The organism is Chitinophaga sp. sic0106, assembly GCF_019219075.1.
Lineage (GTDB): Bacteria > Bacteroidota > Bacteroidia > Chitinophagales > Chitinophagaceae > Chitinophaga.
Map to the genome: position 1 here is coordinate 1 of NZ_JAHUWJ010000013.1, position 57,671 is coordinate 57,671.

Below are 57,671 nucleotides of genomic sequence, written 5' to 3' on the forward strand. Positions count from 1 at the left end.
TTTGCCGCCAGCTTCCTTCAGATTCCATCTTACAATGGACACCCTTGCTATTGGCTAATGCTTCCTACTACAAAGCGCATTCGGGACTTGCACCCTAGAGCTATAACACATGCCTGGCACACATAAATGGCAAACCGGATGTAACACCGGTTTGCCTTCATCATTTACAAAAAAGAGAAGGACGTAAAAACGCCCTTCTGATATATCGCGAAGATTCACGAACTTATTGGCTTAGCGAGTTAAGTTCGGAAGTATTTAATAATTAGGATTTTGATAAGCTTTCTTTTCCGCATCGTTCATCTGCATCGCATCAATCTGCCCCTGCGGAATAGGCCGCAGGTAATGGAATGGCTGAATGGTGCGAGTAATGGTTTGCGGTGTATGATCACCGATATTCACCCCTCCTATCCTGTAAGTGGCAGCTATCTCCGCCCACTTCTGCGTACGCACCAGGTCATACCAGCGATACCCTTCGCCATAGTATTCACGGGAACGCTCAGCCAGGATATAATTGATATCAATAGTAGCAGGGGTAGCAGCCACCATGGCGGCGCTGTTGTCCACTACTTTCGCCACATTCTCCGCATTGCTGAAACGCCATTTCCCGGCACGGGCACGCAGTACATTAATCAGCTCCCTGGCTGATTTACCGGCCACCGGAGCTGCCCCTTTCACCGCAGCTTCCGCAGCGATGAAGTACAATTCAGATAGTTTCGCTATATTAAAAGGCCTTGTGGTAGCCGCATTCGGCTGTCCGAGCCCGCCGGCATTATCCGTGCGGTACGTACCCATCTTCCAAAGACCAGGATATCTTAAGCGACTAATCCCTTGCGGAGATACCACAAAATCCGCCCTGCCAGGCAATGCACCTGCACCCACATTATTTTTTGTTGCCCAGTCAGTGTAATTGATTGCAGTAGCCGGTTCACTGTTGAGGAAGGTGAGAATGGCATCACCAGGTTTCACCGGCAGTAAATTAGCATTGTAATAAGCGGGGGTATTATCTCCCCCCTTATCCCAATTTCCCCGGTAAACCGTTACAAATGTGCCATCATAACGGGAATCATTGGTTTTGTCTGCAAAGGTGTTTTCCACCACATCAATCGTAGGCGTCATACGGGTCCATGGGCGGCCCAGATCCTGCGTGGCTGCACGCTGCACGGTACTGGCAGCATTACTCCAGGTAGTGGCACTCTTACTGCTTCTGATCAGCGTATAGTTCCAGGTCATCATCCACACTGCAAAGTTATCCGGTGCACCACCTGAGCCATAGGTAAGACTTGAACCATTATAATACTCACTCGATTCTGTACGATCGGCGTACAATAAAATTTCACTGTTACGATCATTGGAACCTACGCCCAGGTCGTAATACGTAGGCTGTAAAGCAAAGCTGCCGTGGTTATCAATACCAGCGGCTGCCACATCGTAGGCTGCCTGATAATACCAATGTGCATCATGGCCGTCAGGGTCCGTGCGGTTTACTTCCGGATAAGTAGGAATACTACCCGGATTTTCCAGCCACCAGGCATAGGTAAGGTAGGCTTTAGAGAGATATAAACGCGCGGCTGTTTTAGTGACGCCACCTATCACACGACCTGCATCCGGTAAGTCGCTCACCGCTTTTAACAGGTCCGGGAAAATAGCTTTGGTATATACTTCCGGTACAGTATTACGCTTACTCGTTCTTACCGGATTGGTATTGAATTTCAGCTCACCCGCTCCCAGATCCAATGGTACACCACCGTAGGTTTGCACCAGTAAGAAATAATCAAAGGCCCGGAAGAACCTGGCTTCTGCAATCAACGCATCCGGCAATCCTACTGCAGATGCATTTTCGATAATACCACTGGCGGTATTGATATCAGAATAAGATTCTCCCCAGGGAACTGCTGTCGGAGCACTGGTAGATGTTACCAACCCTACGCCGGACATGTCCATATCCTTAAAGTTACCATCGGCACTTTGTGCATAGGTGGCTTCGTCCGTACCGGTTATGCAGCCGCTGTAATAATAGGCATGCCCATAAATGTTGCGCAAATGGGCATACAGGGAAGTAATCCCTCCTTTCACCCCATTTTCTGTTTTAAAATAATCAGGTGTAAAAGAACTACGTGGTTGTTCTGTTAATATTTTTGAGCAGCCGGCCAGCAACACAGTAATCAGTGCAGCAGTGGAAAAGGATCTGCTTAGTTTGATATTTTTCATTTGACAGCTGGTTTAGAATGATAAATTGACACCAATAATGTAGTTGCGGGTAGAAGGCGTATTCACCCCAATAGTCAGCAATCTCCGCAAGCTACCGGACAAAGGCACCGCCGCATTTTCATTGCCATAGGAGTTGGTTTCAGGGTCCATACCAGATTCCTTCGTATAGGGCGACCACAACACAAACGGATTCTGCACGGTGAAGTATGCACGCAGTTTTATGTTTTTACTTTTGATCAGGCTCCTGCTGAAATCATACCCCAATGAAATAGTGCGGATCTTCAGGAAAGAAGCATCGAAGTAACCCAGTGTAGACCCATACTTTGGATTATCGCCACTCAGCGGACCAGCGGGATTCGGATATTTCGCATCCGTATTTTCCGGCGTCCAGTAGTCTACCTTCACATTATTATTTCGTGTAGTCAGGGTATTCAGATAACCTCCGGAACCATACACGGAACTAATAAGTGTACCACCATGCTGGAACACGCCTACTGCGGCCAGGTCGAAGCCTTTGTATGCCACGCGGGTATTAAAACCACCCATAAATTTAGGGTCCAGGTCCAATACCTGCCGGTCATCAGCGCCAATGGCTCTTTTCGGAGTACCGTCATCGTTAAAGCCGCCTGTGTACAATACTTTGATCATACCTACCGCACCACCCGGTTCCAGTATATTCAGGTAAGGTTCTTTCTCCTGCCACAATCCTATTTTCTTATAATCATAAACGGAGTTGATGTTGTGTCCTACAAACCAACCGTTGCCTTCATCCTTGGTGGAACCGGAAGCCAGCGCTACGAGCTTGTTACGGTTAGCATACAGGTTAAAGCCTGCATCCCAGGAAACGCCATCACGGCCACCGTCAAGGATGGTTCCATTCAGCGTAATTTCTATACCCTTGTTCTCCGTTTTTCCGACATTGGCTGTATAGCTGTTAACACCGGAAGTTTGCGGCAGTCCTACGCTTTGCAGCAGGTCATTGGTTTGAGTAATATAATATTCGATGGTACCTGTTAACCGATTTTGAAATAAACCGAAGTCGATACCGTAGTTCCAGGTTTTTGAATACTCCCAGCCTAAGCTGGCGTTAGGTAACTGCGTCACATAGTAGCCGATGGAATAGTTATCAGACCCAAAATTATAAGGTCTGGTACTTAAAGCACCCAGCGTAGCATAGGGATTGATCGCCTGGTTGGAAGTCTGACCAAAACCTGCACGTAGCTTGAGGGAGCTTAGCCATTTCACCTGTTGCATAAACGATTCATTGGCCACATTCCATCCTGCTGATACCGCCGGGTAAGTATGCCACTGATGGCCCGGTGCCAACCTGGAAGAACCATCAGAGCGTACCGTAGCCGATATCATATAGCGATTATCGTAAGCATACATCACACGGCCCATCCACGACATCAGTCCCCACAAATAATACCCCTGGTTAGCCGGGTTCACGGTAATTTCTCCTGTGGCATTGCCGAGGTTATAAAACTGGAAGGCATCGCTGGGAATACCTTTTGCAGCCATAGAAGAGGTGTTGAATTTCTGCTGCTCTGCGGAATATAAAGCGGTAACGTTTACACTATGTTTTTCCGCAAAGGTGCGGTCATAGGACAGGATGTTTTCTACCGTCCAGTGGTAGGTTTGTGAGTTGCTCACTCCTGCGGAGGACTCTGTGGTGGCATTCACACTATTCACCCCCTGTGCGGTATAGTTACCATTGTTGCTTTGGATAAAGTCCAGGCCGAGGTTTACCCGGTATTTCAGGCCGGTTACACCAGGTATCTGCACTTCTCCGTAAGCAGAGTTATAGGTAGCAAAATTCCTGGTTTCGTTTAACCACAATCCGTTATCCGATAAACTATCCACTACGCCTTTGGTGAGTACATAGCTGTCGCCCAGCGTGGTGTTTACGGTTCTTTTAGTAGAGCCGTTTGCGTTATAGGGATTCGCCAGCGGGGACAACATCAGGTTCACTCCTACCTGGCTACCTTCACTGATATTATAGTTATTGTTGGTGGTAAAACCGATTCGGAAATGTTTGCCGATCAGCTGATCCACTCCAGCGCGGAAGGAATAGCGTGTATACCGCTGCGTGGGAATCACACCCTGGTTACGGTAATAGCCCATGCCAGCGTTATAGCTGCCACCTTCACCAGCGCCGGTTACATTCACATCCTGACTGTTTACCGTACCTGTTTGGTACAGGAGGTCCTGCCAGTCGGTATTTACTTTACCGGAGGAGTCTTCATCCACCCCCAATGCAGGGAAACGGTTGGCGATCTGTTTGAGGGTAGTGAATTCGCGAGCATCCATCATCGGGTACCTGCCGAAAACTGTTTGGTTACCCGCATAGCCGTTATAGGCAAATCTTGGTCTGGCGCCTTTCTGACCTTTGTTGGTGGTGATGAGTATAACACCGTTGGCACCACGGGAGCCATATATAGCAGTAGCGGAAGCATCTTTTAATACATCCACACTTTTGATATCATCGGGGTTCAGGTCAGCGATGGAGCCAGGAAAAGGAATACCATCCAGCACAATCAGCGGATCATTGGTGGCGGTAAGAGAGCGTGCGCCGCGGATGCGGATCTGCATGGCGGCACCGGGCCTGCTGGATGTTTGTGCCATTTGCACACCTGCCATGCGGCCTTGCAGTGCCTGCGATACGTTGGCAGAAGGAACTTCCCGCATTGCCGTGCCGCTAATGGAGGCTACGGAGCCTGTTACCGCTTCTTTTCGTTGGGTGCCGTAACCGATAACGACCACGTCCTGCAGACTACTGGCGGTGGATACGAGTGTAATTTTAATGGAAGTACGGCCGTCGATAGCCAGCTCCTGCCGTTCGTATCCGACGGAAGTAACAATCAGCGTAGCATTGGGTGCGGCATTGATGGAGAACAGACCTTTTTCATCGGCCACTACGGCGGCGGAGCCACCTTTTACTGCTACCGATGCAAAGCCAACGGGCTCACCGCTGCTGGTAACAATACTGCCGGTTACGCGTACGGCCTGCGCCAATACGGTATATTGGAAAAAAATTAACAGGAAGGATAAAGCAATCGTCCCCCCCGGCAGGTTCAATCGCCTTATTTGTTGAAAGGTTGACATGAACATAAACAGTGTTTTTAATAGTTTTTAAAACGTGGTAGTGGAATAGGTTACTTAGCTGAAAAACTGAGCGAGCGGATATTCGCTGCGCCATTTGAACCGGGTGCAAAGCGGATGAAAACATCATGTTGGCCACATGACTTACCTATATCAAAGCTGATTTTTTTAAGTTTTTTTTGTGTAGACGAAATGGCTACTGTGGCAAGGGGCTGCGTGCCCGGCATGCTATCCAGGAATACTTCCAGGCGGGCATTGGCCGTGGCGGATAGTTCAAGCGTCATCTTACCGGATGGCTGGGCTTCGGTACCCAGGTCTATTCCGGCAAACATCATCCAGCCACCATTATTGCTGTCGTTGGTTACCATTTTACCATAGGGAGATGTAACCGTTTTGATGCCATAATAATTATTATAGCTAACAGCCGGCAGTGGAGCACCGCCGTCTTTATAGAGGAAGCAATCGAAATCGGCCGGTTTCCCTTTTGCAAAAAGGCCAATGCTGGTGCCTACCCAGGAATTAAAGTTGGGTTGCGTACGGTCGAGCGCCCGGCTGTTGACGGTGCTTACCTTTATCCAGTCATGACCGTTACGGCTATACGAGGCCGTGAGCAGGTGTTCATTTCGTTCTACCATGAGCCACACTTCCTTGCCAACCGGGTTGGCTACGATGAACGTGGCGGTATCATGGTGAAAGATTAACTTCTTCCCATTATCATACCCGGTATAGAAGGCCACGTATACTTTCTGATTACCGTTGCTCAGGTAAATGCCTGCCTGATGGGAAGTATCACTCGCATCCAGGTCAACTTTGGTAATGGCGGTATAGAAATGATCGGTTTCTTTTTGCACCAGGTGGGTTTGGGCTGTATCTGGTTGCAGCCTGATCCAGCCTTTCCTGTCGGTGAGGGAGTAGTGGGCACCTGCATACCTGTTCAGAAAGTGCCAGCATGGGTGCAGACTGGCATCTTCAAAATGGTCGCTGCAGGCAGTGCGCCATGTAATGCCACCCTGCGGCAGGTTAGGTTTTGTAACAGGAGTGCTTACCGGTGGAAGTCCCCAGGGGCGGTCACCTTCCCAGATAACCTGATAGAGAGATGTTTGTCGCCCCATACCGGACCAGTCATCCGTGTCCGTTTTTTGATAGCTCTGCCCCAGCGTCCACCAGGTACCGTCCGGAAGTTGCACGGGTGCCGTAATATGATTAGGGCTTCTGAACGCATTTTCCGGATCTGGCGATGGTTTGAAGAAGTTGCCCAGTCGCTCCCATTTGGTGGAGTCGGCCGTTAAAGCGGTGGCACGCAATACGTATTGACCGCCGGATACATCGCCGGCAGGGAAATAATAGTAATATCCGTTTCGCTTACACATCACGGGTCCTTCGGCCCAGCTGTACTGGAGATTAGCATTGATCCAGTCGAGGTTGATGACGGTATCGGTCAATTGTCCTTCCTGGTTGAGTGCACGTAGGCGGTTTACTTTCTGGCCGTTTTTGATGACCATATAGGGCTTTCCATCATCGTCTACAAAGATGGAGTTGTCGTAGCCCAGGTTGCCGGTGGCGGAATCGGTTTTCACCGGTACCGGTGCCGACCATGGCCCGTAAGGTGTGGCCGCTTTGGAAAACCATTGGCCTCCCGAGGAAAAATAGATCCAGTAGGAGCCGTAGAAATAGGTAATGGCTCCCTGCCACACGCCACCTGATGGTTTGTCGGCCACCATGGTGGAGTGCGAAGGAGGCAGCACCCGCGTGATTATTTTCCAGTGCACGAGATCCCTGGAATGATAAACCGGCAGGTAGGGATTAAAATGAAAGGAAGAACCACAATGATAGAAATCATCACCTACTTTTAAAAGGGTAGGGTCCGGATGATCACCGGGAAGTACAGGATTGACATAAGTCAATTCCTTCGTGTAGCGTTCCAGGGATTGCTGATCAGCAGTACTGGTTTGTGCATGTAATAATGTGACTGGCAGGCATAGCAATACCATACCTAAAAGGCTGCGCTTCAAGTTCATAACGTGTTGAATGGGATACGCTTCAAATGTAGTACTACCGGCCGTGGAGCGATGGCTCAAATGTTGAAAATATGGCAACAAATGTTCAGCGCGGCGGACAATCATTGCCTTGCCATCATTATAAGGAGGTGGACGGGAGATTTTTGCCTCGCAACACAAATGTCTACCTGAATAAAAAATAACAACTGTTCAGCGCGGTAAAGAATCGTTGCCTGCCCGCCCTCATAAAGCGGTGGAAGGTAGATTTTAAACAGGCTACATAAATGTCTGCCTGACACTTAAAAACAAAAAACAAGTAGGGAAATGCCAGATTTTTTTTAGCCACTGAGTTAACAAAGCTGTTTTTTATCCTATATTGTACATAGGAAAATGACCACGGATTTCCTTTGAAGCACCAATTCGCATCCAGTTCGCACGTTATTCGGATCAATTACAGCTAACGCCACCAGCATTCATATGACAAGCAACCAAAAACGGCCTTTCTGCTATAAAAGACACATTATTTTAATTGTCTTATTGACACTTTATAAATTATCTACTGCCCAACCCTTTCATTTCAGGGCTTTGAGCACGAGTGGCGGTATCCGATCCAGCACTATCAATGCCATTATCAAAGACCGGTTTGGCCTCATGTGGTTTGCCACCGATGATGGCCTGGCGCAATACGACGGCACCAACTTTACGGTATACCGGAATAAGAATAATGATCCTCATAGTCTGCCCGCCAATGAAATTCCGGCCATTTATGAAGACAGGAGCGGCACCATCTGGATAGGCACCAGCGGCGGCTCCCTGAGCATGTACGACCGGAAACATGATAATTTCCTCAACTTTCCGGCAGGTCAGGGGCCTAACAGCCTGGGGAGCAACGTAGTTAAAGCCATTACCAGTGATCACCATGGCAGGATATGGGTAGGACATTTCAGAGGCCTGGATATTATTGATCCTGTGACCAAAAAAATAACTCCTTTTGCAGATGCGAAGCAGCAGGCTGTGAATACGACTATCATTTGTTTATTTGAAGACAGTCGGCAAAGAATGTGGATCGGTACCAATGAAGGGTTGTTTATGCTGGAACAGCAGGGCCATTCTCTTAAAAAATTCTTGCATCATCCTGCAAATCCTCAGAGCATTTGCAGTAATGTGGTGCGTGATATAAAGGAAGATAAAAACGGAAATATATGGGTAGCCACCACCGATGGGCTATGTATGACGAATACTAACCTGCAGGGCTTTACCACCTACCGCCACGCGGCTACCGGCTCCAACAGCATCAGCAGTAATTCCGTGAATGCCCTGGAAGTAGATGAGCATAACCGGATCTGGGTGGGATCTACCTCCGGGCTGGACCTGCTCAACCCTGCTACCGGGCAGGTGGAAACACTCACCTATGATAAAGGGAACGGGCAAACGATGCGGCTAAAGGACGTTAACTCCATTCATATTGATAAAGACGGCCTTTACTGGGTGGGGACCTACCGCAATGGCATCATTAAGTACGACAGCCACCTGAACCTTTTCAACCTGGTGCAGCATGATCCCTTCAACAAGCAGGGATTGCCTGCTTCCATTGTTACGTCCTTTGCAGAAACAGCAAATGGAAAAATCTATGTAGGCACTGACATGGGTGGTGTTGCCCTCTTTGATCCCGGCCACAAAACATTTGAACAACTCGGACTACGATCCGCTATCAAAGGTTGTGAAAAAGGTATTCGGGTAGTGTCCCTATTGCTAACCCAAAACAATCAATTACTGGTAGGTACTTTCTTCGACGGTTTGTTTGTGTACGATATTGGTACCGGGCATTACAAACAGCTCACAAAGGAAAACAGTCCCCTGCTCAACTCCAACGATATTTTTTCCCTGACGGCCGACAGCAAAGGGCGTATCTGGATAGGTACCAATGGAGGCGGCTTTACGGTACTGACTCCGCAATTACAATTAATAGCACGTTATACCCGCGAACCAGGTCCTAATGATTCTACACTGCCATTGAATCCTTACATCCGGGATATCCGGGAAGACCACGCCGGCAACTTCTGGATTGCTACACATGGCGGTGGCATTGCCAGGCTGGATGCATCACTCCGCCATTTCACCGTATACACCACTTACAATAACCATTTACCAGGCGATAAGATTTTTTCTATCCTGGAAGATAAACAAGGCAACATCTGGGTAGGTAGTTATGGCGGAGGATTAGGGTTGCTGGATAAAAAGACCAACCAGTTTGTAACCTTCACAGAAGAAGATGGGTTATTAAATAATAATATCTACAAAATTCTGCAAGACAATAACGGATTGCTATGGTTATCCACCAATGAGGGCATCTGCAGCTTTGACCCGGGCTCCCGTAAGTTCAATAACTATACATTCCATAACAGTGTGCAGCATAACAACTTTGTACGTGGCTCCGGCATACTGGCGGCCAACGGTACCCTATACATGGGCGGCCTGGAAGGTTTCAACTATTTCCATCCGTCAGGTTTAAAAAAGAATACCAATGCACCGGCTGTTTTGTTTACGGACCTACGGATTGCAAACAGGTCAGTTAAACCCTCGCCGCAGGGGCCGATTAAAGAGAACATCAGTATTACAGACAGGATAGATTTAGACTACCGGCAAAATTTTGCCATCAGTTTTGTAGGGCTAAACTATACCGCACCAGAGCAAAATCAATATGCATACAGGCTGGAGGGATTTGAAAAAGATTGGAATTACACCGGAAATAGTAACACTGCCGCCTACACGAACCTGGATCCTGGCGAATACGTATTGCGGGTAAAAGTTAGTAATAACGACGGCGTATGGAATGAAACAGGCAAATCCATACGGATCATCGTGCACCCGCCATTGTGGCGTACCACCTATGCCTATGGTGCATATCTGCTGGTAGCCATTGGCCTGCTACTGTTGATGCGGTATAAAGGTATTCAGAAAGTAAAAAAGAAATTTGCAGAGCGGCAGCAGCAAATGGAGCGGGAGCAGGAACGCCGCGAAGCAGCGCGTATACACGAACTGGACCGGTTAAAGATCAAGTTCATCACCAACCTGAGTCATGAATTCAGAACACCAATTTCTTTAATCCTGGGCCCTATTGATACGCTGATACGCAAGGAAAAAAACGATCACTCCTTTAATCAGTTACGCATGATCCGGCAAAACGGCCGGCGGCTGCTCAATCTGGTAAACCAGCTGCTGGATTTCCGAAAGCTGGAGGAGCAGGAATTAAAACTGCAGGTATCTGACGGAGAGTTTATAGCCTTCGTACATGAAGCTACCGATTCCTTCAGAGATATGGCGGAGCGAAAGAAAATCAGCTTAAACTTTGAAAGCAGTGTACATACAATGTTTGCGCAATTTGACCATGATAAGATAGAGCGTATTCTGTTTAATTTGCTGTCCAATGCGTTCAAGTTCACGCTGGAAGGAGGCAAAATAGTGGTCGCTGTTCAAAAGGCGGAAGGAAAAGAAGGCTGGTTTGCTATTCATGTGAAAGATACTGGTATAGGGATTCCACAGGACCAGCACGAAAAAATATTTGAACACTTTTTCCAGCACTCCACTCCTGCTGCGATCATCAATAAAGGTACCGGTATTGGATTATCTATTACCAGGGAGTTTGCAAAAATGCATGGAGGCGACATCACGGTGGACAGTGAGCCAGGACTAGGCAGCACTTTTACCCTTACCATCCCATTGACCGCCGTTGGCGGGATTGGGACAGAAATACCCTTATTGCCTGCCGCTGAAGATATTGATATAGCGGCGGCCGACATCTCCCTGGAAACTACACCGGCATCAGCAGCTAACGCCGATATATCTACGGTGTTGATTGTGGAAGACAATGACGATCTGCGTTTTTATTTGAAAGATAACCTGCGGCTGCAATACCGCGTAATTGAGGCCTGTAACGGCAAGGAGGGATGGCAGAAAGCACTGTCACAACACCCCCAGCTGATTGTGAGTGATATCAGCATGCCTTATATGGATGGTATGGATTTGTGTAAAAAAATCAAGGGCGACAAACGTACGCATCACATTCCATTTATTTTACTGACGGCACTTACCGGTGAAGAAGAACAATTGAAGGGGCTGGAAACAGGTGCCAATGATTATATTCTGAAGCCATTCAATGTGGAAATACTCCATACCAAAATTAAAAACCTGCTTTCGCTGAACAATCACGCCAGGGATACCTACTCCAAACAGATAAAGGTAGAAGCGCCGGTTCCGGCAATACAGCTGGAAGACGAGCGGCTGATGAATGAAATAACAGCTTACCTGGATAAGTATTTGACCGACACACAGCTGTCGGTAGAGGCGCTGAGCAAGCATGTTGGCATGTCGAGAAGTTCCTTATACAGCAAGGTACTGGAGCTTACCGGGCAAACGCCGGTGGAGTATATCCGGTCGGTAAAGCTGGAAAAAGCCGCGGTGCTACTGGAGAAAAGCGATATGAACATTGCGCAGGTTGCCTACACGGTAGGTTTTGCAACACCTAATTATTTTGCCAGGTCATTTAAAGCCAAGTATAACATGTTGCCGTCTGCATATATTCATCTAAAGCGGAACCCCGATAAGGGTAGGGTCTCCGCGTAGCAACGCCGTGCAAACGATCACAGCAGCGACATTTCCTTAACCCGGCCCTGCAGCCACGCAGGGTTTACATCTCCCTAAAAACACACTAGATAAGTTTATACGGAAACGCACCTACGAAATTTAACCAATGTACCAAACGGAGGCATATATTGGTTACCTTAGCACCCCTATATTGTTAGAATGCAAATGGTGTTAACGAGTATCCCTGTACGTTAGAATCAGGAAACAATCCCGTAATGCTTATATAGGTAATAAAAACCAATACCCCCCATTAAGGCGGTGGTAACTTTTCTGTATCGTATTGAAAGCGCCTGAATTTTTTTAGTTAGAAACTATCGCATCAAAGTATGGAAGATTTTTACTTTAAATCTGGCATCAGCCGTTGGCTTGTTTCTTGTGGCAAGTGCTTTTTGTTGTTGCTACTGATAAATTGCTTTAGTATGCAACTGCATGCCACAAACCCTTACAAAGGCAGATCAGCCCGGGCAAATGCAGCCCCTGTTATTTCCGGGCTGAACGGTAATGCAGTCATGTATGCCGAAGGCAGGGCAGCCGTAATTCTGGACTATGACAACAATACTACCGTAACGGATGATTCACCTGTTTTGAGTGGAGGCAATATTACCGTTCAGCCAACCGGCATAACTGATGTAGGAGATGAATGGATACTGGCCAATACCATCAATATCCAGGTAAATGCCGTAGGGTTAGTTACCTATGGTGGTGGAGCGGTAGCAATGGCGTCTGGTGGTACGGGAGGTACGCCGCTGGTCATTCAATTTATGGCAGCCGGTGTAACCACTGCAGTAGCGCAGGATTTACTTCGTGCTATCGCCTTCAGATCCACCTCTGATCATCCTACCTTAAATGGTGCAACACGGTCCGCAAACATTACTATTGACGATGGAGATGGAGGCACCAGCTATCCTTCCCTGGTTGGGGTCAATATTATTCCGGAAAACGATCCACCTACCATCCAGGCTCCCACACAGCTCAATCTTACGGAGGATGGGACGACCAACCTCACCGGCATTACGATTGCAGATCCGGATGCAGATCCCTCCAATGTACAACTTACCTTATCACTTCCCTCCGGTGAAGGCAGGTTTTGGGCCGTAATAACCGAAACCCCCAGAGTGTCCGCGGGTCCCACAATGATTAGTATAACTGGTAAAGTGGCAGATATCAACACCTACCTGGCGAGTAATTATATCCGGTACACTCCTGCACCTAACCAATATGGGGATGTCAACCTTACCTTAACAGTGTCCGACAATGGCAATACCGGCACAGGCGGAATTCAAACAGCAGCGGCTACCATCCTGCTGCGGATAAGTGGTGTGAACGATCCAGGCGCAACTCCAACAGTGCCCACTTCTCCATTTACCGTACCGGAAGATGTACCAACCGCTATCACCCCACTGGCCTTTAGTGATGTGGATGCAGGAATCAATCCCGTTGCCGTCACCTTCTCTGTTCCGGCAGGCAGGGGCACCTTTACCGCCATTGCCGGCGCAGGTGTAACCGTGATCAATGCTGGCACCAATTCGATGCAATTAATTGGTGCAATTTCAGATATCAACGCGTTTTGTGCAGGAAACGGCGTAAGCTATACAACTGCACCCAATGACAACGGCAGTAGCCTTACTGCCACCGTTATATATAACGACAACGGTTACACTGGAAGTGGAGGCAACCAAATAAGTACATCTACTTTTAACATCACCATCAAACCGGTAAATGATGCACCTGTGATCACGTCACCAACTGCTTTGGATTTGCTTATGAATACGACTTTCGTATTTAACCTTGCCAATAGCATCAGCGTAAATGATGTGGATAACGTCAGCGCCCCTATGCGTGTGAAGCTGCAAGCGACCAATGGCATTATGACCCTCACACCGCTGGGAGGCATAACCTTCATTTCAGGTGGCCCCGGCACTAACGTGGCTGCCATGGAAATACAAGGCACACCAGCTAATGTAAATGCTGCTTTGTCGACGCTGATATACAAGCCTGCAGTTAACTACTATGGACCTGCAACGATTACCATCACCGCCGATGACCTGGGCAATACCGGTGTTACCGGTGTAACCGACCCACAGACCAGCCAACGGGTGGTGAATATCAACGTTATTCCCAACTTTCCTGCGATTACCAGTGTATCGGCCATTAACAGTGACGGTGCTTACAAACAAGGCCAGGCTATTGAGGTTACACTAACATTCGACGTACCGGTATTCGTAACAGGTAACCCGCAGCTCACACTGGAAACCGGCAGCACCGACCGTACAGCGAATTACCAAAGCGGCAGCGGCACCAACACCCTTAGCTTTACCTATACGGTGCAGCCGGGAGATGTGTCCGCCGACCTGGACTATACCCTCAGTACAGCATTGGGACTCAATGGAGGCAGCATAAAAAGTGTCACTACTGCTGATGCGCAGCTCACACTGCCCGCACCAGGCACTGCAGGGTCACTGGGAGCCAACAAGAATATTATCATAGATGGAGTGGCTCCAACCATAGCAGCTGTAGTGATGCCACCATTCGATACCTACCGTGCCGGTCAGGTACTTACTTTCCTGGTAAAAACATCCGAAAAAATGGCAATAACGGGAACGCCTATCCTCAGTTTAGTAATCGGTACCGATATTGTGAGTGCCGACTATAAAAGCGGTACCGGCACTGATAGCCTCTTCTTTGATTACCAGGTTAAACCCGGCGATATGGACGCAGATGGTATCGATGTGATTTCAATATTTCCTAACAAAGGTACCATCAAAGATATAGCAGGTAATTCACTGATTTTATCACTCCTGAACGTTGGCCCTACTTACGGGCTGAAGATAGACGCTTTAGCGCCGGTGGTGAGCAGTGTAACTGTACCAGCCAGCAAAACATACATGGCCGGAGAAATATTAAACTTCACGGTTAACACATCTGAGGAGGTCAGGGTAATAGGTAGGCCAACGCTTACACTCACCATTGGAAGCACCACCGTACAAGCCACCTATATTTCCGGGGCCGCCACCAGCGGATTGAAATTCGCCTACCAGGTACAAACCGGTGAAGTAGATACGGATGGAATAACAATAACGGCGCTATCACCCGATGGTGGCACCTTAGAGGACTTTATGGGCAACACCATGGACCTCACGCTACACGGCGTGGAAAATACCAGCGGGGTGAAAGTTGACGCTGCTCCGCCGGCAATCACTGCCGGACAAGTATTCAGCGTGAATGAAAACAGTGCTGCCGGTACTATCGTAGGCACCGTTGCCGGTAATGATCCTGGATCTGCGGGCACACTACAACAATGGACCATTACCAATAACGTAAATACAGATGGTGATACTAATCCGGCCTTTGTGATCAACCCGGCTACAGGCGTTGTTACGGTGAACGATGCCGGTGACCTGGATTACGAAAAAAATACCAGCTTCACCCTCACCCTTACCGTCAGCGATGGCTTGAACACCAGCGCTCCTGCAACGGTAAGAATAGATCTGAACAACCTACTGGAAGGCCCTACTGGCTTAAATTTCGTACCTGTAACATTAACAGAAAACAACACTATCAGCAGCATTGCCGGTAATTTATCCGCTACTGCTGATGAGGCCGGAAGCATATTTACCTACTCACTGGTACCCGGTAACGGCAGTGAAGACAACAGCGCATTCCGCATCAATGGCACACAGCTATTGGCCAGCCAGGTGTTTGATTATGAAGCAAAGTCCAGTTACAACATCCGCATACGTGTAAGTTCACAAAGCAATGAATTCCTGGAGAAAGCCTTCGTGATCAACATCGCCGATGTAAACGAAGCCCCTACCCTTGGCGCCATCGGGTCAGCCAACTATTGCGCCGCTCCCGATGAAATCAGCATCCCGCTCTCCAACATAACAGCAGGCCCTGAAGCAGGACAAACAACTACCGTATCAGCCACCAACAGCAATAATGCGCTGTTCTCCGCCTTTACCGTAATAAACAATGCCCTGCGCTTCACCTTTGTACCAGGCGCCTCCGGCACCGCCAGTGTAACCGTTACCGTTAAAGACAACGGCGGTACAGCAAATGGTGGTACTGACCAGGTACAGCAAACATTTGACGTCAGCGTAACCAGCATCAATAAGCCGGTAATTACCAGCAATAAAGGCTTACAGGTATCCAAAGGCGATATCGTTACGCTCACCGCTACCGGTGCCGCCACGTACAGCTGGACTGCTGATCATCCGCAGAGCATCCTCGGCGAACAAAACAGTAATGTAGCCACTGTAAGGCCGCAGGAAAAAACGGTGTACACCGTGACCGCTGCCAACAGCGCAGGATGTACAGCAGAAGCCACTATTACCATTGATGTGAAGGATGACTTCAAAGTAGAAGCCACCAACATCCTTACGCCCAACGGTGATGGCATCAACGATCGCTTCGTGATCAGAAATATCGACAGCTACCCGGATAATGAGCTGAAAGTATTTGATCGCGCCGGCCGCCTCGTATTCTCCAAACGCAGCTATCAGAATGAATGGACGGGTACCGTAAACGGACAAACGCTCGCGGAAGGCACCTACTATTACCTGCTGGACTTTGGCAAAGGCTTGCCTAAAGTAAAAGGCTATATTACGATAGTAAAACAATAGCAAACAAGTAACCACTATATGAAAATGGCTGTCCACCCCGGACAGCCATTTTAATTCACCCTATGATGTTTTTTTCACCAATAATAACACTGTGTTAACCTCCTTGATGCGGCTTCCCTAAAGGTTCTATATATTGCCCTGACATGTTATGATCAGGACCTGGCAGGAAAATATTGCAGTGAACAATGATAGTAATGCCTTTAAGGTGGACAATGACCGCTTTTAAAGCGAAAGACAAAACATTCATCCGGCGAAGCACTACACATGGCCCATTCCTCAAACGGCGCCGGACAAAAACTAAAATCTGGTACAAACAAGTGCCTGGAAATAAACCCTGATTTTATGAGCATTGAAAGAAGAAAATTCTTAAGAAATATTGGTCTAACGATGGCGGGCGTACTTACGGTACGCCTGCCAGTATTGGGTAGTATGCTGCCCGCACCGTTAGCGCAGCCGGATGCCTCCTGGATCAAATCTCTCTACGAAAGAGGTAACGTAACCACCTACCTCAAAAGTAAAAATGAACTGCAATACATTGGCATGCCGGTGGGCGGTATCATGTGTGGTACCGTATACCTGGGTGGCGATGGGCGCCTGTGGCTCTGGGATATCTTTAACAGGAACCAGGAAGGCATAGAGCCCAAGGTGGTGAGTTACAATGCAAATGTGCTGGATGGCGGCAAAAAGGTGCGCTCCCGCGATGGCGCCTGCTATATTGCACCGTCAAAGGATATACGCCCGCTGGACCAGGGCTTTGCCCTGCAGCTCAGCTGGGGCAATCAAACCATTGTACGCAGGTTTGACGAGGCCAGCTGGCCCGAAATCAGTTTTGAGGCCACCTATCCTATAGCCACTATCCGTTATATAGACCCGGCGCTGCCAGTGGCGATTACATTGGAAGCTTTTTCTCCGTTCATCCCGCTGAATGCCGATGATTCCGGATTACCGGTCACCATCCTCTCCTACCAGATACACAATACAGCCCAGGTGCCGGTAACTGCCACCATATTGGGATGGCTGGAAAACAAAACCGCTATCTACTCCGCAGGTGACGCGCACGAGCGGGTAAACATCATCGTGAAAAACAAGAACTGGCAGGGTATTCATGAAACAGTACGTACTAAAACCGGCAGCAATGAAGCGTTCAGTAAAAAATCTGATTACGGAAGCTTTTCCATTGCAGCAGCAGGCAGTAAAGTACTGCTGAATACAGCTATGCCCCAGGGGGATCATATCTTCCGCACAGTGACGACTAAACAGGCAGTGAAGCCTGTCAGCGAAAAGCTCACCGGCTCCGTGGCTACCCGGCACACTATACTACCGGGCAAGACTATACGTACCGACTTTGCCATCAGCTGGCACGCTGCCAACCTGCATTTCAAAGGTATACAGGGCGAAGGGCGCTACTATGCAAATAAATACAAAGACGCTGCCGCCGTGATGACGTATGTGCAAAACAACCATGACCGCCTCACCCGCGAAAGCCGCTTATGGAAAGATACCTGGTACGATGCCTCCCTTCCCTGGTGGTTTATGGAGCGCACCTTCCTCAACATCTCCACCCTGGCGACCACTACAGCACACCGCTTTAGCTCCGGCCGCTTTTACGCCTGGGAAGGTGTGGGCGCCTGTGAGGGCACCTGCACACACGTATGGCAGTATGCACAGGCGGTAGGCCGCATATTCCCGGCCTTGGAGCGTGATACCCGCGAGCGCGTGGACCTCGGCATAGGCATGATGCCGGATGGCGGCATACTGTTTCGCGGAGAAGCAGAAAAGCGCCCCGCCATCGACGGGCAGGCAGGCACCGTACTGCGCATTTACCGCGAGCACCAGATGAGCAGCAACAACGACTTCCTTCAAAGAAACTGGCCGCAGATTAAGAAAGCTACCTTATTCCTCATTCATCAGGACCGCAACGGAGATGGTATGACGGACACGCCCATGGAAAATACGCTCGATGCGGTGTGGGATGGTGAAATCGCCTGGATTGTTGGGCTCACCATTGCCGCTGTACAGGCAGCAGCGCTGATGGCCAAAGAGATGAATGACGCTGATTTCGCAGCTATCTGTAACGACTATACGGAGAAAGGAAAACGTAACATGGAAACGCAGCTCTTCAACGGCGAATACTTCATTCATCAACCAGATAAAACAAAAGGCAGGTCAGTGATAGGTTCTTACAACACCTGCCACATCGACCAGGTATATGGCCAGAGCTGGGCATTCCAGGTAGGCATGGACCGGGTGATAGACCGGGAAAAAACGTTATCGGCACTGAAAGCATTGTATAAATATAATTTTAAGGCAGATGTGGGCCCCTACATTGCAGCACACCCGGGAGGCCGGCCATATGCCCTCCCCGGCGAAGGTGGTATGATACTGAACACCAATCCGCATAACGAAGAATTTCCATTTGGCGTAAAAAATGCCTGGCAGCTGGGTTACTTCAATGAATGCATGAGCGGCTTTGAACACCAGGTGGCAGCGCATATGATGGCGGAAGGGATGACGGATGAAGCGCTCACGCTCACCCGCGCTATTCACGACAGATACCATGCGGTCAAACGTAATCCGTTTAACGAAATTGAATGCAGTGATCACTATGCCCGCGCCATGGCCAGCTACGGTACATTCGTTACGGCCTGCGGCTTCCAGTACCATGGCCCAAAAGGCTTCATTGCCTTTGCACCAGCCATGCATGCAGAAGATTTCAAAGCGCCTTTTGTAACCGCAGCAGGCTGGGGTACGTATACACAAAAAGGTAAGCAACATACCCTGCAACTGAAATATGGGAGTTTGCGATTACAAACACTTCGATTCCAGGCCAGCGGCGTAAAACAGATACTTGCAGGCACACAGCCGGTGGCATTTAAAGAAAAGAACGGTTATGTGACCATTCAGCTGGATAAGCCACTACAGCTGAAAGCCGGGCAACAGTTTCAACTTTCAATTGTATAATACATGCCTGTTATTCCGACTTAAGGCTGTTCACCGGATTGACCAGAGAGGCACGAATAGATTGAAAACTCACAGTGAGTAAGGTGGTGAGCAGAGCAATCATTCCGGCTATTACAAATATCATTGGACCGATGCTGATACGGTAGGCATATTGCTGCAACCAGCTATGCATCAGCCACCACGACAACGGGAACGCAATCAGTATGGCAATGCCCAACAGCCGCAGAAAATCGGTTGTAAGCAACTGTACAATACTGCTCACGCTTGCACCTAACACCTTACGCACGCCTATTTCGCGGGTGCGGCGTTCGGCAGTGTAGGCACTCAATCCAAACAATCCCAGGCAGCTGATTAAAATGGCTATACCTGCAAAAATCCTGGAGAGATGCTGCGTGAGCATTTCTGTGCGGAACATATCATTAAACTGGTCATCCAGGAATTGATAACGAAATGGATAGGCCGGGTCATGCCGGGTGATAACCGCCCCGATTTTAGCAATCGCTTTGGCGGGATCGGCCCCGGCTTCCAGTTTGATAAATATGGTATTGGCCGAAGATGGAATATTGAAAAATACCAATGGATCAGGACTTCCATACATATCCCCGTATACATAATTTTTCACCACTCCTGCGATACGGAATTTGAATATCACTGCAGTATCATCTATCATATACAATGGTTGCCCAAGCACACTTCCTTTACTGATTAATTTGGCGAGTGATTCATTGATGATCACATTTACACTATCATCTTTCACAGCGCGGAAGTTCTCTCCTTCCACCAGTTGCATGCCCATAGTGGGAAGGTAGTTTTTATCTACAAAACGCAGGGAAGTGATGATACTTTTGTCCGCTTCCTTGCCATCCCAGGAAATATCATTTGTATTATTACCACCGTACAAAGGATTGTAGTCGGCAACAGACGTATTGGCTACAACACCCGTTTGATATAGGTCCTGACGAATCGGATCAAAATTAGCCAGCTTTCCTTCCGCCATATTTACAGACAACATATGTTGGGTATTAAAACCCATATCCCTGGATTTCACATGTTTTATCTGTTGGTAGATGACTAATGTCGCAATGATTAAGCTGATAGAAATGGTAAACTGCGTTACGACCAATCCTTTACGTATGAAATCGGTGCGAAGTGATTTTATCCTGAGTCCCTTCAGGATACTCACCGGGTGAAAGCTGGCGAGGTATAGCGCGGGGTAGCAACCAGCCAGTAACCCACAGCATAAAATGAGCGCCATTAACACCGTGATATGCAACGGGCTAAGCAGATTTGTTGTCAGATCTTTCTCCGTAAGCGCGCAGAAAGCCGGTAAAAGCAAGAACAACAATATCATGGCGATAATTCCTGCCAACATCGCCTGTATCAATGTTTCTCCTAAAAACTGTACTGCCAGCCTCCCTTTTCTTGCACCAAGCGCCTTACGCACACCTACTTCCTTGGCACGCTGCTCACTTCTGGCTGTAGCCATATTCATAAAGTTAATACAGGCGATAGAGAGGATAATAACGGCAATGATCAACAGCAATTTCACATATGCTATCCGTCCTCCCTGCTGCTGACCGTTTACAAAGGAATTATGCAGCCGCCAGTCGTCCATATTTGACATCACCACCCCTTGAATGGTGTTAGGCATATGCGCTATCATCATCGCGGATAATGCCGCTGTGATCTTTTTTTGATCGGCATCAGGAGCAGTTAATAAATAAGTCTCCAGGCTGCAGGAGGCCCATGCACCCAACATTTTATCAGGATTGGGATAGCGGTTGGGCAACAGGGCCAGCCACTCATATTTGACGGTGGAATTATCCGGTACATCGTCCACCACAGCAGTAATCGTATAGGTATGCTTGTTATCCACCAACACCGTTTTACCTATGACATTAGTGGATTGGTGAAAGATTTTGCTGGCGCCTCGTTTGGTGATCACCATGCCATACTGCTGGCTAAAGGCATCGCTGATAGTACCTTCCAGGAACCGGCACTGGAACATTGACAGAAAAGAGCTGTCCACATACCGGCCGCTGACATACATCGGATTATTCTGGTAGTTGACCAGCGCCTGCACCTGGCCTTCCGTACTGCGACATGCATTGAGCACACCCGGTACATTAGCCAAAGCGGCAGGCCCTAATGGCCCCGGAGTAGACACATAGGTACGAATACCATCGCCCTGGTTCCAGTTGAGATACAGCCGCTCCAACTGCTGGCGGTTACGGATATGATGATCATAAGTCACTTCATCTTCTACCCATAATAATATCAGCGCCGCGCATACTATACCAATGCTCAGCCCAAAGATGTTGAGCCCATTATAGATTTTATGTTTCAGCAGATTCCGGATAGCCGTTTTCAGATAGCTCTGGATCATAAGTCATCACCTTTTTTCATAACGGTACTAAATGCATACCATTATGCTAAAGTACTGAAAACAGTGGCTTTCGGTGTATAATTACCAGCATGTTTGTTCGGATATAGGACAATGGGTGTCCATATACGGACAATGACTAATACTGGCTATACCCCTTTCCGTGAAACCATCGGCGCCACCCCATACTGCACTTTGAAAATCTTCGAAAAATGCGTCACATTCTCAAACCCCAGTGTATAACACACATCACTCACCGATAAATCGGTGCTGCTCATCAGTTCCCGCGCCTTCTCCAGTTTCTTTTGCCGTATCCATTTCGCGGGTGCCATGCTGGTGACGGCAAAAAAATCACGCTTAAAGCTGGAGAGACTACGGCCCGAGAGTCGCGCCAGCGCAGCCAGCGAGAGGCCGGTATCTATATGATTATTCACCACCGACATAATATCCGCATACACCGTAGGTTTCCAGTGCATCAGCTGCCGCAGTAAGCCGGTATGATGCCTCGATATACAATACAGCAACTCTTGTAGCTTGAGGTTGATCAACCAGGGGTCCATATTTGTCCGGTCAGGGAAATAGTACATCAGCGTGAGAAAGTAGACATTAATTTGTGTGGCGGCCTCGTGTATGCTTACCGGCTCAACGTCCGGCGTTCCGGCAGGCAGCGATATCTTTTTGGAGAACTCCTGTAGCAGGTCCTCTCCGATAGCACAGGTGATGAGTTGCAGCGGTTCATCTCCCATTACCTGCAAATCCAGTTGCACCTGACGTTTCACAAAAATCAACTGGCCGGTACTGAACTCCGTGGCAGCAGGACCATAGCAAATTGCGGCCTTCCCCTGTATTATAAATAGCAGCTGGTGGCTGATGTGCATCATCTGCAACTTTGTTCCCGGATCATAGGTTTTAACATCAATAGCCGTGCAGTCAGCAATAGTTTCTTTCATGGTTTCGTTTTTAGTGTATGCTTTGGCGTTACCAAAGGGATGCCAGAATATATACCATTGAAAAACAATCATTTACCCAAAACAAAAACCATTTCCATTAGCGAGATATGGCTAATTAACCAGGCATTACCAATATTTCGTTTTTTTAATTACTACATTTAGCCATGATCAAAGCTTCACCTGCCCAGCCAGACGTCTTATCAAATCAACTCCTGGAAAGGGATATCCAAATGGCGATTGCAGCCCTGGATGGTCGTCAGGAATTTATTGCTGCCTTGAGCCGGCAGCTACTCACTGTATTTCACCATCATTTTCAGGAAAGACTTCAGCAGCAGATAGCTGAAACTGACCGTTACCGCCGGCAGCTGGAGCAGGAAAATAATTATTTACAGGAAGAGATGAAAGCCCGCCAGCAGCAAACGGAATTAACTAACAGCAGTGCAGCCATGGCCAGTGTACACCGCCTGATAAACCAGGTGGCCGCTACGGGCACCAGCGTGCTGCTCACTGGCGAAACCGGTACGGGCAAAGAGCTGGTGGCTCATGCTATTCATAATAAATCACTTCGGAAAGATAAACTGCTGGTAAAAATAAATTGCGCTGCCCTACCTCCCAACCTCATCGAAAGTGAGTTGTTTGGCCATGAGCGCGGTAGCTTCACCGGCGCCATCGAAAGGCGTATCGGTAAATTTGAGCTGGCCCATGGCGGCACATTATTACTGGATGAAATAGGGGAGATTCCAATTACCCTACAAGCAAAGCTGCTGCGGGCTTTACAGGAAAAAGAGATTGAACGGATAGGCGGAAAAGGCCCCATTAAAATAGATGTACGGATTATAGCAGCCACCAACCGCAACCTGCTGCAGGAAGTGCAAACCGGTAAGTTCAGACCGGACCTCTACTTCCGTTTAAACGTATTTCCATTGCACTTGCCGCCACTACGGCAACGGCTAGACGAAGTTCCTGAACTAGCCAGGTTCTTTGTGCATCGTTATGCGGCCAAAAATAACAGGCACCCACTGCAAATCAGCGATCACGCTATAAAAGAATTGTTGTCATACGACTGGCCCGGCAACATCCGTGAACTGGAGCACGTGATAGAACGCAGCATAATCCTTTGCACCGGCCCTGTTCTGAAAGAAATCATCTTCGCAGATAAGATCGCTACAGCAACACCTGAAACTATTAAAACCCTGGATGAAAATGAACGGGAGCATATAATGGAAGTGCTCAAAAAAACGAGAGGGAAAATAGCAGGAGCAGGAGGCGCAGCCCGGTTGCTGGACATACCTCCTACTACCTTACATTCAAAAATGAAAAAGCTGGGTATCGCAAAAGCGCATCTGTAGCTACCCCCGGAACACCTTCGAGATTCCTAGTTTGCGCATACGTGAGTTTAATGTACTTGGAGGAATATTCATCAGCTCCGCTGCGCCTCCGGGGCCGGCCACACGGTTGTTACAGCGTTTGAGTATGGAAAGGATATATTCCCGTTCCATTTCCACAAATGTTTTCACCGGCGCCTCCGTTTGCACAGGCAGTTCTGCAGTCTCCTGCAAACTTGTACCCGGCACGGCATCCAGCACAGCAGATCGTGCCAGCAGCACCGTTCTTTCCACGAAGTGCTGCAATTCCCGCACATTCCCCGGCCAGGAGTAAGCCACCAGGTGATCCATTGCCCGGGCAGAAAAACCAGTGATGATCTTCCCCACCTTCAGCGCATACTGCTTACAAAAATGATCCGCCAGCAAAGGAATATCCTGCCTGCGCTCCTGCAGCGATGGCAGCGTAACCGGAAATACATTCAGCCTGTAATACAGATCCAGCCTGAATTTGCCGCGGGCAATTTCTTTTTCCAGGTTACGGTTGGTGGCGGCAATAATCCGTACATCTATTTTGATGGGCCCCTTGCCACCGATCCGTTCAATTTCCTTTTCCTGCAATACACGCAGCAATCTTACCTGTGTTTCCATGGGCATCTCCCCTATCTCATCCAGGAACAACGTGCCTCCATGGGCCTGCTCAAATTTACCGATGCGCCTTTCAAACGCACCTGTAAAGGCGCCTTTCTCATGGCCGAAGAGTTCCGACTCCACCAGGTTGGCAGGTAATGCCGCACTGTTGACCTTCACAAACGGGCCCTTGGCGCGTGGTGATAGCCGGTGCACAGCGGCGGCCACACCTTCTTTACCGGTACCGCTTTCCCCCATGATCAGTACGGAGGTATCCAGTGGCGCCACCACATTTATCTGTTCAAAAATTTCCTGCATGGCAGGTGTTTGTCCAATAATACCCTGGAAATCATTTTTTCCGGGAGATGTTGGCGCTACGGCAGGCAACGGCCTGCTGTTTTTTCCAGCGGCCTCAATGACTTCCTGAAATTGGTTACGGTACCAGGCGATGTCCAGTGTTACCAGGAGGTCCTTTTCCCGGAAAGGCTTAACCAGAAAGCCAAACGGCCGGGTTACCCGCGCTGCGGCCAGCACCTGCTCGTCCGCATTGGCGGAGAGGTAAATGAAAGGAATGCTTCGTTCATTCAGGATGGCGGCCAGGTCAATACCCGTTTGCTCCCCCTTCAGAAATATATCCAGTATTACCATGGTGGGTGTACATCGTTCCATGATCTCCAATGCACGGATCACCGACCGCGCCACGCCTATTACCTGGTAACCGGCATCTTCCAGCGACTGGCGGATATCCCCCGCTACTACCAGTTCATCTTCGACAATTAAAATAGAATGCATCATACTAGCTTTTCAGTTAACACCGTTGTCGAATACCGACGTATATCCCTGTCCGTTTCTTCCAACGGAAAACGTATTTGCAGACATAGACCACTCTCCTGGTGGATTTCCAGGTAGCCATCCAGTTGCTCCGTTAAAGTGCGGATCAGGTTCATTCCCATAGATTTAATTTTCGTGAGATCCACACCGGCAGAGAGTCCCACGCCATTATCCGCCACCTCCAGCAGCAGTTCACCCTCCTTTTCCTGCCTCAGCACCACCCTGATTTCACCATAGCGGCCTTCAGGAAAAGCATATTTAATAGCGTTGGTGATCGCCTCATTTAAAATCAGACCAATAGGCACCGCCTGGGCTACGTCCAGCTCCAGCTTAGCCACATCTTTCACAAACCGCAGGTTGCCGGCCGACTCAAAGCTCTGTCGTAAATATTCCACCAGTTCTCCAATATAATCCTGCATATCAATACTGGCGAGATTATCCTGCCGGTACAGGCGCTGATGAATAATAGACATGGCAAACATCCGGTTCTGACTTTGACTGATGGCGTCTTTCGCGCGGCCATTGTCGAGATAAGCGGATTGAGTTTTGAGCAGACTAATCACTATCTGCAGGTTATTTTTTACGCGATGGTGAATTTCTTTCAGCAGCCACTCCTTATCGTTTACCGTTCTTTGCAGGGTTTTATTCAGCACTTCCAGCCGCTCATTTTTGCTATCTATCAGGACCTTTTGCTCCATAAGCAGCCTGTTGCTGCGTTGCTTGATTTGGTAACGGTTATACAACAAAATTAACAATACCAGCAACATCAGCACACCGCCAATAAATACCTTCATGCGGAAGTTGGCAGCCTTTAGCTTGTCATCTTTTTCTTGCTGTGTTTTTCTCAGCTCAAGGATGTTCTCATCTTTTTCTGCGGATTCAAATTCTATCTTCAACCGGTTTACCTGCTTTAGTTTGGCCTCGTTGAGCAGGGAGTCACGTATGGCTATATGGCGCTGGTAGTATTGTACGCTTTTCGGGGAAAAGTGGAGGGCAGAATCAGCCCTGAAGAGCATCAAATTGGCAGTTGCCACCTCCTTGGGAAATTTGTTCAGCGAGGCTGACAGTTCCATGGAATCGGCAAATAGTTTCATATCACGGAAACGTTTTTCAGCCATTGCCTGTTGTACCGCTGCAACATAATAGTATCGCTTTATTCGGTGAGTGAAAGGAAGGGAGCTGGTAATCCTGCTCATTTGGTTCATGACCATAGCAGCACTGTCCAGTTTATGCAAACGAATATAGGACGTATGTAAAATGTGCAATGGTCCTACCATTTCAGGACTTACAGGGATATCGCCCAACTTGTTTAATTTCCCAAACACATCGAGAGCAGAACGATATTTCCCCAATGAGTTCATCGTATTGGCATAGTTGGCCAGCAGAAAGCGGTAGCCCGCGGTATCCTTATATTTTTCCGCCAGCACCATACCTTGCTGAAAATACCTGGCGGCCTCTTTAAAATCCTCCACCCGGAAATAAGCAATGCCTGCATGGTTATTAATCGGAATCCATGCGGCAGTGGTATCGCTGCCTGGTTTACCGGAACGCAGGGACAAGAGCATATACCGGAGCGCTTCCTGGTAGTCGCCTGCATCTGCATAAATGTTACCCAGCAGATTATAAACCTGCAGGAGATCTGTGACACCCGCAGCCTTATACAGCCTTACTGCCTTCAATAAATTGGAAATGGCCGCATCCAGATCATTGTGCAGGGAAAGGCAGTCACCCAGGTGCTCCAATGTTCTGGCCTGCATTTCCAAACGGCCGGTCTTACCAAATAAATCTGCCGCCTGTTGGTTATACCGGATTTTTTCATCCAATTCGGCAGAAATATCATAGTCGTAATAGCTGGCCAGTTCTACCAGGGCATAGGCCGATTGTACATCCAGGTGGTGCTTTGCGGCCCACTCCACCGATTTCCGGGCATATACCTTCCCTCTCGCCCTTTGCCCCTTTTCCCGGTAGTATTTGGATAATAACGTGAATCCAATGCCAGCAACGGCAGCATCTTCCAGGTCAACATTTAATTCCCTGCTCTGATTTATCAGTACCAGGGCGGTGTCCAGGTCATGGGGAGCTTCGCCGGGCTTGAGAATAAAGCTGTCGGCCACCGCTAACAAGTGCAATGCCTTAAGGGTGGGATCATGTATGGACCGGAGTTGGCGGAGTAACACAGGTATAGGCTCCCGGGCCTGATCTTGCCCGTAGACGAATGAACAGCACAGTAAACAGCAGAAAAATAGTAGGTTCTTATACATAGCGGATAAAAATAACGCAGCAACTATATGCATTTTATGTGCCGCATTACAACCAGCTAACAATCAGCAACATCCGTTTAGACTCCATATAGGCGTTGACGATATATCGTCAAACTCCGATGGTGATTGTCGATATATCCACAAATAAATAAACGGCGGCAGAGAAGCTGCCGCCGTGTTTGGTCGTTAACACAAAGACGAAAATAGAAACCAATCTATGTACCTATAATCATGAGCAAATCCTGTCTGTTTTCTGATGTTGATAATGCAAATATCAGGAGAGATAGTTGATGGGAGTTTGCTGATTAGTCCAAAGAAACTTGTTAATTAGTCCAAATTGAAAAAGCGCCGGTGGCGCTTTTTCAATTTGGAGGGGATGACGCAGGCGCATCACTCCATCCGGCATGTATGGGGACAATAAATGATATCCGGGGTTAAAACAACGATTACTGTTTCGTCGCTTTTTTCTCAAATGCGTCAGAAGCCTGGTTGATTTTATTTCCAATGGCGTCAAACGAGTGATTAATTTTATCAAGGTTAGCCTGAATTTGTGGCTGCACGGTAACATCACCAGTTTTTTCTTTGGTGCGCAGGTCGATCAATGTTTTATAGTCTTCGTCCGCCAGTTTTTTATAGTTTTTCAAACCTTCTGACACAGCGGCTTTCAGACCGGCGTCGTCAATAGCCTCCATTTTATCAACGGTTTTAATAGATGCGTCCAGGTGCTCAGACCAGGATTTACGAACGGTTTCAGCTTTGGTGTAATCCTGGCTGCTCATGGCACCGTTCATAGCATTCATATCTTTTTCATTCTCATTCATCACGGTCATCAGTTTGTTATTGTACTCCACCGGATCTGCTGTGGTTCCGCAACTTGCTATGTTCATACTAATAAAGGCTGCGCCGAAAAGTGGGAGGATGCTGTTTACTTTTTTCATTTTTTCGAGTTTTTCATGATTGATATGGCAAAAGTAGCTCCCAGAGCAGGCTCCCGATATCCCTGAAATCAGCCATTTTTAATTCCCATACAATAGTAATTTTGCAGGTAACTGAACAACACCGAATTATTTTGTACCGTATACTACTTACCATCCTCTTCCTGACAGCATCGGTTTGTGCCCAGGCCCAGCTGCTGGCCGATTCGCTCAGGAACATCATTGCCCGTAAGGACCTGCCGCTGGAAATGCGTATCGACGCTACCGACCGGTTGGGGCAGGTTGTATTCTTTAATACCGGCTGGAAGGAAGGCCTGGACATCCTGCGCCAGTCCATACAACTGGCGGCCCCCATGAAAGACGGCAGCTACAGGGCACATACCTATGGTATGATGGCCGCCTCCTATTATATCACCGGCGATACAGAAGCCGCTTATAAGCATTTCGACAGCGCCACCCTGTACATCAGGCATTCTAACAATAAGCTGATGAAAGGCTATGTGCTGTACATGAAAGGGTGGCTGCAGGTGCGCTCCCGCCAGGAAACAGACGCTATCAACACGCTCCAGGAGGCACTGGAAGTACTGGAAAAGGCCCCTGGTGGCCTCACCTACCTACAGGCCGTATATTCAGAAATTGCCGGAGTATACTTCAAATGGTATGACCTGGTGAACGTGGAAAAATACACCCGCCTGTCCCTCGATGCCGCCAACCAGCTGAAGATCCTGGAAAAACTCATCAGCGCCAACCAGGAAAGAGGCGGCTACTTTATAAACCTCTACCGGGAAAATACCGAACGCACCGCAGCGCTGGACTCTGCATTGTACTACATGCGCAGGTCGCTCCACCTTGCACGTGCCAACCGGGAGCGACTGGTAACACCGAGTAATATTCCGTTTTCGGCCATCGGCATCGCCAATATATTCAGGGAAAATATGCCGGCCACTCCTGCCAATAAAGACAGCGTAGACTATTACAACAACATTGCGCTGGAAGAAGGTAAGCTCACCAAACAGTTTGCGGTGGAAGCAGGCGTATACAATGAGCTGGCCTCCGAGGCAGCCAAACGTGGCGACTACCAGTCAGCCGTAAATTACCTCAACGGCGCTATACTCGTGAGTGCAAAAGATCCGCTGTTTGATAAGTACAACCTGTCACAGTCGCACCTGGGCCTTGCCGAATGCTATGAGCAGCTGAAAGACACCGCCCTGGCCCTCCACAACTACAAACAGTACATGACCCTGTACCAGGAACTGTTTGATGTGGAAAAAATGAATAAAGCCAAAGACCTGGAAGCCAAATATGAAATGGCCAGGAAGGAAAAAGACCTGCTGCAGATCCGCCTCATCGCCGAGCAACGCAACAAGGAACTGATACAGGCACGCTACCTTTCCGGGCAGAAAGACCAGGCACTGCTGGCGGCCAAATATGCTGCCAGTCTGCAAGACAAAGCCCTCCTCAACGCTAAATACGAAACAGAGCTGAAGCAACAGGCACTCAGTACCGCCAATTACAAAACCTCACAACGGGAGCAGGAATTAAAAGTGATGAGCGAGCGCTTTAGCTATAACCGTAAGCTGAATAAGATTTATTCCATACTTACGATCGCTTTGTTTCTGGCAGCAGCATTCCTCTACTTTGCGTTTAAGCAGCGCTCCAAAGCACTGAAGCAAAAGCAGCAGCTGCACAACATGGAGCTGGACAAGATCAAACAGGAACACCGCATTTCCATGTTATCCGCTATGCTGGAAGGACAGGAACAGGAGCGCACCCGCCTGGCGCGGGATCTGCATGACGGATTGGGCGGCCTGCTGTCGGGTGTTAAAATAGAATTATCGGCACTGAATGCACCTGAAAAAACATCTCCCCAACAAACTATTGTACATAAAACGCTCCGCCACCTGGACCATGCAGTGGACGAACTGCGCCGCATTGCCCGCAGCATGATGCCGGAAGTACTGCTGGCCTATGGCCTGGGAGAGGCCACCCGAGAGTATTGCAACGGTCTGAAAAAATCAGGCGTGCCCGTTACCTGCCAGGTATACCACTATCGTAATGAGATGAACCATGGCCGCCAGGTAACACTATACCGCATCATGCAGGAGCTGGTGAATAACGCCGTAAAGCATGCCGCCGCCACACAAATACTTGTGCAATTACAACAAAGCGACAACCGCATCTTCCTGACAGTAGAAGATGATGGCAAGGGATTTGACCAGTCGGAAATGACCGCCCTAAAAGGAGCCGGACTGGCCAACATCCAATCCCGCACCGAAATGCTGCAAGGCACGCTGGAAGTATCTTCCTCACCCGGCACCGGCGCTTCTTTTACTGTTGAATGTTCTGTAAATTAATCACGCACCATGATAAAAGTTATACTGATAGACGACCACCCGATTGTAATGGAAGGACTCAAAAACCTGCTCGCCACCCGCGAAGAGCTCACCGTGGCCGGATGCTTCAATAACGGCGCTGCCGGACTGGAAGCCATTAACACACTTGAGCCGGACGTTGTGTTGCTCGATATCAACCTCCCCGATATCAACGGCATCGACCTATGCAAGCAGGTACGCAAATACGATAAAGACGTCAGGATTATTGCGCTGAGCGTACACAACGAGCGACCTGTGATTAAGAATATTCTCAACAGCGGCGCCAATGGTTACGTGCTGAAAAATTCGGTGGGCGAAGAAATCATCATGGCGATCAATGCCGCCTTAAAAGGCGACACTTATTTATGCAACGCTGCCCGCGAAATCATAAGCCAGGTACAGGAAGGCGAACTAAGCGACATACCGAAGATCACCCGCAGGGAAAAAGAAATTATGGGCCTGGTGAGCAAAGGACTCACCACCGGACAAATTGCCGGGCAACTCTTTATCAGTACACACACAGTAGAAAGTCATCGTAAAAACCTCATCGAAAAGTTTGATGTTACCACGATGACGGCGGTGATCAAACTGGCCACACAATACGGTTTGCTGTAATATATCGTAATAAAATAGCTGTTTTCAGGGAGAAAAATCCCTGGCCACCGGCCGTAGCTTTGTTAAAGCAAATTTTAACAATCTAAAAAAAACAGCATGGACAGAAAAACCTTGGCCATCATTGCTTACCTCTCCATCATAGGATGGCTGATTGCATATTTTCAGTATAAAGACAAGCCCAAAGATCATTTCGTAAGCTACCATCTCAAACAGGCATTAGGGATTGCCATTATCAGTCTCCTGCTCGGTGTAGCCATCAACGTGGTGGTAAGCCTGGTGCCGGCATTATCAGTGGTAGTTTACGCCAACATAGCCATCCTGGCGCTCTGGATCATGGGGATCATCAATGCCTATAACGGGCAAATGAAACCTGTGCCGGTAGCGGGTCCTATATTCGAAGGCAAATTCAGCTTTCTCAATTCCTAACCTTCATCCCCTGATTAACCACGAAAACCTTACACGATGCAAAGAATCGGATCATTTTTAGTAATCATAGGCCTTTTATCCATTGTTGCTGGTTTCTTTAACCATGTACCCAAGATCCTGATGTGGATTTACAAATGGGGAGAGCCCACCGCCTGGGCCATTAAGATAGGCCTGATAGTAGTAGGCGCTGTTGTGTACCTGATGAGTGCGAAAGGTTCGGAAGAAGTAACAAAATAGTATAGTTGCCACCTTCGGCAGCGGATTAAACAGGAAATGTAACAGCGGCGCCGCCACTGTTACATTTCCTGTTTAGTGGGGAGTAGTTCTTTTCAGTTTGATATTACTGGTCGGGTTCAGGAACAGCGGATACAGTTCTACCTGTACGCTGCTGGCATCCAGGCCGAAGCCTTTTTCTTCTGAAAGGGTATACTCTTTCAGCCAGAAATAAAACTCCATGATCCACCGCTCAAAAAAGGATAGCTGATGGCCCTGGTTAAGGTAGGCTTCCATCACCACGAAAGTGAAATCGCCTATTACATGCCGTTTCTCCAGGCTTTCGTAGCGGCTGGTGATATTTACTTCGCGGCGGGTTACCAGGTCCTGCAGCGCCGTCCGGAAGAACAGGTCAATGCGGGGCTGCACACGGAAACCCAGTTTAAAATCGATGCGTATAATTTCGTTTGGCAGATAGTGGGTGACTTCATACTCTGTGGTATACGGATCATCTAACGTTTGCACATGTACGAACCAGTAGATATCTGCCCGTTTGGGCTGGCGCCGGAAGATGGAATAAATGATTTTGTTATCAATTTCTCCCGGTGAGTCAGCAGCGGTTAAAAATACCAGGTGTGTACTTGTTTTAGGAACGGCCGCATCATTGCTGAGTTCCCGCAACATAGGCACATAGGGTTCGAGCTTCACAAATTCTGCCAGCCTGTTTTTAATGCGTCTTGCTTTATAGCATACATACATGACCCAGAAAAGCCCTCCTGCCACCAGCAGTGCTACATAGCCTCCGTGCGCAAACTTCACCAGGTTGGCAAACAGGAAGCTGCCTTCAATAGCGAGGTATACAACCAGGAATAAATAGATCAACACGGGTTGCACTCTTTTTATGACGAGGTAGTTGGCAAACAACACGGTGGTGGCCAGCATACAAAGGGTAATGGCGAGTCCGTATGCCGCTTCCATATTGGTAGATTTCCGGAAATACACCACAATACCGCAGCAACCAAGGTAGAGTAATACGTTGATTCCCGGCAAAAACAATTGTCCTTTTTGGGTAGTGGGATAGTTTACTTTCATACGCGGCCATAGTCCGAGTCGCATGGCTTCACCAATCAGCGTAAAGGAGCCGCTCACCAGCGCCTGGCTGGCGATAATGGCTGCACTGGTAGCGATGATGATGCCTATGAGCAGGAACCAGTCCGGCATGATGGCATAAAACGGGTTGAAGCCTGTTCTGATCAGTTCATCCGTTACTGTTTGCTGATTCATATTCACCAGCAGCCAGGCTCCCTGACCGAGATAGTTAAGGATCAGGCAGGTTTTCACCATCACCCACGACACCCGGATGTTTCCCCTGCCACAGTGGCCGAGATCGGAATACAAGGCTTCTGCCCCTGTAGTACAAAGGAATACGCCTCCCAGTATCCAGAATCCCTGCGGATAAGTCAGCAGCAAGTGCACCCCATAATAGGGGTTAAATGCCTTAAAAATGACCGGATAATGCAGCAAATTCATTACCCCCAGCGTACCCAGCATCACGAACCAGATGGTCATAACAGGACCGAATAAACGACCAATGGAATGCGTACCGAATTGCTGCAATAAAAACAGTACCGATAATATGGTCAGTACGATCATTACGATGGTCCCGTCGGCGATTTCCCCGATATTGTTGATACCTCTCAACCCTTCGATGGCAGAGGTAACGGACATGGGCGGCGTGATCATCCCATCGGCCAGCAGGGCGGCCCCGCCGATCATGGCCGGAAACACCAGCCACTTGCGGCGGCGGCGTACAAGGGTGTAAAGGGAAAAAATACCACCTTCCCCCCGGTTGTCGGCCTTGAGGGTGAGCACCACATATTTGATGGTCGTTTGCAGCGTGAGCGTCCATATCACGAGTGATAAAGACCCTAGCACTACGGTTTCTGTGACCATCTTACCTTTAAGAATGGCGTTGAGCACATATAACGGGGACGTTCCGATATCGCCGTAAATAATGCCCAGCGCAATAAGCAATCCTGCTGCCGTTACTGATTTATGGTGTTGTGTACCCATGTAATTGTGGTATTCCGAATACAAAGATGCCACGATAATTACAATTGGGTGCGTTAATTGTTGGCGGCAGGATTGCCTGGTCATTCATTTCTTAAAGGTGACGCCACGCTAAAGCGCCATGCTGCACGCTACGTTAATACTTCAGCAACACCACTCTGTCCGCCACCGTTTTCCCGGTCACGATCCCGAATTCACTGTCGAATCCATAGTGGATACCGCCATATACCCTGGAGATACTGGCTTCGTCAATCATTTGGCTAAAGCTGGTGAAAGAGCGGGGGCTGAAGCCTTCCGGTACTTTCTGCTGGTCCGTGAAGGCATAGCTGCTGCCGAATTTAGCTGCCATTACATTACCGGCGGCACTGGTGAAGGTGGCATGGCCGGAAGTATAGCTGGGAAACGGCGGTGTACCGATCAGCGGCGACCACGTACTGTCGATCTGGCTACGTATATACGTTACAGGGCGCAGCACGTTGTAATGGAATTTGTACTTCCAGCATTTGATACCGCCATCGTTTAAACCGATGCCTACCTGCGCCAGCAGATTGGCCGCAGCAGTGAGACTCAGCTGATTGTCCCCTATCAGCTGGGCAGCAATCGCAATCAGGTGGCCCGGAGGTGTGAAGGTACCGCCACCATCTGCCCAATAGAGCGCGATGTTCTTTTCAGCCGGTGTGCCTGCCACTCCCTTGTCGTACACCAGCCTGGCTGCCTTGTAAAAATTGCTGGCAGTATCAGTAGAATATGCTACCGGCGGATAACCTACCGCATCTGTCCAATGCGGCTTCAGCATGGTACGATTATTACCCCAATACGGCAGCATGGCGCGCTGAAAGGCAGGCGGAGTAGGCACCCACAAGCCAGGGCCGGCAGGAGGGATATAATCCGCAGGGAAGTTGTTCAGGTACCCATCTTTACCACCATCCGTGAGGGACCACTGATAAATGAGCGTTGCCACCTGCTGACCATACGCTACCGAACGGGTGATGACCTCGGCACTGCAATTGTTGGCATAGGTTACTTTGTTGGTACTGTCCAATTGCTGGATCAGCTGCAGATTTGCCGCACTCGCATTCGGAAACAGCTGCCTGATAATATAGGCCAGCGCACTATTAGCCGCAATAGCCCAGTTGTATTGCTTAAACTTCGAAGGCGGCGGCAACGGCGGCAGCCCATTCAGCTGCCCACCCAGCGTTTGCGCATTTGCACTGCGGCCCACTACCGCTTCGTGCAGGGCAATACCAGTGTAAGCAATAGCCCTGGCGGATACCGGCGGACTAAAACCCGGCGTTTCCTTGATCAGCTTTAATTCCAGCGTGTACCACGACAACGGTACATTCACTTCTCCATAAACTGTTTCTACCTGAACAGCCGCTACAGCCGCATCGGGAACCTGCTGCAGTGAGGAATCCTGCTTCTTACAGGCATACAGTACAAAAACGAGGAATAGCCCCGTGAATCGGGCCAACAAACAATTAGATTTCATTCTTTTTCTTTTAACAGATTACAAAATATGGGGTCAGAAAGTAGATATGGTTATACCTGGAATACAAAGATAGCCAGGCACTACGCAGCCAATTGGCGTAGCGAAAAAAATATCTCCCCAAATCAAAAAATTTATTTGGAAACTGCCGGATCAGATAAGGTACGTATCACCACCTCGTCTATACGATGATGATCCATTTTAGTGACCTCAAAACTTACATTATTCAGAATGATCTGCTCTCCCACTGCAGGTATGTGTTTCAGCTTATCTATAATGAGGCCCGCCACCGTGTTATCATCCCTTTCATAGTCATGCAGCCAGTCATAGCCAAGGGTTTCACGGATATAGGTCAATTTCGTATAGCCGTACGTTTCCCAACTGTTGTCCGGCAGCTTTTTCAGGAAACGCCCAGATATATTGTATCCCGGCAAACTGCCGCCCATCAGGCCCGACACAATATCATGATAGGAAATCATTCCTTCCAGGGCACCATATTCATCAATCACAATACCCATATTGGTACTTTCATTTTTCATCTGCTGGAAAATATCATACACCTCCTGATTTGCGGATAAAAAAGACACCGGCTGTAACATCTCCTGTACCTGCTTGCCGGGATACAGAAAAAATTCTTTCACCCCCAGAGCGCCCACTATTTCCTTTTCGGTATTTATCACCGGGAAAGTACGATGGATACTGCTCTTGATCACCGCTGTAATTTCATCTCTCGACATACTTGTACGCACTGCGGTGATCATGGTAGCAGGCGTCATAATATTTTCGGCTTTGAGGTCGTAGGTAGTAAACAGGTTTTTATGGAGAATAAATTCTCCCTTGTCAATAACCCCTTGTTTGTAAGCAGCGGTGAGCATACCCCGTAAGTCATTTTCCGTAATTTTTTCTTCCCGGATAGTATTGATGTTAAACAGACCCAGTAAAAACTTGGTGCTGGCCGTGAGGAGTTTTATAAAAGGGTAGGTTATTTTAGAGAAGATAATCATAGAAGGGGTAATGAGATAAGATACTTTCAGCGGATCAAGCAGGGCCAGGGTTTTGGGTATCAGCTCCCCGATTACAATGGTTAAATAGGTGATGGAACCTACGCCAATAACCAGCGCGGTCAGGTGCGCCCAGGAGCTGTGCATGCCCCAGGCAATAAAGCGCGGCTCCAGCATGGCAGCCATCAGATCTCCCCCATATAACCCTTCCAGAATCCCAACCAGTGTAATACCTACCTGCACAGCACTCAGGAACTCGTCGGGGTCACTAATCAACTCCAGTACGCGTGCGGCTTTCTTATTGCCTTTGTCGACCTGTTGCTGTAAAATGGTTTTGTCGATAGAAATTAATCCTATCTCTGCCATAGAAAAGTAAAAATTAAAAGCAATCAGGACGAGGATGATCAGGATGGAAATCATATGCAATGCGGTTCTTGTTGCACTAACAATCAGTGCAACCTATTGTTTAGCTTGTAATCAGGGGTTTTGGTGGCGACCTGCCTGATATGTAGTACTGTTGGCCTTATGATCCCGATTTACGTAAAAACTGTAAGGTTTATTATCGATGTATACGGTAATATCAGTAATTTCCACTTCGATTTTTTAGGAAACCTGAACATCACCCGTACCGGGAAAATGAAAAAAGGATGCGCATGGCACAAACAACCATGCTCTCCCGTTCGTTTCCCTGATGAAAAGTCTGTCTTCACCAATTATTAATATTTATTATGGAAAAAGATTTTGACATGGTCGTTATCGGCTCCGGACCCGGAGGGTATGTAGCCGCTATACGCGCCGCACAGCTGGGTTATAAAACAGCTATCGTAGAAAAATACGATGTGCTGGGCGGTACCTGTACCAATGTAGGCTGTATTCCTTCCAAGGCTATGCTCGACAGTAGTGAAAGTTATTATGCCATTCTTCACAAGGGACCTAAGCAGGGCATCATTGCCGACAACATCAAAGTGGATTTTTCGAAGCTGGTAAACCGCAACCGCGAAGTAGTAAAATCCAACACCGAAGGGCTCACCTACCTGATGAAAAAAAATAAGATCACGGTTTTTACGGGGAAAGGCAGCTTTGTAAATAATACTACTATTAAAGTAAGCGGCAAGGAAGAAAAAACGGTTACTTCCAAATACTTCATCATCGCTACCGGTTCCAAACCCGCTACGCTGCCGGGGATTACGATCGACAAAAAACGCATCATCACTTCCACGGAAGCTTTATATCTCTCCGAACAACCCAAATCCATGGTGATAGTAGGCGGAGGGGTGATAGGTGTGGAAATGGCCTCTGCATATAGTCGTATTGGTACACAGGTAATAGTGGTGGAATATGCCGACAGCCTGATACCTACCATGGATAAGGAACTTGGGAAAGAGTTGCAAAAAGTACTGACCAAGCAAGGCATTGACATCCGTACCAGCTGTAAAGTGCAGACGGTTACTACCGATGGTAAAAGCGTATCGCTGAAATACCTGGATACTGCGGGTAAGGAACAAACCATTGCTGCGGATTACTGCCTGATGGCTGTTGGCCGCCGCCCATATACTGAAGGGCTGGGACTGGAAAACGTAAAAGTACAGCTGGATAATAAAGGCCGCGTAGAGGTGGATGATAAACTCCGCACCGGCGAAGAAAACATCTACGCCCTCGGCGACGTGATCCGCGGCGCCATGCTGGCGCATAAAGCGGAAGACGAAGCCATCGCCATCCTCGATAATATCCAGGGCCATACCCATAAAATCGACTACCTCCGTATTCCAAACGTGGTGTATACCTGGCCGGAAGTAGCGGCAGTAGGCTATACAGAGGAGCAACTGAAAGAAGCCGGCATTCCTTACAATAAAGGTAAATTCCCATTCCTGGCGAGCGGTCGGGCAAGAGCTTCCGATGATCTGGAAGGCTTCTCCAAAGTGCTTGTTGATCCTAAGTATGGTGAAGTGCTGGGCGTACATATCATTGGCGCCCGCGCTGCCGATATCATTGCGCAGGGTGTGATGGCACAGGAATTTGAGCTTACCGGCGCCGAGCTGGGTAAGATTTCCTATGCGCATCCTACCTTCTCAGAAACGATGAAAGACGCTTACCTGGCCGCAACCGGCAGAGGTGCCATTAATATTTAGATGTGAAAACATCCTTTCCTTTTTTATAACTCCTGCAGTAATTACTTTTACGGCAGGAGTTTTTATTTTATGACAGAGAAGGCCCTTATTGATAAGCAAAAACTATTGGAACGCTGGGAAGTAAAAGGCGGCTGGACTTATATTTCTTTACCGGAAATCCCAAAGGACCCCCGCCAGCATTTTGGGCTGCGAAAAGTGCGTGGCACCATTGATGGTCATGAGCTTCCTGCCTGCAACCTGATGCCCGTGAAGGGCAGCCACCTGATGTTGCCGGTGAATGCCACCATTCGGAAAAAAATTAAGAAGGAGGCCGGTGCAACGGTACACCTGATTTTATATGCTGCCGGGGAACAAGTGGCAGACGTGGCTTCCCAGGACTTCATTGACTGCCTGCATGATGAGCCGGCGGCACTGGCGGCTTTTAACGCCATGCCCGCGGCGGAACAGAAAAAATGTTTGCAATGGCTGATGGAAATTACGGTAACAGATACGCGGATACAGCGAATGGCGAACGCGATTAATCACCTCGCAGCAGGCAGAACTTACCTCGGGAATAAAAAGTAATTCATGGCGATAAAAATATCGGGGCGGCCAGTGGCCACCCCGATATTTTTTTATATATCAATATTGTATAGACGTACACATTAAAATAGTCATAGCTGGGGCCAGACGGTGTCTTAAAATTTTGAGGTTGCTTCCAATCCTTTTCCCTACAAGCAACTCGAAAAATAGCAAGGTCGCCGGTCCCAGTATGACCATTAACTTGATTGTGAATAAAAAATACGGGGATGGCTGCTACTTTGGATTGCCTGGAAATATAGATACTAAATCAACACCAGTTAATTACAAAAGGTTTAAACGAATGAAAAATAATGTTTTATCACTGGTGCTGGAAGGCGTAGGCAATGGTTTGGAGCAGCAGTTCCATGTTATCGGTGGGTAGACATCCCCAGCCGGCGGAGCTGTCAGGGGCCAGCCGCGACTGGCAGAATAATTCCGCAACAGGAGGTGCTGCAATATGGATCAGTTCCGTTGCCTGGATGGCGAGTGCGATGTCGGTTACTATTTGTCGGGCCTGTAAGTGTCCGGGGTTGCTGGTTAATAGTTTTTCAGTTTTGGTGAGATGTAAATCCAGCAGGGGGTGATTTCCTTTTTCGGCTTGAAAATACTGTAGCAGGGCGGTCAGCGAAGCGGGTTCTTTCTGCATGGCACGCAGTACGTCCAGCGCCTGGACGTTGCCGGAGCCTTCCCAGATGGCGTTTACAGGTACATCGCGGTAGAGTCGCGGCAGGATGGACTCTTCCACATAACCGTTACCACCGAGGCATTCGATAATTTCTCCGAGGGCGATCACGGCCCGTTTGGTATTCCAATATTTGGCTACGGGAGTGGCTATACGAATAAAGTGCGCGGATTGTTCGTCCTGCAGGGCATCGTCGAAGCCTTTGGCGATGCGCATGGCTAATGCCGTGGCGCCGATGGACTCCAGGGCGAGGTCCGCCAGCACATTGCGCATTAATGGTTGGTTAAGCAAGGTGGCGCCGAAAGCCTGGCGGTAACTGCAATGGTGTACTGCTTCGGCGAGGGCGCGTTGCATAGTGGCGGCGGAGCCTACTGCGCAGTCGAGCCGGGTATGCCTTACCATCTCCATAATATTCACTACCCCTCTTCCTTCCTCTCCTACCAGCTGGGCCCAGGCGCCATGGAACTCTACTTCGGCAGAGGCATTGGATCTGTTGCCCAGTTTGTCTTTTAGCCGTTGGAAGTACAACTTGTTCTTAATACCATCCGGTGTGAAGCGGGGCACCAGGAAGCAGCTGAGTCCTCCGCTGGTTTGTGCCAGCACCAGGAAAGCATCGCTCATAGGAGCGCTGCAAAACCATTTGCGGCCGGTTAAATAATAGATGCCACCGCCGGCAGGCGCCGCGATGGTGGTATTGGTGCGTACATCACTGCCGCCCTGTGGTTCTGTTATGGCCATCCCGAAGGTGAGCCCGTTTTTATCGTACCAGGGGATGTGTCGCGGATCGTATTTATCCGAGAGTGCCAGCGGCAGCCAGGCATCAGCGATCTCACCGTTGATACGCAGGGAAGGCACCACGGCAAATGTCATCGTCAGCGGGCAGCTGGTGCCTTCGTCTATCTGTTGCTTGAGATAGGAGAGCACGCTGTGGGCCAGGTAGCCACCGTATTTGTTGGCCGTCCAGGTGATGGCGTGTACGCCGCCGTTGATGCTCACATCCATCATTTCGTGGTAGGCCGGGTGGAACTCCACTATATCAAGGCGGTTGCCGAAGCGGTCATGGGTTTTAAGTACCGGCGTGTGTTTGTTGGCCAGGAAACCGGCCTGCTGCATGGCATTGCTGCCCATAGCGGCACCGAACTTTACGGCCTGCGGATGAATCCAGTCCGCCCCATAAGCATGTGCTGCGTCTTTCAATATCCTGTTGCTGGTGAAGGAATTATAATCTCCCAGCACCGGAGGCTGGTTATGGGAACTGTAGAAATCGAAATCGGCTGCCTGCATGGGGTGGTGTTTTGGATGGCTAAAAGTACGCTATTCTGGTGAGTAAAGGCTGGCAGCCTTCCTTACCCTGTCCATGATACGGTTGCGCAGTTTCAGCGGCTCCAGTACTTCCATGCCATCGCCAAATCCCAGGATTTCCTTTTCCAGTTCAAAGTTTTGTACCACGCGGAGTTCAATAACAATGCGTCCTTCTCCGGTTTCCACTATCACCTGGCTTTTATGGAGTGGCTTGGTGATCACGTAGGGCACATGTTCGTTTCTAACGGCAATGCGTATACGACTTGGGCGCAGGTCCATTACGGTAGCTCCGATTGTATGCTCATAATATGCTTCCGGCGTGTAGCCCTCACTGTTAGGTATATACAATGTATCCTTATCGAGTGCGATGTCGGCAATGCGGTCCAGCGCCAGGGTCATCGGGGAGGCTACTCCCGTTCTGGTACCCACCACGAACCAGCGGTTCTTAAATTCTTTCAGCCACCAGCCGTGGAACTCCAGGCTGGTGGCGCTCTTCGCTTTAAACGACTGATATTTAATTTTAAGCGCTACCTGGTTTACTATCGCTTCATATATAATACTAAGGTGCTGCAGGCCTTTGAGACTTTCATTCTTTTCAAAATCGATGATCGTTTGCTGGCCGTGACCAGATGCATACACGTGTCCTTCCAGCTTCTGCACTACCCCGTTGAGGTGTTCGAAGTGGGTAAAGCCTTTGAACTGTTTGAGTACTTCCACGGCCTCCGTCATCCTGGTGAGGTCAGCATCGCTCAGGGGGATATTGGTAATACTATAATCCGGGTCCTCGTACATATAATACTTCTTCTCAACGATGATGATAGGGGCGTTGTAGCCCAGTTTATCACTGCGCATCATTTGTATATCCGCCTGGATAGTACGGCGACTAATCCCTTTTTCCATCCCTTCATAGTCGTACAGGGTGTCGGATACTTTGTCGATAAGATCGGCCAAAGTCCAGCGCCGGCGGCGGTTTCGCAGGCAGGTATCAATAGTTTTATAACGTATAAGGGCGTTCCTGTTTACTGGCATTTCCAATAAATTTCAGGAAAAATAGAAAAAATTTTTTACTGCGCAAAAACACTGCGCACATGACCATGCATCTTTGTACAGTCAATCACACAGTAAAACACAAACGATATGAAATTCAATTTAAAACGCAAACAGCAACCGGCAATTACCAACCACGCAGGCGCAAAAGCATATGCCATGACACCTGAGATGGAGCTTTACAGCACAGTGGTAACGGCTTCCCTGAGCGATCAGTTCTACGAAGGTAGCGCTGAGAAACTGGATCGTATCCGTTTGCTGATGGCAAAAAATGGTCCTGCATTTATAGCGCGGCTGGCAGTGTATGCACGTGAAAAAATGTACCTGCGTAGCGTACCGATGGTACTGGCAGTGGAACTGGCCAAACAGCATACTGGTGATGGCCTCATAGGTAAAATGGTATCCCGTGTGGTGCAGCGTGCAGATGAGATCACAGAGTTGTTGTCGTACTACACACTGGCCAACGACCGTAAAGAAACTAAAAAACTGCATCAGCTGAGCAAGCAGGTACAGAAAGGGCTGGCCGTTGCCTTCAACAAATTCGACGAATACCAGTTTGCAAAATATGACCGTAAAACTGCCATCACCCTGCGTGACGCCTTGTTTATGGTGCATCCTAAAGCAAAAGATGAGGCGCAGCAGCTATTGTTCAACAAAATAGCCAAACAGGACCTGGCTGTGCCTTATACCTGGGAAACGGAGTTATCGGCCGCAGGACAGTACAAATATGATTCACCGCTGGCAAAAGAGCAGGCTTTTAAAGCCATCTGGGAGCAGCTGATCGACAGCGGCCAGCTGGGCTATATGGCCATGATGCGTAACCTGCGTAATATGTTACAGGCAGACATCAGTGCAGCGCATATACAAAAGGTATGTGACGTGTTAAGTGATGCTGATGCGGTAAAACGCGCTAAACAACTGCCCTTCCGCTTCCTGGCGGCCTACCGCGAGCTACCGGTTCACGGGGCAGCCGGAAAAATAGGAGAAGCGCTGGAAAAAGCCTTACAGGCAAGCATTCATAACATGAAAGGTTTTGATGGTAACACCAAAATCGTAATTGCCTGCGATGTTTCCGGGTCCATGCAGCAACCGGTTTCTGCGAGAAGCAAAGTACTGGCCTATGACATCGGACTGATGCTGGGTATGCTGTTACAACATAAATGCGATAACGTGATAGCCGGTATGTTTGGAAATACCTGGAAAATTATAGATATGCCAGGAAAAAATATCCTATCCAATGTGAAAGAATTCTACAAACGCGAAGGCGAAGTAGGATACAGCACCAACGGACATGAGGTATTGCGCGACCTGATCAAACGAGGATACAAAGCCGACAAGCTGATGTTCTTCTCTGATCTGCAAATGTGGAATTCAAACATTAACCAAACTGCTGATTCCTTCCGCCAGGCGTGGGCAGATTATAAAACGCAGGTGGCGCCGGATGCAAAGCTGTATCTTTTTGATTTGCAGGGCTACGGCCAGGCGCCACTCAACATCCTGGACAACGATGTATACCTGATAGCAGGATGGAGCGACAAAGTATTTGACGTGCTGGAAGCCCTTGAAAAAGGACAGGACGCACTGAGCAAAATACAGGAAGTGGCGCTTTAGTTGTCCGGTTTGTTAATCCTTAAAGAAATTGATCATTACAGGTGCCGTAGTTTCGGGATACTTCGTATGGCTCCGGAGGTTGCAGGTGCGAGTCCTGCTCATGTGCAAACATGGTAGCTCAAAGTAGAGTACCGGAATGAAAAGACCTGGAACGCCTTTTTGCCCTGTAATGTTTTTGAAGCTACCGGAAGGTGTCGTTTTGATGGGTTACTTCTCTCTTAAGAAATCACACACTCATCATCGTTATTACCCTTCCGTTTTATACCTTATCAGGCTACCGGTGCCGTAGTATCGGGTTACTTCGATCCACAGCGGAACAGCAGGTTTGATTCCTGCACCCGAAAGGGTTAGTGTAAATGTTAACACGCCGCAGTAAAGTCCTGGTGCGATTTTTTTGCCCGGTTGCCTGTATGGAGGTGTCGTTTGGATGAGTTACTTCTTTTAGGTAGAAACAAACACTCATTCTGCTTTTTACCCTCCATTTTAATCTATTAGCTGAATCTACTATTAGCTTTTATCAATACACTATCAGGTTGATTGCTAAGTTTTTATTTACTTTGGAAACATTACCTTGAATTCCAGTTATTGATTAACGCAACGGACGTCCACGATGAAACCGGCCTCCTGACAGGATTACACGCCGGCAATCAGGCAGCATTTAAATTGCTGTATGAAAAATATCATCATGCGCTGTACCGTAAAACCTTCCAAATCCTGCATTCGGCCTCTGAAACGGAGGATATTATCCAGGAAGCATTTATTACCCTCTGGGAAAAACGTCATGATATTGATACTGCCAGGCCTCTTGGGCCCTGGCTTTTCACGGTTACCTTCAACCGGGCTGTCAACCACCTGAAAAAGCAGTTGAGAGAAAAAAGCAAGGCAGCAGAACTGCAGCCGGTGCCGGATCACGATTTCCGGGAAATAGAGCAGCAATGGCAGCTACTGGAAGCGGCGGTGAGCCAGTTATCGCCGCAAAAGCGGCGCGTATTTCAGCTTTGTAAAATGGAAGGCCGTACCTATGAGGAGGCTTCGCAGCTGATGGGAATATCCCGGTATACGGTTAAAGAATACCTGGGAGAAGTGATGCATATCCTGCGGGAACATGTCCGTAAACATGTCAGTTACGATACTACTTTATTTGTACTGCTGCTACTCTCCCTACTTTAAAATTTTTTCTCTCCCTACCCCCCCTTTTTTAATTACCCGTTGTATATAATATTTAAAGGCATCCACGTATTTTGAAAAGCGATCAACAAAAATTAAGAGAACTATTGTCGGCCACCGATCGTACGGCGGAAGACGAGGCATGGCTACGGTCGTACCTTCAGAATACCGATGCAGCGGAGCTGCGACAGCAAACCCACGAGCTGTTTGAGCAGCATCTGGCGGAGCATCAGCCTTTACCTGGTGCCACTACGGCACGTATGTGGGAGCATATCAGGGAGAGAACAACTGCTACGGTGGCCCCGGTGAGGCGTAACTTCCGGATGTACCGGTGGGCAGCCGCAGCAGCAGTTGTAGGCGCAGTGGTGATTTATCCGCTGCTGACCCGCCAACAAAAACAGCCTGTAACGGTAACGTACCTCATCCGGCCGGCGGGGAATAAAGCGGTGCTAACGCTGGCGGATGGCTCCAAAGTAACGTTGAGTGATACCGGCAGCCTGGTGATTAAAACCGGCAACCTCGCCATAGAGCAACATGAAGGGGAATTACAATACCACAGCAAACAGGTGGACCCAAGTGCTTTTAACGTACTGGAAACACCCCGTGGAGGCGTATTCCAGGTAACACTGCCGGATGGCAGCCACGTATGGCTCAACGCCGCTTCGTCCTTAAAATACCCGGTAACGTTTACGGATAAACGAACCGTAACCCTTAACGGGCAGGCCTACTTCGAAATAGCGCAGGATGCCAAACGACCCTTTTTTGTAAAAGTGGGCGACATGGAAGTACAGGTGCTCGGTACCAGCTTTGATGTGATGGCCTACAGCGATGAACAACAGATTCATACCACGTTGGTAAGCGGTGCCGTGAAAGTATTACAGCATAAAAACGCTACGTTATTGCAGCCCGGGCAGCAGTCGCTCCTGGACCCTGCCAGCGGCAGTATCAGCGTACAACCTGCCAACATCGACCAGGTGCTGGCCTGGCGCAACGGAAAATTTGAACTGGAGAATACCGACCTGCCTGCCTTCCTGCGGCAGCTGGCCCGATGGTATGATATCGACATATACATCGCCGCTCCCGCCACAGCAGTAGCCAGTAAAAAATTTGGCGGCCAGATAGGCCGCGATATCAACCTACAGGACGTCATGAAAATACTGGAACTATACAAAATACAATGCAGCCTTGACAACAGAACGCTCACCATCGTTTCTGTTCAATAATATTACAACCAAAATCAATCGTACTGTTTATGAACCGTTTAAAAAAAATAAATCAACTATAGTCTAACTCTTAATTCCACTGATGTATGTATCCGTACTCTTGCAACGGAGCACCGCAAACCGCGGCGCCCACGGCATTGCCATGCCTATTGCAGCAATCGATTGCTAAAAAGCATGGCAGTAATAAACGCTTAAAACTATTCAGGATTATGCGCATAACTTCTCTCCTGCTGTGCCTCGGCATGATGAATATCTATGCAAACGGCATAGCCCAGCAAATCACCCTTACCGCAAAAAATCAGCAGCTGAAAACAGTGCTGAAAAAAATTGCCAAACAGGCCGGCGTATACCTCGTGTATGAAGAAAAAGAACTGAACTCGATAGCCCCTATATCCGTGCAGGTAAAGGACGCCTCGCTGTCACAGGCGCTGGACCTGTGTTTCAAAGGTCAGCCATTGGTGTATAACATCATCGACAAAACAGTGGTGGTAAAAAAGAAGGAGGTAGCTGTACCATCCACCACACCCATGGTGGCCCCTCCCCAGGAAAAAAATCTCAGAATTCTGGGCCGTGTTCTGGAAGCCAAAGATCCTCCCGGACCATTGGTAGGAGCTTCTGTACAGGTGAAAGGCAGCACTAAAGGTGCCCACTCCGACGCCAATGGCGTGTTTGAACTCCATGTGCCTAAAGGTAGTATCCTCGTAGTATCTATGATTGGCTACAAACCACAGGAATACGTGGTACATGATGAACAAGCCAACCTTATCTTCTCCCTGAAAGAAGATTTAAAAACACTGGACCAGGTAGTGGTGACCGGCTTTGGCACCCAAAAAATTAAGAATATTGCCAGCTCCGTAGCTACGGTTAATATGGACAATGTGAAAAACAAGCCCATTGTACAGTTATCACAGGCACTGCAAGGCGGTGCCACCGGTATACAGGTGTCACAAACTACCGGTCTGGTAGGGGGCGATCAGGCCAACATCCGCATCCGCGGCGTGGGAACACTGTTGAATGCAGCTCCTTTAGTACTGGTAGATGGCGTGCCTTTCGATATGAATAACCTTGACCCAAACACAGTCGAAAGTATTACCGTATTAAAAGATGCAGCTTCCGCCTCCATGTATGGCGCACGTGCAGCCAACGGCGTTATCATCATCACCACCAAACGTGGTGTGGCCGGCGTACCCAACATCGAATACAATGGCTACTATGGTATACAACGTCCGCAATACATGCCTGATTTCGTAGATGCCGCCACCTGGATGCGCATGAACAATGAAGCCATGAAAAATTCAGGTGGTAATCCTATCTATTCGGATTCCATCATCGCTGTAACACAAAGCGGAACAGATCCGGTGAAAAATCCGAATACCAACTGGCCCGACCTCGTGCTGCGCAAATCTATCCCCATACAACAGCATTCTATCCTGGTTTCCGGCGGGAACACCGCCGCACGTTTCTCGCTGTCCATCAACCAAACGTTTCAACAGGGACATGTGAAAAACTCCGATTATAGTCGTACTACAGTACGCGCAAATACTACCGTGGACCTGATGAAAAACTTTTTCATCTACATGGATTTATTTGCCACCCGTAGCCAGCAGAACCAGCCTTACGCCACCAACAGGCTTACCACGGATATCTATCGCCGTATGTACACCGTACCACCAAATATTATTTCCAAATTCCCCGCCAGAGACGATAACCCTGGTTATACCTACTACGGTATCTACGGCGAAAGCTGGAACCCGGTGGCCATGCTGGAAAAAGGCGGTAAGCTGGGAAAAACCAGGGACGAAGCATTGCTGAATATCCGCCCGCAATGGAACCTCCTGCCGGGACTGAGCCTGAAAGGGCAGGCTAGCTACCGCGTGGCCTCCGGTATCGACAAAGCCGATCAGGAGTCTTATATCTTCTTTGACTATTATACCAACCGTACCGCCGGCGTAAACTATCCTACGGTTAAATCAGCCACACTAACGGCGAGGGAAAGCTATCTCTATTTCGGTGGAAACCTTGACTACAACCACGATTTCGGTAAACATAATGTAAACGGTATCGCCGGTTATACACAGGAACTGCGTACCTATGATTCCTGGAAAGATGTAGCCTTACGCTCCTTCTTCGCGAAAGCCTTCTATACCTACGACGATCGCTATTTGCTGGAAGCAGGCCTGCGCCGCGATGGTTCCTCCCTGTTTGGGGATGGTAAAAAATGGGGCATCTTCCCCTCTGTTGCTGCAGGCTGGAATATCGACAAAGAGCACTTCTTTAATGCCAGCTTCATCGATGCCTGGAAAGTCAGAGGTTCCTGGGGCGTGCTGGGCAATAATAATGTGGACCCTTACCTCTACCAAACAACCATTGATGCAGGTAATGGTACAGAAACAGTTATCGGGAACCCAAGCCTGAGCTGGGAAAAAGTGAAGGAGCTGAACGTGGGTACTGATATACACTTCAAACCAGGCATCAGCATTACTGCAGAATGGTATGATAAACTCACCACTGATATGATCATTACGCCGCAACCAAACTACACCTCCGGCACCGGCATTGGCACCAGCAACAATGGCGCACCAATCAATGTGGGCAGTGTTAGAAACCGCGGACAGGAAGTAAAGATCTCCTATCATAAAGTGTTGGGCAAAGAATTTATTTTTGACGCAGGCCTGGGCTATAGCAAGAATAAGAGTAAAATCATACGATTGGTTGGTAATGGTCTTCCCATTATCAGCGGCAACACAATTATGTACGAAGGTGGCGCCCTCAAAGAATTTTATGGGTACGCTACACAAGGATTATTACAACAGGCAGACATCGATAATCCGAAAGTCATGAAGCTGATCGGACAGGCAGCAGGAGATGTTCATTTCCTCAATCAAAATGGAGATACCATTATCAACAACCTGGACCGGGTACCATTGGGCAATACCGAGCCTACAGATGTGTTCTTCTTTAACCTTGACCTCAGTTACAAAGGTTTTGATTTCAGAACTTTGTTATCGGGAGAATCAGGTGCATCCCTGTTCTACTCCGGCAACCTGGCCATACCGCTGAACATTGGCGGTGAAAGCGGAACGCCTCAAAAATCACAACTGGATTACTGGACGCCAACGCGCACCAACGCATCACGTCCACGCCTGACGCCTACTCCTGGCACCAACGCCAATTTCTCCGATTTCTGGCGTGTAAATGGTCGTTTCCTCCGCGTTCGTTATATCGAGCTGGGTTACAATCTCCCTCAGCCTATCGCCAGAAAGATCAGGGCCAAAATGCTGCGTGTATACTTTAATGCGCAAAATGCATTCACTTTCTCCAAAGTAAAACTCTTTGATCCGGAAAGCGGCGGTGACCAAAACACCGTGCCATTACTTAAAGCATACACGTTTGGTCTTAATCTCAAATTCTAAAAATCAGGAACATGAAACATCTTCATAAAAAAATATTCACCGGTCTGCTGGCATCTTCCCTGCTGTTTGGCTGTTCCAAGGACTACCTGGAAAGGGACAACCCCACGGCCACTACGGACGACAAATGGTGGCGGCTGGAGTCGGATCTCTTTAACTACCTGGAAGTAATTTATAATAATCAGATGTCGCCCGGCGCGCTGATCACCTCTTCCTCCTACCAGGCCAACTGTCGTATGCACATGAGTGGCATCACAGATGAGTCGGTATTCCGCGCCAACTTCGGCAGCTGGAACAGTTATCCGCTGGGTGCAGTCACTACCACTGATGGCTACCTGTCGGATACTTACCGCCAAAATTATAAGGATATCCGCAACGCTTCCCGCATTCTTGAAAACTATTCGAGAATATATATGGAAAGTGCAGTAGTAAAAGAACAACGGGCCGCAGAAGCAAGAGCATTGCGTGCGAGAGCACACCTCAACCTGTTTTTATTTTACGGCGCTATCCCTATTGTGAGTAAAAGTCTGGAACCTGCCGAAGGCGCATCTGTACCGCGCAACACCGCAGAGGAAGTGGTAAAATTCGTCAGCACGGAGCTGGATTCAGCTGCGGAGGTATTGCCTACTACTTATGCCAGCAGCGAGGCTTACCGCATTTCAAAGGGCGCGTGTTATGCTATGCAGGTACAACTTTTTCTGAGTGTAAAAAATTACCCTAAGGTGATTGAATATGCGAAGAAACTGATTGCACTCAATGTTTATGACCTCCATTACAGCACTACTGCCGGTGTAAACAGCTATGCACAATTATTTTCCTACGACGCACTGGAAAACAAGGAGCGCATTATGTTCCGCCGTACAGGCAATTCAGGTGCATTTTTCCGCCTCGCGCCGAAAAGCTTATCCGGACAAGCTTGTAACGGTCCTACTGCCACGATGGTAAATAGTTACGAAACACTGCAAGGCAAAACACCGGAAGAACTCGGCGCAGATAGTTTAGCAGTATACTGGAAAAATCCGTTGTACAAAAACAACCGAGATCCCCGCCTGGCGGCCAGTGTATTATTTCCTGGCCAGACGTTTGTAAACCGGCTGCTGGACCCGTTCACTTCCGGATCGGTAGATCAGATTGGGGCGGCGCAGTCCACCCAAACCGGCTACTGGGTTAAAAAATATCTAGACCCTAAAGATGTATCGCGTAATAACTCCGGCACACTGAATTTCATGATCACCCGTTATGCAGAAATCCTGCTCAGCTATGTGGAAGCACTGGTGGAGTCAGATGACTGGCAAAACCCTGACGTACTCCTGTATCTCAACAAAATACGCAATCGCGCCGGTATGCCGAATGTAAATACAGCAGTTTATAACACGCAGGAAAAAATGCGTGCGCTGTATCGCCGGGAACGTAAGGTGGAACTGGCATTTGAGGGCACCCGCCTGTTTGACATCCGCAGGTGGCAGATTGGCGCAGAAGTGTTAAATGGTCCGGCGATGGGCGCCATCAATCCGAATACCAACCAGCCGGTGATTGTGGAAACACGGGTATTCGACGCAGGACGCGATTACCTGTGGCCTATTCCACTCACAGAGATCAATGGCAATCCGGCGATGGTACAGAATCCTAAATGGTAGAAATCTTTTAATAAAACAGTACACTTAGGAGAACCCAGAACGGCCTTTCGACCAGTTTGTTTGTGCCCCATTCTTAAGACCGCTGCTGGCGGTCTTTTTTTGCTATATTTCCCGCAGCTGCAATACCCGCACCGTCACCAGCAACTGCCCCAGGTGCCGCATGGTATGCTCTGCCGCATGAAACAACAATCCCTGCACAGTAGAGGGCAGCTGCTTACGGCCCACTCCGCGGAAATTGGTTAAGGTAGCCGGGTCAGTAGCTTTCAGCTGTTGTAATGCTTTATCTGTTTGTAAACTAAATTGTTCCACCAGCGCTGCCACGGTGGAGGAAGGCAGCTCTTCCTGTTTAAGGTAAGCCAGCTGCTCCTCTGAGAGGTTGGAACCCGTTGCGTAAGTAAAAAGGCGGTCGAGCACACCCGTTAAATGCTTCAGGTGAAATCCCGGGGAAGCATTGCCAGCGGGATTCTCCCATAACAACTCCTCCGGAAATCCTTCCATCAGCTGTTGGATCTCTTCCCTGGCCTACAACAACGCATGTGCCACCGGTTGCAGTAATGCCGGAACCTGCTCCACAGGCCCTCTCATCCAGTATTCTATCGCCATATATTACCAGTTTCGGAAATTATATAAATCATTCTACAAATTATGTAAACAAGCCGGATTTACCACACCCTATCTTTGGGGTGTATTATGAAACGTAACACTACCATAAAAGCCTTTTCGCTGTTACTGATTTTCAGTCTGCACCTGTTGACAGGGTTTACCTGCTCCGCCATTATGATGGCACAGAGCAGTAAGCACAGCAGCCATGAGCAGCATTGCTGCTCCGGTGATATGGTAAAGTTCACCCTGCTGGATAAAGCCATTAATGCTTCATTGGAAGTGGCGGCGGCACCTGCCAGTATGTTGCCGGCAACGGAAATCATTTATAGTATAACCGCAACCGAACCAGCAGCCCAACAACGATATTTAACCAACCATGCACGATGCCTTCCCGTCAGGGATATCAGAATAGAAATACAGCGTTTTTTGATTTGATTACCTACTCCGCAACATCGCGGAAACCTGCCTGCACTGCCGGAAAGAGCGGCACAAGCCTTTCCTGGCAGTACAGCCATCCTCAATACTTCATTCCAATAAATCATATCAAACTCAAATTACTCCATCATGAAAAAAGTATTTCTTGCCATCGCCGTACTGTTCCAACTGGGCACTGCCTATGCACAAAACAAATCCGGTTTGCTCACCCAATATTTTGCTGTTAAGGATGCGCTTGTAAGTGGCAACAGCGCCAATGCCAGCGCCGCAGCTGCTGCCTTCGTAAAGGCTGCCGGGGAAACATCCGCCGATAAATCCATTGAGGCTGCCAAAGCCAAACTGGTGGATGACGCGCAACTGATAGCCACCACACAGGACCTGGCAAAACAAAGGGAACAATTTAAACAATTGTCCGCCGATATGTACTCCCTCGCTAAAACTACCAAACTGAGCGATGCACCTGTGTATCAGCAGTACTGCCCCATGAAAAAAGCCGGATGGCTTTCCGCTAACAAGGACATCAAAAATCCTTACTACGGCAACCAGATGCTGACCTGCGGCAAGGTAGCAGACACCATTGAGTAACATACCAGCAAACAATTGGCACCCGGCAATAGTTATATCCACAACAAATGGATATAGCTAACCGGGCGCTCCTACCCTTTGATTTATTTTTATGAAGCACTTCCTTTTATTATTTCTGCTGATGGCCACTGCCAGCAGCTATACATACGCACAGGCACCTAAAACCGTCCGCTACGACCTCTACATCGGCGATACGATGGTGCACTACTCCGGTAAGATGTCGCACGCACTTGCCATTAACGGTACCATTCCCGGTCCTATCCTGGAATTCACCGAAGGCGATACAGCATTGATCTACGTCCACAACACCCTCAAAGGAGAAACCTCCATCCACTGGCATGGCGTAATTCTTCCTAACCAGGAAGATGGCGTTCCTTACCTCACCACACAGCCTATCAAAGGCGGCCAAACACATGTGTTTAAGTTTCCGGTAGTACAACATGGTACGTATTGGTATCACAGCCATACCATGTTCCAGGAACAAAGCGGATTATATGGTTCGCTGATTTTTCATCCTAAAGCAAAAAGTGATATCCCTGAGAAAGTATTGCTGCTGAGCGATTGGTCCGACATGCATCCGCACCAGATCAACCGCTACCTGCACAATGCCAACGATTGGTTTGCCATCAAAAAAGGATCTACACAGAGTTATGCCGAAGCGGTAAAACAAAAACATTTCGGCACTAAAATCACCAACGAGTGGAAACGCATGACTGCCATGGATGTGAGTGATGTGTACTACGAAAAATTCCTGGCTAACGGCCACCTGAGCGATAGTATGCCGGCATTGAAAGCGGGTGATAAAGTACGGCTCCGTATTATTAATGGCAGCTCTTCCACCTATTTCTGGATTAATTTTTCCGGAGGGAAATTATCAGTAGTATCCAACGATGGGGCTGATGTAGTGCCGGTGGAAGTAGACCGCCTGCTGGTAGGCGTTTCAGAAACATATGATGTGATAGTTACTATTCCTGATGATATGCGTTACCAGGTGCTGGCTACCGCCGAGGACAGAACCGGCTCTACCAGCCTGTGGCTGGGAAAAGGTATGGACATGCCCATGCCGCCCCTGGGGAAACTCAAATATTTTGAGGGCATGAAAATGATGAACGACATGATGCTCATGAACGGCAACCTGGATACCAGCACCGGTATGCAAATGAGCAATCAGACCATGGACATGAACACGGTGATGTACCCCGAAATGAGTGACGCACCGCAAAGCCACTCCGGGCACAACATGGAGCACATGAATATGACATCTCCCCAGGAAATAGTAACCCTGAACTACGGCATGCTGAAAGCCCCGGAGAAAACGACGCTGCCACCGGATGCCCCTGTAAAGGAGCTGAAATTTGAACTCACCGGCAACATGAACCGGTACGTATGGACGGTGAATAACAAAACTGTTTCCGAGTCAGATAAAATCCTGATCCGTAAAGGCGAAGTAGTGCGGATGGTGATTTTCAACAATACAATGATGCGCCACCCTATGCACCTCCACGGCCATTTCTTCCGGGTGCTGAATGGCCAGGGCGAATACTCCCCGCTGAAAACCGTGCTGGATATAATGCCCATGGAAGTGGATACGATTGAATTTGCGGCCACCGAAAGTGGCGACTGGTTCTTCCACTGCCATATCCTCTATCACATGATGAGTGGCATGGGCAGGGTGTTTAGTTATGTGGACGGTCCTCCGAACCCACAGGTGCCTGATCCGGCCTATGCCTGGAAAATGCTGAAAAAAGATGACCGCATGAAATACCTGCAGGCGCAGGTGGGCCTGGAAAGCAATGGTAGCGATGGAGAAATCCGTTTGTCCAACACCCGGTATCAGCTGAGCACAGAATGGCGTGTAGGCCTTAACGATAGACACGGTTATGAGAGTGAGAGCCATTTTGGAAGGTATTTTGGGAAGATGCAATGGCTGTTTCCTTACGTAGGCTGGGATGTGCGTTACCGTAAAATGGATGAAGCGGAGAAAAACATGTTTGGTCAGAAAAACACAAAAGATTTCCGGCAGGTGTTCCACATTGGCTTACAATATACGCTGCCAATGCTGATTGTGGCCGATGCCTCCCTGGATACCGACGGCCGTGTGCGACTACAGTTATCCCGCGAGGATGTGCCTATTTCCCGCCGGCTGCGCTTTAATTTCATGGTGAATACCGACTATGAGTATATGGCTGGCTTCCGGTATGTGATGACGAAAAACTTTGCGTTTAGTACGCATTATGACAGTGATATGGGCTTTGGAGCGGGTATCACCCTGAGTTATTAACCACGACATGATCATCCCGCCAGTGGCGGGATGATCAAAAATCATTTCTTATTCAGATCCCTGATTTCTGTCAGCAATTCCTCCATTTTCTTCAGCCTTTTGGCTTGCCGCACGAAGTAAATAACGATGGCAACGACTGCTGCTGCAATCAGTCCGTACCATAAAATAACATATAGAAATATACCGATTCCAAAATGCATAATGGGTTAGTGTTTTAGTTAATTCTTATAAATATAGGTATAGGGGGAGACATCAGTGGTTTTTTTCTATGGCCCTCCGTCCCGGGCACCCGCCACAAGGGCCGCCTGCACCAGGTTTCAGCTCACCGGTGGACGGGAACTGGCTGGCGTCATCTTCTTATCCAGTCACATCGTATCTTTGCAGGATGGATTATTTCAAAAAGCTCCAGGGATTACTAAAAACAGAACGGGAAGAAGACCGTAAATCATATCAGTCACTGACGGAGAGCACCTCTGTACAGGATCGCAGGGCCGGCGGCCTGGCCTGGTACCCCATCGCCATCAGGGGTAGTGAAATGAGCCGCGGCGATTACCTGACCGTAGAAGTAGAACGCACCACGCATCACGATATACCCCATCAGCTGAGAAGCGGCGTTTCTGCCGTACTCTTTTCGAACCATGACCGCAATCGCCATCAGCAGGAAGGGGTGATATCCTGGGTAGGCGGGAACCGCCTCAAAATCACCCTGCGCACCGATGAGCTGCCCGAATGGGCCGATGATGGCAAACTCGGCATCGATCTGTTGTTTGATGATAACAGCTACGATGAAATGCAAAATGCCCTGAAACTGGCCATAGCCCTGTCGGACGATAATAAAGCCGGCCGGTTGGTACGCGTGCTCACCGGGCAGGCTGCCCCAAACTTCCGTACAGACGTAGTGCCTGTAACTATTCCCAGTCTCAACACTTCACAAAATGAAGCCGTCAATAAAATATTGCAGGCCTGCGATGTAGCGGTGGTGCATGGGCCGCCAGGCACCGGTAAAACCACCACGCTGGTGCAGGCTATCAAAGCTTTGATACAACAGGAGCCACAGCAGATTCTGGTGGTGGCACCCAGCAATGCGGCTGTTGATTTATTAAGTGAGAAGTTAGCCGAGCAGGGGCTGAATGTATTGCGGGTGGGCAATCCTGCCCGTGTATCCGAGCGGTTGTTATCCTTAACACTGGAGCGGAAAATGCAGGGCCATAACAGTTTGAAGGAGGTGAGCCGCCTCCGTAAGCAGGCCAACGAGTTCCGTAACATGGCCCATAAGTACAAGCGTAACTTCGGCAAGGCGGAGCGCGAGCAACGCAAAGCCTTATTTGATGAAGCCCGCAAGATCATCAAGGAAGTGGAAAATATTGAGCAGTATGTGATTGAGGATGTAGTAGCCAAGGCACAGGTGATTACCGCCACACCCGTAGGCAGCAATCACTATACGGTGAAAAATCTAAAGTATCGCACGGTAATCATCGATGAGGCAGGACAGGCGCTGGAGCCCGCCTGCTGGATACCTATCCTGAAAGGAGAAAAGGTAATCCTTGCCGGCGACCATTGTCAGCTGCCGCCTACTATCAAGTCGCATGAAGCCGCTGCTGCCGGCCTGGCCACCACCCTGTTGGAAAAAGTGGTAGCGCTGTATCCGGAGGCGGTGGTACTCCTGGAAGAGCAGTATCGTATGCATGCCACCATCATGGGTTATTCCTCCAATGTATTCTATAACGACCGCTTACGTGCGCACGGCTCCGTAGCCGCGCACCTGCTGTACGACAACGATACGCCGCTGGCATTTATTGATACTGCCGGCTGTGGCTTCGATGAAAAAACGGATGGCACCAGCACTACCAATCCTGAAGAAGCGGCTTTTCTGTTCCGTCATTTAGAGATCATGGCCAATGCCTTAGCGCCGCATTACACCCCGGAAAACTTCCCGACGGTAGCCATTATATCTCCCTACAGACAACAG

General features: G+C 48.7%; 34 protein-coding genes (1 of these 34 running past the window's edge). 19 read left to right on the top strand and 15 right to left on the bottom strand.

Annotated elements, in window-relative coordinates:
- Window positions 1–255: 255 nt before the first annotated feature.
- Genes KW844_RS18655 through KW844_RS18665 form a run of 3 tightly spaced genes read right to left on the bottom strand, consistent with a single transcriptional unit; the run spans window position 256 to window position 7,328 of the window.
- Complete coding sequence (locus tag KW844_RS18655; protein WP_218378297.1) at window positions 256–2,208, bottom strand: RagB/SusD family nutrient uptake outer membrane protein; 1,953 nt, start codon at window positions 2,206–2,208, stop codon at window positions 256–258.
- A gap of 12 nt (window positions 2,209–2,220) precedes the next feature.
- On the bottom strand, window positions 2,221–5,319 hold the full coding sequence (locus KW844_RS18660) for a TonB-dependent receptor (protein ID WP_218378298.1): 3,099 nt from the start codon (window positions 5,317–5,319) through the stop codon (window positions 2,221–2,223).
- 44 nt (window positions 5,320–5,363) lie between these two features.
- The gene (locus tag KW844_RS18665; RefSeq protein WP_218378299.1) at window positions 5,364–7,328 is read right to left on the bottom strand and encodes a family 43 glycosylhydrolase; all 1,965 of its coding nucleotides are present in this window, start codon (window positions 7,326–7,328) and stop codon (window positions 5,364–5,366) included.
- A 516-nt stretch (window positions 7,329–7,844) separates the two neighbouring features.
- On the opposite strand from KW844_RS18665, the gene KW844_RS18670 reads away from it, so the two are divergent.
- The 3 genes from KW844_RS18670 to KW844_RS18680 all read left to right on the top strand — a co-directional run bounded on the left by KW844_RS18670 (window position 7,845) and on the right by KW844_RS18680 (window position 19,534).
- Window positions 7,845–11,930, top strand: coding sequence for a two-component regulator propeller domain-containing protein (locus tag KW844_RS18670; RefSeq protein WP_218378300.1), 4,086 nt, complete (start codon window positions 7,845–7,847; stop codon window positions 11,928–11,930).
- 440 nt (window positions 11,931–12,370) lie between these two features.
- Window positions 12,371–16,573, top strand: a complete 4,203-nt coding sequence (locus KW844_RS18675; protein WP_218378301.1) for a gliding motility-associated C-terminal domain-containing protein — start codon at window positions 12,371–12,373, stop codon at window positions 16,571–16,573.
- 342 nt (window positions 16,574–16,915) lie between these two features.
- Window positions 16,916–19,534, top strand: a complete 2,619-nt coding sequence (locus tag KW844_RS18680) for a GH116 family glycosyl-hydrolase (RefSeq protein ID WP_218378302.1) — start codon at window positions 16,916–16,918, stop codon at window positions 19,532–19,534.
- A gap of 10 nt (window positions 19,535–19,544) precedes the next feature.
- Here KW844_RS18680 and KW844_RS18685 read toward each other — a convergent pair whose 3' ends face one another.
- Together KW844_RS18685 and KW844_RS18690 are read right to left on the bottom strand one after the other, a co-directional pair.
- Window positions 19,545–21,920, bottom strand: a complete 2,376-nt coding sequence (locus KW844_RS18685; protein WP_218378303.1) for an ABC transporter permease — start codon at window positions 21,918–21,920, stop codon at window positions 19,545–19,547.
- 146 nt (window positions 21,921–22,066) lie between these two features.
- Window positions 22,067–22,867 (bottom strand): helix-turn-helix domain-containing protein, encoded by an 801-nt coding sequence (locus tag KW844_RS18690; protein WP_218378304.1) that lies wholly within the window; start codon window positions 22,865–22,867, stop codon window positions 22,067–22,069.
- 164 nt (window positions 22,868–23,031) lie between these two features.
- On the opposite strand from KW844_RS18690, the gene KW844_RS18695 reads away from it, so the two are divergent.
- Window positions 23,032–24,216, top strand: coding sequence for a sigma-54-dependent Fis family transcriptional regulator (locus KW844_RS18695; RefSeq protein WP_218378305.1), 1,185 nt, complete (start codon window positions 23,032–23,034; stop codon window positions 24,214–24,216).
- Here the strand turns inward: KW844_RS18695 and KW844_RS18700 are convergent, their stop codons facing one another.
- From KW844_RS18700 to KW844_RS18710, 3 genes are all read right to left on the bottom strand, one after another.
- The gene (locus KW844_RS18700; protein ID WP_218378306.1) at window positions 24,217–25,614 is read right to left on the bottom strand and encodes a sigma-54 dependent transcriptional regulator; all 1,398 of its coding nucleotides are present in this window, start codon (window positions 25,612–25,614) and stop codon (window positions 24,217–24,219) included.
- The gene (locus KW844_RS18705; RefSeq protein ID WP_218378307.1) at window positions 25,611–27,911 is read right to left on the bottom strand and encodes a histidine kinase dimerization/phosphoacceptor domain -containing protein; all 2,301 of its coding nucleotides are present in this window, start codon (window positions 27,909–27,911) and stop codon (window positions 25,611–25,613) included. The genes KW844_RS18700 and KW844_RS18705 overlap by 4 nt, the downstream gene beginning before the upstream one ends.
- Window positions 27,912–28,357: 446 nt before the next feature.
- Window positions 28,358–28,849 carry a hypothetical protein gene (locus KW844_RS18710; protein ID WP_218378308.1) on the bottom strand — a complete coding sequence of 164 codons (492 nt, stop codon included), beginning with the start codon at window positions 28,847–28,849 and terminating at the stop codon, window positions 28,358–28,360.
- 131 nt (window positions 28,850–28,980) lie between these two features.
- Here KW844_RS18710 and KW844_RS18715 point away from each other — a divergent pair, with 131 nt between their 5' ends.
- The 4 genes from KW844_RS18715 (at window position 28,981) to KW844_RS18730 (ending at window position 32,496) form a co-directional block, all read left to right on the top strand.
- The gene (locus tag KW844_RS18715) at window positions 28,981–31,200 is read left to right on the top strand and encodes a sensor histidine kinase (RefSeq protein ID WP_218378309.1); all 2,220 of its coding nucleotides are present in this window, start codon (window positions 28,981–28,983) and stop codon (window positions 31,198–31,200) included.
- A gap of 9 nt (window positions 31,201–31,209) precedes the next feature.
- Entirely contained in the window at window positions 31,210–31,833 is a 624-nt protein-coding gene (locus tag KW844_RS18720) for a response regulator transcription factor (protein WP_218378310.1), read from the top strand.
- Between the two features lie 96 nt (window positions 31,834–31,929).
- Window positions 31,930–32,259: a DUF4870 domain-containing protein gene (locus KW844_RS18725; RefSeq protein ID WP_218378311.1), complete on the top strand. Its 330-nt coding sequence runs from the start codon at window positions 31,930–31,932 to the stop codon at window positions 32,257–32,259.
- A 36-nt stretch (window positions 32,260–32,295) separates the two neighbouring features.
- Complete coding sequence (locus KW844_RS18730) at window positions 32,296–32,496, top strand: hypothetical protein (RefSeq protein WP_218378312.1); 201 nt, start codon at window positions 32,296–32,298, stop codon at window positions 32,494–32,496.
- Between the two features lie 72 nt (window positions 32,497–32,568).
- Here KW844_RS18730 and KW844_RS18735 read toward each other — a convergent pair whose 3' ends face one another.
- The 3 genes from KW844_RS18735 to KW844_RS18745 all read right to left on the bottom strand — a co-directional run bounded on the left by KW844_RS18735 (window position 32,569) and on the right by KW844_RS18745 (window position 37,449).
- Window positions 32,569–34,545, bottom strand: a complete 1,977-nt coding sequence (locus KW844_RS18735) for a KUP/HAK/KT family potassium transporter (protein WP_218378313.1) — start codon at window positions 34,543–34,545, stop codon at window positions 32,569–32,571.
- A 133-nt stretch (window positions 34,546–34,678) separates the two neighbouring features.
- Window positions 34,679–36,031: a vanadium-dependent haloperoxidase gene (locus KW844_RS18740; protein ID WP_218378314.1), complete on the bottom strand. Its 1,353-nt coding sequence runs from the start codon at window positions 36,029–36,031 to the stop codon at window positions 34,679–34,681.
- Between the two features lie 131 nt (window positions 36,032–36,162).
- A complete protein-coding gene (locus KW844_RS18745; RefSeq protein WP_218378315.1) occupies window positions 36,163–37,449 on the bottom strand; it encodes a hemolysin family protein in 1,287 nt (428 codons plus the stop codon).
- 308 nt (window positions 37,450–37,757) lie between these two features.
- On the opposite strand from KW844_RS18745, the gene lpdA reads away from it, so the two are divergent.
- Both lpdA and KW844_RS18755 read left to right on the top strand, forming a co-directional pair.
- Window positions 37,758–39,158, top strand: coding sequence for a dihydrolipoyl dehydrogenase (lpdA, locus tag KW844_RS18750; protein WP_218378316.1), 1,401 nt, complete (start codon window positions 37,758–37,760; stop codon window positions 39,156–39,158).
- Window positions 39,159–39,227: 69 nt separating this feature from the next.
- Window positions 39,228–39,722, top strand: a complete 495-nt coding sequence (locus KW844_RS18755; protein ID WP_218378317.1) for a YdeI/OmpD-associated family protein — start codon at window positions 39,228–39,230, stop codon at window positions 39,720–39,722.
- 316 nt (window positions 39,723–40,038) lie between these two features.
- On the opposite strand, the gene KW844_RS18760 is transcribed toward KW844_RS18755, so the two are convergent.
- Together KW844_RS18760 and KW844_RS18765 are read right to left on the bottom strand one after the other, a co-directional pair.
- Window positions 40,039–41,685 carry an acyl-CoA dehydrogenase family protein gene (locus KW844_RS18760; protein ID WP_218378318.1) on the bottom strand — a complete coding sequence of 549 codons (1,647 nt, stop codon included), beginning with the start codon at window positions 41,683–41,685 and terminating at the stop codon, window positions 40,039–40,041.
- Between the two features lie 30 nt (window positions 41,686–41,715).
- Entirely contained in the window at window positions 41,716–42,732 is a 1,017-nt protein-coding gene (locus KW844_RS18765) for a YafY family protein (RefSeq protein ID WP_218378319.1), read from the bottom strand.
- Window positions 42,733–42,840: 108 nt separating this feature from the next.
- Between KW844_RS18765 and KW844_RS18770 the strand changes: the two genes are divergently transcribed.
- The 5 genes from KW844_RS18770 (at window position 42,841) to KW844_RS18790 (ending at window position 51,798) form a co-directional block, all read left to right on the top strand.
- A complete protein-coding gene (locus tag KW844_RS18770) occupies window positions 42,841–44,361 on the top strand; it encodes a TROVE domain-containing protein (RefSeq protein ID WP_218378320.1) in 1,521 nt (506 codons plus the stop codon).
- A 585-nt stretch (window positions 44,362–44,946) separates the two neighbouring features.
- Complete coding sequence (locus tag KW844_RS18775) at window positions 44,947–45,531, top strand: RNA polymerase sigma factor (protein WP_218378321.1); 585 nt, start codon at window positions 44,947–44,949, stop codon at window positions 45,529–45,531.
- Window positions 45,532–45,602: 71 nt separating this feature from the next.
- Window positions 45,603–46,751 (top strand): FecR family protein, encoded by a 1,149-nt coding sequence (locus KW844_RS18780; RefSeq protein ID WP_218378322.1) that lies wholly within the window; start codon window positions 45,603–45,605, stop codon window positions 46,749–46,751.
- 209 nt (window positions 46,752–46,960) lie between these two features.
- The gene (locus KW844_RS18785; RefSeq protein WP_218378323.1) at window positions 46,961–50,164 is read left to right on the top strand and encodes a TonB-dependent receptor; all 3,204 of its coding nucleotides are present in this window, start codon (window positions 46,961–46,963) and stop codon (window positions 50,162–50,164) included.
- Window positions 50,165–50,175: 11 nt separating this feature from the next.
- Entirely contained in the window at window positions 50,176–51,798 is a 1,623-nt protein-coding gene (locus KW844_RS18790; RefSeq protein WP_218378324.1) for a RagB/SusD family nutrient uptake outer membrane protein, read from the top strand.
- 102 nt (window positions 51,799–51,900) lie between these two features.
- On the opposite strand, the gene KW844_RS18795 is transcribed toward KW844_RS18790, so the two are convergent.
- The gene (locus tag KW844_RS18795; RefSeq protein WP_370626500.1) at window positions 51,901–52,296 is read right to left on the bottom strand and encodes a DinB family protein; all 396 of its coding nucleotides are present in this window, start codon (window positions 52,294–52,296) and stop codon (window positions 51,901–51,903) included.
- 192 nt (window positions 52,297–52,488) lie between these two features.
- On the opposite strand from KW844_RS18795, the gene KW844_RS18800 reads away from it, so the two are divergent.
- The 3 genes from KW844_RS18800 to KW844_RS18810 all read left to right on the top strand — a co-directional run bounded on the left by KW844_RS18800 (window position 52,489) and on the right by KW844_RS18810 (window position 55,702).
- Window positions 52,489–52,836 (top strand): hypothetical protein, encoded by a 348-nt coding sequence (locus tag KW844_RS18800; RefSeq protein WP_218378325.1) that lies wholly within the window; start codon window positions 52,489–52,491, stop codon window positions 52,834–52,836.
- Window positions 52,837–52,965: 129 nt separating this feature from the next.
- On the top strand, window positions 52,966–53,421 hold the full coding sequence (locus tag KW844_RS18805) for a DUF3347 domain-containing protein (protein ID WP_218378326.1): 456 nt from the start codon (window positions 52,966–52,968) through the stop codon (window positions 53,419–53,421).
- Between the two features lie 91 nt (window positions 53,422–53,512).
- Entirely contained in the window at window positions 53,513–55,702 is a 2,190-nt protein-coding gene (locus tag KW844_RS18810; protein WP_218378327.1) for a multicopper oxidase domain-containing protein, read from the top strand.
- Window positions 55,703–55,743: 41 nt separating this feature from the next.
- Here KW844_RS18810 and KW844_RS18815 read toward each other — a convergent pair whose 3' ends face one another.
- On the bottom strand, window positions 55,744–55,902 hold the full coding sequence (locus tag KW844_RS18815; RefSeq protein WP_218378328.1) for a hypothetical protein: 159 nt from the start codon (window positions 55,900–55,902) through the stop codon (window positions 55,744–55,746).
- Between the two features lie 185 nt (window positions 55,903–56,087).
- Here KW844_RS18815 and KW844_RS18820 point away from each other — a divergent pair, with 185 nt between their 5' ends.
- A protein-coding gene (locus KW844_RS18820; RefSeq protein ID WP_218378329.1) for an AAA domain-containing protein crosses the window boundary here: on the top strand, window positions 56,088–57,671 show its 5' portion. Its footprint extends 321 nt past the window's final position; 1,584 of the gene's 1,905 nt are visible here — the first part of the coding sequence; its start codon is at window positions 56,088–56,090; its stop codon lies off the right edge, out of view.

What these genes read in the sequence shown, in the direction of transcription:
- KW844_RS18655 (WP_218378297.1), bottom strand. Translation starts at nt 2,208, where the DNA reads ATGAAAAATATCAAACTAAGCAGATCCTTTTCCACTGCTGCACTGATT.
- KW844_RS18660 (WP_218378298.1), bottom strand. Translation starts at nt 5,319, where the DNA reads ATGTTCATGTCAACCTTTCAACAAATAAGGCGATTGAACCTGCCGGGG.
- KW844_RS18665 (WP_218378299.1), bottom strand. Translation starts at nt 7,328, where the DNA reads ATGAACTTGAAGCGCAGCCTTTTAGGTATGGTATTGCTATGCCTGCCA.
- KW844_RS18675 (WP_218378301.1), top strand. Translation starts at nt 12,371, where the DNA reads ATGCAACTGCATGCCACAAACCCTTACAAAGGCAGATCAGCCCGGGCA.
- KW844_RS18680 (WP_218378302.1), top strand. Translation starts at nt 16,916, where the DNA reads ATGAGCATTGAAAGAAGAAAATTCTTAAGAAATATTGGTCTAACGATG.
- KW844_RS18685 (WP_218378303.1), bottom strand. Translation starts at nt 21,920, where the DNA reads ATGATCCAGAGCTATCTGAAAACGGCTATCCGGAATCTGCTGAAACAT.
- KW844_RS18690 (WP_218378304.1), bottom strand. Translation starts at nt 22,867, where the DNA reads ATGAAAGAAACTATTGCTGACTGCACGGCTATTGATGTTAAAACCTAT.
- KW844_RS18695 (WP_218378305.1), top strand. Translation starts at nt 23,032, where the DNA reads ATGATCAAAGCTTCACCTGCCCAGCCAGACGTCTTATCAAATCAACTC.
- KW844_RS18700 (WP_218378306.1), bottom strand. Translation starts at nt 25,614, where the DNA reads ATGATGCATTCTATTTTAATTGTCGAAGATGAACTGGTAGTAGCGGGG.
- KW844_RS18705 (WP_218378307.1), bottom strand. Translation starts at nt 27,911, where the DNA reads ATGTATAAGAACCTACTATTTTTCTGCTGTTTACTGTGCTGTTCATTC.
- KW844_RS18710 (WP_218378308.1), bottom strand. Translation starts at nt 28,849, where the DNA reads ATGAAAAAAGTAAACAGCATCCTCCCACTTTTCGGCGCAGCCTTTATT.
- KW844_RS18720 (WP_218378310.1), top strand. Translation starts at nt 31,210, where the DNA reads ATGATAAAAGTTATACTGATAGACGACCACCCGATTGTAATGGAAGGA.
- KW844_RS18725 (WP_218378311.1), top strand. Translation starts at nt 31,930, where the DNA reads ATGGACAGAAAAACCTTGGCCATCATTGCTTACCTCTCCATCATAGGA.
- KW844_RS18730 (WP_218378312.1), top strand. Translation starts at nt 32,296, where the DNA reads ATGCAAAGAATCGGATCATTTTTAGTAATCATAGGCCTTTTATCCATT.
- KW844_RS18735 (WP_218378313.1), bottom strand. Translation starts at nt 34,545, where the DNA reads ATGGGTACACAACACCATAAATCAGTAACGGCAGCAGGATTGCTTATT.
- KW844_RS18740 (WP_218378314.1), bottom strand. Translation starts at nt 36,031, where the DNA reads ATGAAATCTAATTGTTTGTTGGCCCGATTCACGGGGCTATTCCTCGTT.
- KW844_RS18745 (WP_218378315.1), bottom strand. Translation starts at nt 37,449, where the DNA reads ATGATTTCCATCCTGATCATCCTCGTCCTGATTGCTTTTAATTTTTAC.
- lpdA (WP_218378316.1), top strand. Translation starts at nt 37,758, where the DNA reads ATGGAAAAAGATTTTGACATGGTCGTTATCGGCTCCGGACCCGGAGGG.
- KW844_RS18755 (WP_218378317.1), top strand. Translation starts at nt 39,228, where the DNA reads ATGACAGAGAAGGCCCTTATTGATAAGCAAAAACTATTGGAACGCTGG.
- KW844_RS18760 (WP_218378318.1), bottom strand. Translation starts at nt 41,685, where the DNA reads ATGCAGGCAGCCGATTTCGATTTCTACAGTTCCCATAACCAGCCTCCG.
- KW844_RS18765 (WP_218378319.1), bottom strand. Translation starts at nt 42,732, where the DNA reads ATGCCAGTAAACAGGAACGCCCTTATACGTTATAAAACTATTGATACC.
- KW844_RS18770 (WP_218378320.1), top strand. Translation starts at nt 42,841, where the DNA reads ATGAAATTCAATTTAAAACGCAAACAGCAACCGGCAATTACCAACCAC.
- KW844_RS18785 (WP_218378323.1), top strand. Translation starts at nt 46,961, where the DNA reads ATGCGCATAACTTCTCTCCTGCTGTGCCTCGGCATGATGAATATCTAT.
- KW844_RS18790 (WP_218378324.1), top strand. Translation starts at nt 50,176, where the DNA reads ATGAAACATCTTCATAAAAAAATATTCACCGGTCTGCTGGCATCTTCC.
- KW844_RS18795 (WP_370626500.1), bottom strand. Translation starts at nt 52,296, where the DNA reads ATGGAAGGATTTCCGGAGGAGTTGTTATGGGAGAATCCCGCTGGCAAT.
- KW844_RS18800 (WP_218378325.1), top strand. Translation starts at nt 52,489, where the DNA reads ATGAAACGTAACACTACCATAAAAGCCTTTTCGCTGTTACTGATTTTC.
- KW844_RS18805 (WP_218378326.1), top strand. Translation starts at nt 52,966, where the DNA reads ATGAAAAAAGTATTTCTTGCCATCGCCGTACTGTTCCAACTGGGCACT.
- KW844_RS18810 (WP_218378327.1), top strand. Translation starts at nt 53,513, where the DNA reads ATGAAGCACTTCCTTTTATTATTTCTGCTGATGGCCACTGCCAGCAGC.
- KW844_RS18815 (WP_218378328.1), bottom strand. Translation starts at nt 55,902, where the DNA reads ATGCATTTTGGAATCGGTATATTTCTATATGTTATTTTATGGTACGGA.